At 53.4% G+C, this 49,742-nt stretch carries 55 protein-coding genes and 1 pseudogene (1 of these 56 cut by a window edge); 34 read left to right on the forward strand and 22 right to left on the reverse strand.

Annotation, left to right across the window (positions count from 1 at the left end; genetic code table 11):
• Window positions 1-1,197, forward strand: partial view of an acetate--CoA ligase gene (gene acs / locus ACTHYN_RS00500; protein WP_441810526.1) — the 3' portion only. 753 nt of this gene lie to the left of the window's left edge; 1,197 of the gene's 1,950 nt are visible here — the last part of the coding sequence; its start codon lies beyond the left edge, outside the window; it ends in the stop codon at window positions 1,195-1,197.
• A 42-nt stretch (window positions 1,198-1,239) separates the two neighbouring features.
• Window positions 1,240-1,905, forward strand: coding sequence for a LuxR C-terminal-related transcriptional regulator (locus tag ACTHYN_RS00505; RefSeq protein ID WP_441810527.1), 666 nt, complete (start codon window positions 1,240-1,242; stop codon window positions 1,903-1,905).
• A 61-nt stretch (window positions 1,906-1,966) separates the two neighbouring features.
• Here the strand turns inward: ACTHYN_RS00505 and ACTHYN_RS00510 are convergent, their stop codons facing one another.
• Window positions 1,967-2,950, reverse strand: a complete 984-nt coding sequence (locus tag ACTHYN_RS00510) for a D-2-hydroxyacid dehydrogenase (protein WP_441810528.1) — start codon at window positions 2,948-2,950, stop codon at window positions 1,967-1,969.
• Between the two features lie 264 nt (window positions 2,951-3,214).
• On the opposite strand from ACTHYN_RS00510, the gene ACTHYN_RS00515 reads away from it, so the two are divergent.
• From ACTHYN_RS00515 to ACTHYN_RS00525, 3 genes are all read left to right on the forward strand, one after another.
• Window positions 3,215-4,441 carry a pyridoxal phosphate-dependent aminotransferase gene (locus ACTHYN_RS00515; RefSeq protein WP_441810529.1) on the forward strand — a complete coding sequence of 409 codons (1,227 nt, stop codon included), beginning with the start codon at window positions 3,215-3,217 and terminating at the stop codon, window positions 4,439-4,441.
• 9 nt (window positions 4,442-4,450) lie between these two features.
• Window positions 4,451-4,642 carry a CPXCG motif-containing cysteine-rich protein gene (locus ACTHYN_RS00520; RefSeq protein WP_441810530.1) on the forward strand — a complete coding sequence of 64 codons (192 nt, stop codon included), beginning with the start codon at window positions 4,451-4,453 and terminating at the stop codon, window positions 4,640-4,642.
• 93 nt (window positions 4,643-4,735) lie between these two features.
• Window positions 4,736-5,305: a DUF1439 domain-containing protein gene (locus ACTHYN_RS00525; protein ID WP_441810531.1), complete on the forward strand. Its 570-nt coding sequence runs from the start codon at window positions 4,736-4,738 to the stop codon at window positions 5,303-5,305.
• Between the two features lie 63 nt (window positions 5,306-5,368).
• Here the strand turns inward: ACTHYN_RS00525 and ACTHYN_RS00530 are convergent, their stop codons facing one another.
• A complete protein-coding gene (locus ACTHYN_RS00530; protein WP_441810532.1) occupies window positions 5,369-6,523 on the reverse strand; it encodes an isocitrate/isopropylmalate dehydrogenase family protein in 1,155 nt (384 codons plus the stop codon).
• A 178-nt stretch (window positions 6,524-6,701) separates the two neighbouring features.
• Between ACTHYN_RS00530 and ACTHYN_RS00535 the strand changes: the two genes are divergently transcribed.
• Window positions 6,702-6,959 carry an EAL domain-containing protein gene (locus tag ACTHYN_RS00535; protein ID WP_441810533.1) on the forward strand — a complete coding sequence of 86 codons (258 nt, stop codon included), beginning with the start codon at window positions 6,702-6,704 and terminating at the stop codon, window positions 6,957-6,959.
• 30 nt (window positions 6,960-6,989) lie between these two features.
• Window positions 6,990-7,346, forward strand: a complete 357-nt coding sequence (locus ACTHYN_RS00540) for a hypothetical protein (protein ID WP_441810534.1) — start codon at window positions 6,990-6,992, stop codon at window positions 7,344-7,346.
• Here the strand turns inward: ACTHYN_RS00540 and ACTHYN_RS00545 are convergent.
• Window positions 7,340-8,233, reverse strand: coding sequence for a LysR family transcriptional regulator (locus tag ACTHYN_RS00545; protein ID WP_441810535.1), 894 nt, complete (start codon window positions 8,231-8,233; stop codon window positions 7,340-7,342). The two genes, ACTHYN_RS00540 and ACTHYN_RS00545, sit on opposite strands and share 7 nt — an antisense overlap.
• Before the next feature lie 145 nt (window positions 8,234-8,378).
• Between ACTHYN_RS00545 and ACTHYN_RS00550 the strand changes: the two genes are divergently transcribed.
• The 5 genes from ACTHYN_RS00550 to ACTHYN_RS00570 all read left to right on the forward strand — a co-directional run bounded on the left by ACTHYN_RS00550 (window position 8,379) and on the right by ACTHYN_RS00570 (window position 13,154).
• On the forward strand, window positions 8,379-9,590 hold the full coding sequence (locus ACTHYN_RS00550) for an acyl-CoA dehydrogenase family protein (protein ID WP_441810536.1): 1,212 nt from the start codon (window positions 8,379-8,381) through the stop codon (window positions 9,588-9,590).
• Between the two features lie 171 nt (window positions 9,591-9,761).
• Window positions 9,762-10,583 (forward strand): SDR family oxidoreductase, encoded by an 822-nt coding sequence (locus tag ACTHYN_RS00555; protein ID WP_441810537.1) that lies wholly within the window; start codon window positions 9,762-9,764, stop codon window positions 10,581-10,583.
• A 29-nt stretch (window positions 10,584-10,612) separates the two neighbouring features.
• Complete coding sequence (locus tag ACTHYN_RS00560; protein WP_441810538.1) at window positions 10,613-11,677, forward strand: phosphotransferase family protein; 1,065 nt, start codon at window positions 10,613-10,615, stop codon at window positions 11,675-11,677.
• Window positions 11,677-12,366 carry a histidine phosphatase family protein gene (locus ACTHYN_RS00565; RefSeq protein WP_441810539.1) on the forward strand — a complete coding sequence of 230 codons (690 nt, stop codon included), beginning with the start codon at window positions 11,677-11,679 and terminating at the stop codon, window positions 12,364-12,366. Before ACTHYN_RS00560 ends, ACTHYN_RS00565 begins: the two co-directional genes overlap by 1 nt.
• 17 nt (window positions 12,367-12,383) lie before the next feature.
• Window positions 12,384-13,154, forward strand: a complete 771-nt coding sequence (locus tag ACTHYN_RS00570; RefSeq protein WP_441810540.1) for an SDR family oxidoreductase — start codon at window positions 12,384-12,386, stop codon at window positions 13,152-13,154.
• Here ACTHYN_RS00570 and ACTHYN_RS00575 read toward each other — a convergent pair whose 3' ends face one another.
• On the reverse strand, window positions 13,155-14,063 hold the full coding sequence (locus ACTHYN_RS00575) for a DUF6279 family lipoprotein (protein WP_441810541.1): 909 nt from the start codon (window positions 14,061-14,063) through the stop codon (window positions 13,155-13,157). It abuts the gene before it with no gap.
• A gap of 67 nt (window positions 14,064-14,130) precedes the next feature.
• Between ACTHYN_RS00575 and ACTHYN_RS00580 the strand changes: the two genes are divergently transcribed.
• Window positions 14,131-14,226, forward strand: a complete 96-nt coding sequence (locus tag ACTHYN_RS00580) for a hypothetical protein (RefSeq protein WP_441810542.1) — start codon at window positions 14,131-14,133, stop codon at window positions 14,224-14,226.
• A gap of 129 nt (window positions 14,227-14,355) precedes the next feature.
• Here the strand turns inward: ACTHYN_RS00580 and dacB are convergent, their stop codons facing one another.
• Window positions 14,356-15,828: a D-alanyl-D-alanine carboxypeptidase/D-alanyl-D-alanine endopeptidase gene (gene dacB, locus ACTHYN_RS00585; protein WP_441810584.1), complete on the reverse strand. Its 1,473-nt coding sequence runs from the start codon at window positions 15,826-15,828 to the stop codon at window positions 14,356-14,358.
• Between the two features lie 194 nt (window positions 15,829-16,022).
• Between dacB and ACTHYN_RS00590 the strand changes: the two genes are divergently transcribed.
• Window positions 16,023-16,781 (forward strand): GFA family protein, encoded by a 759-nt coding sequence (locus ACTHYN_RS00590; RefSeq protein ID WP_441810543.1) that lies wholly within the window; start codon window positions 16,023-16,025, stop codon window positions 16,779-16,781.
• Window positions 16,782-17,031: 250 nt separating this feature from the next.
• Here ACTHYN_RS00590 and ACTHYN_RS00595 read toward each other — a convergent pair whose 3' ends face one another.
• Entirely contained in the window at window positions 17,032-17,481 is a 450-nt protein-coding gene (locus tag ACTHYN_RS00595; RefSeq protein WP_441810544.1) for a YaiI/YqxD family protein, read from the reverse strand.
• A gap of 145 nt (window positions 17,482-17,626) precedes the next feature.
• Here ACTHYN_RS00595 and ACTHYN_RS00600 point away from each other — a divergent pair, with 145 nt between their 5' ends.
• Both ACTHYN_RS00600 and ACTHYN_RS00605 read left to right on the forward strand, forming a co-directional pair.
• On the forward strand, window positions 17,627-17,965 hold the full coding sequence (locus ACTHYN_RS00600; protein WP_441810545.1) for a zinc ribbon domain-containing protein YjdM: 339 nt from the start codon (window positions 17,627-17,629) through the stop codon (window positions 17,963-17,965).
• A gap of 131 nt (window positions 17,966-18,096) precedes the next feature.
• Window positions 18,097-18,606, forward strand: coding sequence for a copper chaperone PCu(A)C (locus ACTHYN_RS00605; protein ID WP_441810546.1), 510 nt, complete (start codon window positions 18,097-18,099; stop codon window positions 18,604-18,606).
• Window positions 18,607-18,674: 68 nt separating this feature from the next.
• On the opposite strand, the gene ACTHYN_RS00610 is transcribed toward ACTHYN_RS00605, so the two are convergent.
• Window positions 18,675-18,851: a CCGSCS motif protein gene (locus ACTHYN_RS00610; RefSeq protein WP_441810547.1), complete on the reverse strand. Its 177-nt coding sequence runs from the start codon at window positions 18,849-18,851 to the stop codon at window positions 18,675-18,677.
• 273 nt (window positions 18,852-19,124) lie between these two features.
• Window positions 19,125-19,331, reverse strand: a complete 207-nt coding sequence (locus ACTHYN_RS00615; RefSeq protein WP_441810548.1) for a cold-shock protein — start codon at window positions 19,329-19,331, stop codon at window positions 19,125-19,127.
• Window positions 19,332-19,593: 262 nt separating this feature from the next.
• Between ACTHYN_RS00615 and ACTHYN_RS00620 the strand changes: the two genes are divergently transcribed.
• Both ACTHYN_RS00620 and ACTHYN_RS00625 read left to right on the forward strand, forming a co-directional pair.
• The gene (locus ACTHYN_RS00620; RefSeq protein ID WP_441810549.1) at window positions 19,594-20,472 is read left to right on the forward strand and encodes a crotonase/enoyl-CoA hydratase family protein; all 879 of its coding nucleotides are present in this window, start codon (window positions 19,594-19,596) and stop codon (window positions 20,470-20,472) included.
• Window positions 20,473-21,075 (forward strand): CPBP family intramembrane glutamic endopeptidase, encoded by a 603-nt coding sequence (locus ACTHYN_RS00625; protein ID WP_441810550.1) that lies wholly within the window; start codon window positions 20,473-20,475, stop codon window positions 21,073-21,075. It begins immediately after the preceding gene.
• Window positions 21,076-21,077: 2 nt separating this feature from the next.
• Here the strand turns inward: ACTHYN_RS00625 and ACTHYN_RS00630 are convergent, their stop codons facing one another.
• Window positions 21,078-21,944, reverse strand: a complete 867-nt coding sequence (locus ACTHYN_RS00630; protein ID WP_441810551.1) for a LysR family transcriptional regulator ArgP — start codon at window positions 21,942-21,944, stop codon at window positions 21,078-21,080.
• Window positions 21,945-22,029: 85 nt separating this feature from the next.
• Between ACTHYN_RS00630 and ACTHYN_RS00635 the strand changes: the two genes are divergently transcribed.
• The gene (locus tag ACTHYN_RS00635; RefSeq protein WP_441810552.1) at window positions 22,030-22,653 is read left to right on the forward strand and encodes a LysE/ArgO family amino acid transporter; all 624 of its coding nucleotides are present in this window, start codon (window positions 22,030-22,032) and stop codon (window positions 22,651-22,653) included.
• Window positions 22,654-22,655: 2 nt separating this feature from the next.
• On the opposite strand, the gene ACTHYN_RS00640 is transcribed toward ACTHYN_RS00635, so the two are convergent.
• Window positions 22,656-23,150 (reverse strand): C40 family peptidase, encoded by a 495-nt coding sequence (locus ACTHYN_RS00640; protein ID WP_441810553.1) that lies wholly within the window; start codon window positions 23,148-23,150, stop codon window positions 22,656-22,658.
• A gap of 92 nt (window positions 23,151-23,242) precedes the next feature.
• On the opposite strand from ACTHYN_RS00640, the gene arfB reads away from it, so the two are divergent.
• Window positions 23,243-23,656 (forward strand): alternative ribosome rescue aminoacyl-tRNA hydrolase ArfB, encoded by a 414-nt coding sequence (gene arfB, locus ACTHYN_RS00645; RefSeq protein WP_441810554.1) that lies wholly within the window; start codon window positions 23,243-23,245, stop codon window positions 23,654-23,656.
• On the opposite strand, the gene ACTHYN_RS00650 is transcribed toward arfB, so the two are convergent.
• Window positions 23,647-24,723, reverse strand: a complete 1,077-nt coding sequence (locus ACTHYN_RS00650; RefSeq protein WP_441810555.1) for an alpha/beta hydrolase — start codon at window positions 24,721-24,723, stop codon at window positions 23,647-23,649. The two genes, arfB and ACTHYN_RS00650, sit on opposite strands and share 10 nt — an antisense overlap.
• A gap of 115 nt (window positions 24,724-24,838) precedes the next feature.
• On the opposite strand from ACTHYN_RS00650, the gene ACTHYN_RS00655 reads away from it, so the two are divergent.
• The gene (locus ACTHYN_RS00655; RefSeq protein ID WP_441810556.1) at window positions 24,839-25,153 is read left to right on the forward strand and encodes a putative signal transducing protein; all 315 of its coding nucleotides are present in this window, start codon (window positions 24,839-24,841) and stop codon (window positions 25,151-25,153) included.
• A gap of 46 nt (window positions 25,154-25,199) precedes the next feature.
• Window positions 25,200-25,889, forward strand: a complete 690-nt coding sequence (locus ACTHYN_RS00660; RefSeq protein ID WP_441810557.1) for an SDR family oxidoreductase — start codon at window positions 25,200-25,202, stop codon at window positions 25,887-25,889.
• Between the two features lie 25 nt (window positions 25,890-25,914).
• Here the strand turns inward: ACTHYN_RS00660 and rluF are convergent, their stop codons facing one another.
• The 4 genes from rluF to ACTHYN_RS00680 all read right to left on the reverse strand — a co-directional run bounded on the left by rluF (window position 25,915) and on the right by ACTHYN_RS00680 (window position 31,000).
• The gene (gene rluF / locus ACTHYN_RS00665; RefSeq protein WP_441810558.1) at window positions 25,915-26,862 is read right to left on the reverse strand and encodes a 23S rRNA pseudouridine(2604) synthase RluF; all 948 of its coding nucleotides are present in this window, start codon (window positions 26,860-26,862) and stop codon (window positions 25,915-25,917) included.
• A 130-nt stretch (window positions 26,863-26,992) separates the two neighbouring features.
• Complete coding sequence (locus ACTHYN_RS00670; protein ID WP_441810559.1) at window positions 26,993-27,817, reverse strand: DUF6160 family protein; 825 nt, start codon at window positions 27,815-27,817, stop codon at window positions 26,993-26,995.
• 91 nt (window positions 27,818-27,908) lie between these two features.
• The gene (locus tag ACTHYN_RS00675) at window positions 27,909-29,720 is read right to left on the reverse strand and encodes a choice-of-anchor D domain-containing protein (RefSeq protein ID WP_441810560.1); all 1,812 of its coding nucleotides are present in this window, start codon (window positions 29,718-29,720) and stop codon (window positions 27,909-27,911) included.
• Between the two features lie 257 nt (window positions 29,721-29,977).
• Window positions 29,978-31,000 carry an AraC family transcriptional regulator ligand-binding domain-containing protein gene (locus tag ACTHYN_RS00680; RefSeq protein ID WP_441810561.1) on the reverse strand — a complete coding sequence of 341 codons (1,023 nt, stop codon included), beginning with the start codon at window positions 30,998-31,000 and terminating at the stop codon, window positions 29,978-29,980.
• Between the two features lie 208 nt (window positions 31,001-31,208).
• Between ACTHYN_RS00680 and ACTHYN_RS00685 the strand changes: the two genes are divergently transcribed.
• Window positions 31,209-31,898, forward strand: coding sequence for a class I SAM-dependent methyltransferase (locus ACTHYN_RS00685; RefSeq protein ID WP_441810562.1), 690 nt, complete (start codon window positions 31,209-31,211; stop codon window positions 31,896-31,898).
• Here the strand turns inward: ACTHYN_RS00685 and ACTHYN_RS00690 are convergent.
• From ACTHYN_RS00690 to ACTHYN_RS00710, 5 genes are all read right to left on the reverse strand, one after another.
• The gene (locus ACTHYN_RS00690) at window positions 31,895-33,340 is read right to left on the reverse strand and encodes a phospholipase D family protein (protein ID WP_441810563.1); all 1,446 of its coding nucleotides are present in this window, start codon (window positions 33,338-33,340) and stop codon (window positions 31,895-31,897) included. The two genes, ACTHYN_RS00685 and ACTHYN_RS00690, sit on opposite strands and share 4 nt — an antisense overlap.
• Window positions 33,341-33,365: 25 nt before the next feature.
• Complete coding sequence (locus ACTHYN_RS00695; RefSeq protein WP_441810564.1) at window positions 33,366-34,100, reverse strand: glutamine amidotransferase; 735 nt, start codon at window positions 34,098-34,100, stop codon at window positions 33,366-33,368.
• Window positions 34,097-34,819 carry a YebC/PmpR family DNA-binding transcriptional regulator gene (locus ACTHYN_RS00700; RefSeq protein ID WP_441810565.1) on the reverse strand — a complete coding sequence of 241 codons (723 nt, stop codon included), beginning with the start codon at window positions 34,817-34,819 and terminating at the stop codon, window positions 34,097-34,099. Before ACTHYN_RS00700 ends, ACTHYN_RS00695 begins: the two co-directional genes overlap by 4 nt.
• Before the next feature lie 98 nt (window positions 34,820-34,917).
• Window positions 34,918-35,718 carry an MBL fold metallo-hydrolase gene (locus ACTHYN_RS00705; RefSeq protein WP_441810566.1) on the reverse strand — a complete coding sequence of 267 codons (801 nt, stop codon included), beginning with the start codon at window positions 35,716-35,718 and terminating at the stop codon, window positions 34,918-34,920.
• A gap of 145 nt (window positions 35,719-35,863) precedes the next feature.
• Window positions 35,864-36,739: an AraC family transcriptional regulator gene (locus ACTHYN_RS00710; protein WP_441810567.1), complete on the reverse strand. Its 876-nt coding sequence runs from the start codon at window positions 36,737-36,739 to the stop codon at window positions 35,864-35,866.
• Window positions 36,740-36,904: 165 nt separating this feature from the next.
• Between ACTHYN_RS00710 and ACTHYN_RS00715 the strand changes: the two genes are divergently transcribed.
• The 9 genes from ACTHYN_RS00715 (at window position 36,905) to ACTHYN_RS00755 (ending at window position 47,157) form a co-directional block, all read left to right on the forward strand.
• The gene (locus ACTHYN_RS00715; protein ID WP_441810568.1) at window positions 36,905-38,401 is read left to right on the forward strand and encodes a CoA-acylating methylmalonate-semialdehyde dehydrogenase; all 1,497 of its coding nucleotides are present in this window, start codon (window positions 36,905-36,907) and stop codon (window positions 38,399-38,401) included.
• Between the two features lie 39 nt (window positions 38,402-38,440).
• The gene (locus ACTHYN_RS00720) at window positions 38,441-39,607 is read left to right on the forward strand and encodes an acyl-CoA dehydrogenase family protein (protein WP_441810569.1); all 1,167 of its coding nucleotides are present in this window, start codon (window positions 38,441-38,443) and stop codon (window positions 39,605-39,607) included.
• A gap of 26 nt (window positions 39,608-39,633) precedes the next feature.
• Complete coding sequence (locus ACTHYN_RS00725) at window positions 39,634-40,413, forward strand: enoyl-CoA hydratase (RefSeq protein WP_441810570.1); 780 nt, start codon at window positions 39,634-39,636, stop codon at window positions 40,411-40,413.
• 32 nt (window positions 40,414-40,445) lie between these two features.
• A complete protein-coding gene (locus ACTHYN_RS00730) occupies window positions 40,446-41,528 on the forward strand; it encodes an enoyl-CoA hydratase/isomerase family protein (protein ID WP_441810571.1) in 1,083 nt (360 codons plus the stop codon).
• 69 nt (window positions 41,529-41,597) lie between these two features.
• Window positions 41,598-42,485, forward strand: a complete 888-nt coding sequence (gene mmsB / locus ACTHYN_RS00735) for a 3-hydroxyisobutyrate dehydrogenase (protein WP_441810572.1) — start codon at window positions 41,598-41,600, stop codon at window positions 42,483-42,485.
• Between the two features lie 135 nt (window positions 42,486-42,620).
• Window positions 42,621-44,825 (forward strand): OsmC domain/YcaO domain-containing protein, encoded by a 2,205-nt coding sequence (locus ACTHYN_RS00740; RefSeq protein WP_441810573.1) that lies wholly within the window; start codon window positions 42,621-42,623, stop codon window positions 44,823-44,825.
• A gap of 146 nt (window positions 44,826-44,971) precedes the next feature.
• A complete protein-coding gene (locus tag ACTHYN_RS00745; RefSeq protein WP_441810574.1) occupies window positions 44,972-45,958 on the forward strand; it encodes a diaminopimelate dehydrogenase in 987 nt (328 codons plus the stop codon).
• Between the two features lies 1 nt (window position 45,959).
• Window positions 45,960-46,802 (forward strand): sulfurtransferase, encoded by an 843-nt coding sequence (locus tag ACTHYN_RS00750; protein WP_441810575.1) that lies wholly within the window; start codon window positions 45,960-45,962, stop codon window positions 46,800-46,802.
• Between the two features lie 43 nt (window positions 46,803-46,845).
• Window positions 46,846-47,157, forward strand: coding sequence for a YkgJ family cysteine cluster protein (locus ACTHYN_RS00755; protein WP_441810576.1), 312 nt, complete (start codon window positions 46,846-46,848; stop codon window positions 47,155-47,157).
• Window positions 47,158-47,179: 22 nt separating this feature from the next.
• Here ACTHYN_RS00755 and ACTHYN_RS00760 read toward each other — a convergent pair whose 3' ends face one another.
• Together ACTHYN_RS00760 and ACTHYN_RS00765 are read right to left on the reverse strand one after the other, a co-directional pair.
• Window positions 47,180-47,428 carry an RNA recognition motif domain-containing protein gene (locus ACTHYN_RS00760; protein ID WP_441808955.1) on the reverse strand — a complete coding sequence of 83 codons (249 nt, stop codon included), beginning with the start codon at window positions 47,426-47,428 and terminating at the stop codon, window positions 47,180-47,182.
• Window positions 47,429-47,551: 123 nt separating this feature from the next.
• The gene (locus ACTHYN_RS00765; RefSeq protein ID WP_441810577.1) at window positions 47,552-48,334 is read right to left on the reverse strand and encodes an AraC family transcriptional regulator; all 783 of its coding nucleotides are present in this window, start codon (window positions 48,332-48,334) and stop codon (window positions 47,552-47,554) included.
• Between the two features lie 108 nt (window positions 48,335-48,442).
• Here ACTHYN_RS00765 and ACTHYN_RS00770 point away from each other — a divergent pair, with 108 nt between their 5' ends.
• Complete coding sequence (locus ACTHYN_RS00770) at window positions 48,443-49,339, forward strand: DMT family transporter (RefSeq protein WP_441810578.1); 897 nt, start codon at window positions 48,443-48,445, stop codon at window positions 49,337-49,339.
• 119 nt (window positions 49,340-49,458) lie between these two features.
• Window positions 49,459-49,689 (forward strand): annotated as a pseudogene (locus ACTHYN_RS00775) (contractile injection system protein, VgrG/Pvc8 family); the annotation flags it as partial.
• Between the last annotated feature and the right edge of the window lie 53 nt (window positions 49,690-49,742).

A 49,742-nucleotide genomic window follows, 5' to 3' on the forward strand; every position in this document is an offset into this window, starting at 1 on the left:
GAACCCATGAACGCAGAAGATCCGTTGTTCATGCTGTATACCTCCGGTTCCACCGGGGCCCCGAAAGGTGTTCTGCACACCACGGGTGGTTACATGGTTTTTACCTCCATGACCCACGAATACGTATTCGATTATCACGATGGTGATGTTTACTGGTGTACGGCAGACTTCGGCTGGGTAACCGGGCACAGTTATATACTGTATGGGCCGCTTTGCAACGGCGCGACATCGCTTCTGTTTGAAGGGGTGCCCAACTATCCGGACAGCTCCCGCATGGGGCAGGTGGTCGACAAGCACCAGGTTAATACCCTGTATACGGCCCCAACCGCTATTCGCGCATTGATGGCCGAGGGCGAGTCCTGCATGGCTGGCACAACCCGAAAGAGCCTTAAACTGCTGGGTTCTGTGGGTGAACCCATTAACCCGGAAGCCTGGGAGTGGTACCACCGTGTTATTGGCAACAGCGAGTGCCCGATCGTGGATACCTGGTGGCAAACAGAAACCGGCGGCATTCTGATTTCACCGCTGCCGGGGGCCGTAGACTTGAAACCGGGCTCGGCAACTGTGCCCTTCTTTGGCATAAAGCCCGGGTTGATGGATAACGAAGGAAACCTGCTCGAGGGCAAAGCCGATGGCAACCTGGTTATTCAGGATAGCTGGCCGGGGCAGATGCGCACGATCTTCGGCGACCACGAGCGCTTTGTTCGCACCTATTTCAGCACCTATCCGGGCATGTTCTTCACGGAAGATGGTGCCCGCCGGGACGAAGACGGTGATTACTGGATTACCGGCCGTGTTGATGATGTGCTCAACGTTTCCGGGCACAGGCTGGGTACCGCAGAGGTAGAAAGTGCGCTTGTTGCCCATGACAAGGTGGCAGAGGCGGCCGTTGTCGGTTTCCCCCACGACATTAAAGGCCAGGGTCTGTATGTGTATGTCACCCTGATGCAGGGCGAAGAGCCTTCTGATGAACTGAAAAAGGAATTGGTACAATGGGTGCGTAAAGAAATTGGTCCCATTGCCTCTCCGGATGTTATTCAATGGGCATCGGGTATGCCTAAAACACGATCGGGCAAGATTATGCGCAGGATTTTGCGTAAGATTGCCGCTAATGAGCACGATCAGTTGGGAGACACCTCAACACTTGCAGACCCCAGTGTGGTGGACGATCTCGTCGACAACCGTGAGTTCAAATAAGGCCTGGGTGCAGGCCAAAAAAACCTGTAAGGAATTGGTTTAATGACACAAACTATTATCGTCGCCGATGATCACCCCCTGTTTCGGGCGGCCCTGAAACAGGCGGTCAGTCAAGCGGTACCTGATGCACACACTGTCGAGGTGGACAGCATCAAGGCACTTCAGGCGTCGGTAGATTCGCACCCGGATGCAGATCTGGTTCTGCTCGATCTGAACATGCCGGGTGCCCACGGCTTCTCCGGATTGGTGTTCATGCGCGGACAGTATCCCGGGTTGCCCGTGGTGGTTGTGTCGGGTTCCGAGGAGTTGCAGGTCATGCGGCGCTCGATTGATTACGGGGCGTCTGGCTTTATTCCAAAGTCGGCGCCACTGCCGACCATTACCGAGGCAATCCGTGGCATTCTGGAAGGCGATGTATGGCTGCCCGAAGGCGTGGCAGACAAGCTTGAGCGAATGCATTCAGACACTACCGATTTCTCCGAGAAGCTGGCATCACTCACGCCTCAGCAGTTCCGCGTGTTGGGTATGTTGGCAGAGGGGCTTCTGAACAAGCAGATTGCTTACGACCTGGATGTCTCTGAAGCCACTATCAAAGCCCACATTACAGCGGTATTCCGCAAGCTTGGCGTTCGCAACCGAACTCAAGCTGTGATTGCGATTCAGCAGATGGAGATTGACCCCTCGGAGCAGTCGTTGTCCGGGAGTTGAATCCTGGCCTTTTAAGGTTGAATAAAATGGGGAGTTCACGGCTCCCCATTTTTATGTCTGATTATTTTTTGCCGGCGTAGCCCAACTCCTTGTTGACCAGATTGAATAGTTCGCTGTCGTTACTCCAACGATCAAAGTTGTCCAGGAACTGATCAGTAAGAGCCCGCTTCCAGCCAATAAAATCACCGGCCATGTGCGCCGTCATGGTCACGTTCTCCATGTCCCAAAGAGGGTGGTCTTCTCTGAGGGGTTCTTCCTCAAAGACATCCAGCCCGGCACCTGCGATCTCGCCGCTTTCCAGAGCAGCAATCAGATCATCGGTTTTGACAATCGGGCCGCGGCCAATGTTGATCAGACGCGCTGTGTTTTTCATGGCTTTGAATGCTTTTTCGTTAAACAGCCCTTCCGTTTGCGGCGTTAGCGGTGCAGCGATAACCACATAATCGGCATGGCCCAACCGGGTATACAGTTCATCGTTGCCATGTACTGCAACAAAATCCGGGTCGTCTGTGCGGGCGGTTCTGGCAATGCCGTGAGGCTTTAACCCGGCTGCGCCAACCAGGCGACCGATCTGGCGGCCAATAGAACCGGCACCCACTACAAGCACCTGTTTGCCCTCAGCTCGCTCAGTATCTCTGTGCTTCCACTGATGCTTCATTTGCAAGCGAATAGAGCCCGGAAAGTCCTTGGCGAACATGAGGATGGTGCACAGCACATATTCGGCGATGGAGCGGTCGAAGATGCCCCTGGCATTGGTGACAACCACATTGCCCTGGGTAAGGGCAGGGAACATCAACGCGTCTACCCCGGCACTGGTGGCATGAATCCATTGCAGCTTGTCTGCGCAACCCCAGGCAGCCTCAAGCGCCTCGGTGCGAAAATCTGTCACCATCATGACATCGGTGCCCGGCAGGGTGCTGCGCAAAGTTGCCTCGTCGCTTGCGAAGCGCACTTCTGCTCGTGCATGGAGTGATTCGATACCGGGTGGCTCCTGTTCTCCAGGTGCGGTGAGAACGGTTACCACGGGCTTGCTGAGTTGGTTCATTGAGCCTCCGCCAGATCAGATGACTAAGTTGTTACAGGGTTGTCCGGGCCCACCATTATGGCGGTCAGGAACATTCTGTCAGTCTGGTAGGCGGATGCCAGCCGGTCAACCTCGAGGGAAATTTGAAGTGCCAATCAAGCGCAATTGAGCCACGTACTTATACCTACATCATCTTTGTCTGGTTTTGCCTTGTATGCCCTGACCTTACTGGCTAACCTGCAATGGTAGCTCGTTTAGCTCCCGTTCCCGTTGCAGGAGGTTGTTATGGTTTACGCCACCAACAAAGACACTGGTCAGGACAAGCCACGGAAAGTTAAGTACCGCAAGACCAAGGCCAGTTGGAACCCTGCCATGCAGGCGGTTCCGGTGCCGGGAATTCGCCGTATGGTCAATATGGCTGCGTCTATGAAAGACGTGATTCATCTTTCAATTGGACAGCCTGATTTGCCAACGCCCAAACACATCATTGATGCCTACATTGATGCGCTGAATGCCGGGCAAACCGGCTACACCATGGACGCAGGCTTGCCTGAGCTATTGGTGGCGCTGCGGGATTACTACGGGAAGCGTTACAACCGAAAGCTCACCAGAGATAACATTCTCGTTACCAGCGGTGCCACCGAGGCCATGTATCTGGCTATCTCGGCCACAGCCGCACCGGGACGTCAGTTCATTGTCACGGACCCGTCTTTCTTGCTTTATGCACCGTTAATTCGCATGAACGGCGGCGAAGTGAAATTTGTGCCTACCCGGGCGTCGAACGATCATCAGCTTGATCCCGACGAAGTGATCCGGGCCATGGGCTCGCGCACTTTCGCGCTGATACTCAACAACCCCAACAACCCGACCGGGGCTGTATACCCCCGCAGTACTGTGGAAACCATTCTGGAAGAGTGCGCCTATCGTGGCATACAGGTTTATGCCGACGAGGTGTATGACCACCTGATTTTTGATGACGATGATTTTGCCAGTGTCCTGAATTGCTCCATGGATCTGGACAACATTATGTGCATCAGCAGCTTTTCGAAAACCTACAGCATGGCGGGACTGCGCGTAGGCTGGGTGATCTCCAGTCAGGCTGCGATCAAATCCCTGCGGCGTTACCACATGTTTACCACTTCGGTGGCTAATACGCCGTCACAGTTTGCCGGTGTGGCAGCTCTGACAGGGGATCAAAGCTGTGTGCAGGACATGGTCGGTATCTATAAGGAGCGCCGGGACAAGGTAGTGGATCTAGTCGGGCAAACGCCCTACATGACAGGATATAAACCCGGTGGGGCATTTTTCGCGTTCCCGGATTTGCCGCCCCATGTTGATGGGTCGGATCTGGCGTTGCGCATGCTGAAAGAAACCGGTGTATGCCTGGTGCCGGGAGATGCGTTTGGCGAGCATTGCACCAACGCAGTGCGCATCAGTTTTTCAACAACCTGTGAAAAGCTGGATGCCGCATTCGATCGCATCATCCCCTGGATGGCCAAACAACAGTTCTGAGGGGGGCTTATGTCGGCTCTGGATTCTGTGCTTATCCAGTGTCCATACTGCTGGGAGACGCTGGATATCAGCGTCGACCCTTCAGTGGTGGAGCAGGAATATGTAGAAGACTGCCAGGTCTGTTGCCAGCCCATTTTAATGCGCGTTGTTTTCGACGATAATCTCACGCCTCATGTGGATGCCCGGGCCGAGAACGAATAATTTGCCCGGGCATTCGCTACTCTAACCGTACACGTAACTTGCTCCAGCTTCCCTGGTACCGAAGGCAAGGTGTCCAATTCGTGGAGAATAAAGATGAATAAAGTACACCTGAGTAGTCTCTGGGGCGTTATGTTACTGGCTATGGTTTTGTCCAGTGGCTGTGCCAGTCTGTCGCCTTATTCAATTTCGGAAGGGCAGTTAGAAAGCCATTTGCAGGACGCGGTTCGTGATTACGATCGCAATCAGCTGAAAAGGGGGTCACCGCTGAGTTTAAGCCTGAGTGACGCAGACGTGACCCTTGGGCCGGATGGCCGTGATGTTGCAGTGATCAATCTGAAGGGCCGTGTGGCACTTAACGCGCTGATGGCCAAACTACCGGTTGATATTGCTTTGAAGGTTGAGGGTGCGCCGGTTTATGACAGCAAGGAGAAAGCGATCTTTGTCCGTCGGGTAAAGCTGTTGGAAAGCAGTGTGGATGCAGGTTTCTTCAAGGGAGACCTTGGGCCGGTTACAGACAAGGTGATGGGAGTTGTGGCCCAGATGCTGGAAACTGTGCCGGTTTATCGCCTGGATGAAACCAGCACAGCGCAAAAGATGTTTGGCATGTTGCCCACAGATATTCGCGTAGCGCCCGGGCGTCTCGAATTTGTCATGCCTGATTAAGACAGGTCAGAACGCGAGAAAGGCCAGAACCCATGTTCCGGCCTATTTTCTTTGTAGTGTGAGTCAGGCTGTAAGCCGGCCACAGATTGCAGCACCAATGTCTTCCGTTCCCCGACGTGTGCCGGCATTTTCCGCCAGATCAGCCGCCACCGCTCCAAACAGTTCTTTGCCAGCCGCCGCCATTACAGGATCTTTGCGGCCGAACCATTCCAGCATACGTGCCACGGTAAACAGCATGGCAGTGGGGTCAGCCAGGCCCTGGCCAGCTATATCCGGCGCGCTGCCATGGGTAGGCTCGAACATGGATGGCATATCCGGGTCTGTCGGGTTCAGATTGCACGACGGCGCAACGCCCATGCCACCGGACAGCACCGCAGCCAGGTCTGTGAGAATGTCCCCCTGAAGATTGCTGGCGACTACCACATCGAAGGTCCAGGGGCTTTGCACAAACTTCATGCACGCTGCGTCTACCAGCTCATGATGCGTGGCTACATCCGGAAACTCTTTGCTGATTTCTTCAAAGGCCTCTGTGTACATATCGCCCCAATAGCGCAGGGCATTGCGCTTGGTGATCAGGCATACCTGGCTTTCGCAATCACGGCCGTCCAGGGTGCGGAAATGCCGGGTACGTCCCTCGTTTGCACGCTCTGTGGCACGAGTGTGAGCTTGCTCAAAAGCATAGCGGATAATGCGATTGGTGGCCTTGCGGGTGAATACTTCCATTTGGGTGGCCGTCTCGTCTTCCGTGCCTTTGCGCAGCCGGCCACCCTGGCCCACGTACTCGCCCTCTGAGTTTTCGCGAATGACCAGCATGTCCAGGTCTTTTGCACGCTCGTCAGCCAGGTACCGGCGAGCACCGGGTAAAAGGCGGGCAGGCCGCTCGCAGACCCACTGATCAAAGCCTTTGCGCATTTCCAGCAAAGGTGCCAGCGAGACGCTGTCTGTTAACAGGTAGCGGTTTGGATCGTCCACTGGCCCCGGGTCGCCCAGGGCGCCTAGTAATATGGCGTCGTAAGCTTTGAGCTGAGACAGGGCGTCTTCGGGCATGGATTTACCATGCTCTTGGTGCCAGGCATGAGACGGCCAGGGAAAATGCGTCCATTCAAGTGCCAGGCTATGCTTGGTGCGCAGGGTGTCCAGGCAGCGAATGGCTTCTTCCACAACTTCTGGGCCAATACCGTCTCCGGGGGTCACTGCGATATGGGTTGTTTGGGCCATTGCAAAACTCCTTTAGTTGGCCGGCTCGTGTGCATGCTAAAGCCCAGTGTAGTTGCGCGACGAGCGGGCGCCACCATTTGACTGAATTTCACCGAAATCTGTTTTACCAGTAAGTCGTTCACAACTATAGTGGCGTGCACATGTTATTTACGAATCCGGTCAGTCTATACGGATCATTATGATGGCGAGTCCGCCCGATCTTCTTAAATTAGACATGGCGTTGGTAAGGGATATCCATCGAAAGCCTGACAAGCAAGCTGTTGTTTCTGGCATTATCGTTATGATGGCTCAGTTAGGTGGTAGGATCGTCGCTGAAGGTGTGGAAACAACCGAGGAGTACTTTTGGTTGCGCTCTCAGGGCATTAGTCTTTATCAGGGCTATCTGTTTGCCAAGCCCGGCTTTGAATGCCTGCCAGAACCGTATTATCCGGGCTAACACTCTCCCTAACTGACAGGATGCCTGATCGTGCTTTATCGTGTTCTTATTATAATTGGTGGGCTGATATTTGTTGCCGCGCTCTTTGGGCTGCTTTGGTTCTTCTGTAAGAAGTTTCTTGAGCATAAAGGAGTGGCCGACCGAGTGTCAGAACGAGCCACAGAGCTTGCCACCTGGACGTTTGCAGGTATTAGCGTTGGGCTGGTTTTTGCCGTGGCGGGCGCTTTTGTGCTCGGACCATGGGCATTTTACCGCACCCTGCGAGGCCATGGGATGGCTATTTCTGACGGCGCAGCGGTTTGGTGGGGGTTTGCTATTGTCGTGGCATCCCTCGGCATTATGGCGATAGGTTTTTTCGGCTTTCTCGCGGCTGTTGGCGCCTACTGAATAGCGTTCAGTTGCTCCCGGAACCAGATTAATGCCGGCTCCTGGTCATAAGCCTTATGCCAATATAGATGTACGTCGAGTGAGGGCAGGTCTGCCGGAGGATTCATAATGGTTATACCGGCCCGCTGTGAAATAATCCTGGCGTAGGTTTCCGGCATGGTCAGTAAAAGGTCAGTGGCCTCCACTACCCGGCAAGCCGCATAGTAATGCTGACAACGCAAGCGGATAGTGCGCTGCACCCCCAGCCGCGATAATTCAAAGTCCTCAATGCCCGGCCCTTCTGCGCGTGACGATACCAGCACATGGCGTGCTGAGAGATACCCGTTCATATCCAGCGCTTGTGATGCCAATGGGTGATCCTCCCTGGCCAGAACGACCAACCTGTCCCGCCTTAAAAGTTCGTGTGATGTTTGGCTACTTACCGGTAATAGTACGTCCACAGCGAAATCGAGCTTGCCAGCCGCGAGCTGTGTTTCCATTTCCCGTCTTGGAATGCGCTTGCTAACGATCTCCAACTCCGGATAGGTGGTTAGTCGCTGCATAAGCGGTGGCAGAAACGTAGATTCCAGAACATCTCTTAAACCGAGTGAATAGGTTTTGCGCTGGCTGGCAGGATCGAAGGCATGGAATTGATTAACAGCACCCTGGATTTGGGTCAGTGCGGGTTTCATGGATTCAAGGAACCGGCGGGCCAGGGGTGTGGGAACCATCTGGTTGCCCTGGCGTGTGAACAACGGGTCGTCAAAATGATCCCGCAGACGGGACAGGGAATGGCTGACGGCCGGCTGTGTCAGGTGTAGGGCCTTTGCTGCGCGAGTGAGGCTGCCTTCCCGATATATGGTGTCAAATACATGCAGCAGGTTGAGGTCCAGGCGTGTGCCGGCCATAGACAGTGTGTCCCTTCAAATTAGTTTCGGTAATAGTAAACGATAAGAATAATTCAGTCGCGTAATAGTTGAGGCGGCTTTAGACTGATTTCAATGCGCTTGTATTCACTGCGCCCGCCTGTGCAATCTTTGTGAGGAATTTGCAATGGATTTCAGTATCTCTGAAAAAGGTCAGGATTATCTCACCCGTGTTAAAGCGTTCATGGCAGAAGAGATTTTTCCAGTCGAGGCTCAGTACCGTAAAGAATTAGCCTCTCTTGAGAACCGCTGGGTTGTGCTACCAATCATCACGGAGTTGAAGGAAAAAGCCAAAGCCCAGGGGCTCTGGAATATGTTCTTTCCGGATGAGGAGCATGGTTGTGGTCTGCTCAATTCTGATTACGCGTTGATAGCAGAAGAAACCGGCCGCAGTTTTATTGCGCCGGAAATCTTCAACTGCAATGCGCCGGACACCGGTAATATGGAGGTGCTGATTCATTACGGTTCCGAAGAGCAAAAGGCTGAGTGGCTGCCACGCTTGCTTAGTGGCGAGGTTCGTTCAGCGTTTTGCATGACCGAGCCGGCCGTGGCCTCTTCAGATGCAACCACCATGAAAGCAACCGCCGTGGTGGAAGGCGATGAAGTGGTGCTTAATGGCCGCAAATGGTGGAGCACCGGCATTGGCCACCCGGACTGTAAAGTGGCTGTTTTTATGGGGCTTTCCGATCCGGATGCCCACAAACATCGCCGCCACTCCATGGTATTGGTGCCACTGGATGCTCCTGGCGTGAAAATTGAACGTATGCTTCCGGTATTCGGTGAGTACGACGAGCCATACGGCCATGGCCAGGTACTGTTTGATAATGTGCGCTTGCCCAAGAGCGCTTTCATAGCTGGGCCGGGCCGCGGGTTTGAAATTGCTCAGGGTCGTCTTGGGCCGGGGCGTGTGCATCACTGTATGCGAGCAATTGGCGCAGCGGAGCGCACGCTGGAACTTCTGGTTAAGCGCTCTCTGAGCCGTGAAGCGTTCGGTCGTCCACTGGCAAAACTTGGTGGCAATCCGGATATTATTGCCAATGCGCGTATGTCCATCGAGCAGGCACGGCTGCTGACCCTGAAATGCGCCTGGGCGCTGGACACCAAGGGTATTGCGGGAGCCATTCAGGAGGTCGCCATGATCAAGGCGTTGATTCCCAATATGCTACAAACCATTGTGGATCAGGCCATTCAGATTCACGGCGGTGCCGGGGTGAGTGATGATGACTTCCCGCTGACTCAGCTATTTGCCTATGCTCGTGTTCTGCGGCTGGCAGATGGCCCGGACGAGGTACACCGTGCCACGGTTGCCAGGCTGGAGCTGCGTAAATATAAAAGCTGATAGCAGGGTGCTGGAGCGGGCGGGGCTGGCTTTCTGAAACACGCTGTGAATACGTCCATGTACGCTTGGCTCCGCCATCCATGGCTACGCACAGTTTCAGAAAGCCAGCCCCGCCCGCTCTTGTCCAGCTGGGAGTCAGGCTGACAGAAAACAAATAAAACGGAAAACACTATGACACAAAGAGTATTCATAACAGGTGGCGCAAGCGGCCTTGGTAGGGCTATCGCATTGCGTTATGCCAGAGACGGCGCCAAAGTCTGTATCGGTGACATTAACCTGGAGCAGGGTGCAGATGTTGAGCAGGAAATTAACAGGGCCGGTGGTGAAGGCTACTTTGTGGAGTGCGATATCCGCCGCCTGACGGACCTGGAAAAGGTGTGCACCGATCTCACGGAAAAGTGGGGCGGTGTGGATGTGGTGGTGAATAATGCCGGCGTGGCCTCTGCCGGTTCGATTGAAGACTCCACCATGGCAGACTGGGAATGGATTATTGATATCAACGTGCTGGGCGTTGTGCGCGGTTGTAAGGCGTTTACGCCGCAGTTCAAGAAGCAGGGCTCGGGCACGTTTGTGAACATTGCCTCCATGGCAGGCCTTATGCTGGCGCCGCTGATGGGTAGCTACAATGTGTCCAAGGCTGGCGTTATCGCGTTGTCGGAGACCTTGAGCCAGGAACTGCGGGGCAATGGTATTCATGTGAGCTGCGTGTGCCCGGCGTTTTTCCAGACCAACCTCGCTTCCAGCATGCGTTCCGATATTCCCGGAATTCAGCAGAACGTGGGCAAGCTGATGAAGCGCTCCACTATTTCTGCCGATCATGTGGCTGAGGACATCGTGCGTTCGGCAAAGAACAAGGACTTCTGGGTGCTTCCCCATACCAAAGAGCGTCGTTTATGGCTGCTTAAACGTTTTGCTCCCTGGGCGTTTGACCGCATGATGTATGAAGAGAGTAAGCGCTGGATGAAGAAAATGGGCGGTAAGGCCAAGGCCTGACTGAAAACCAGAGTATAGGAGAGCCTTTGATGACCCAGATTGACCAAGCCGCAACTATCCGCGAGGGCGAGGAGCTGGATCTTGCAACTGTAGACAGGTTTATGAAAAACGCGCTGCCGGATCTTACCGGCGAACCTGTTATTCACCAGTACCCGGGTGGTGCCTCTAACCTGACTTACCAGGTGGATTACGGCGATCGCTCTTACGTGCTGCGCCGCCCGCCTTTCGGCAAAATTGCCAAATCGGCCCACGATATGCTGCGTGAGGCAAAAGTAATGCAGGCGTTGAAGCCGGTTTATCCCTATGTACCCGACATTATCGCAACCTGTGATGATCACGAGGTGCTGGGGTGCGACTTCTATGTAATGGAGCGGATAAAAGGCGTTATTTTGCGCCAGGATTTCCCCAAAGATCTGGACATGAATGCGGCTGACACCCGCAAGTTGTGCCTGAGCGTAATCGACAAGATGGTGGATTTGCACCGGGTGGATGCCAAAGCGGCAGGGTTGGATACGCTGGGTAAGGGCGAAGGCTATGTGCAGCGCCAGATTAGCGGCTGGAGCGATCGTTTTCGCAAGGCCCGCACCGATGATGTCGGGGATTTTGAAACGGTTATGTCTTGGCTAAACGACAAAATGCCCAACGATGTGGCCCAGGTTGTGATTCACAACGACTTCCGCTTTGATAACGTGGTGCTGAATCAGGATAACCCCTTTGAGGTTATCGGGGTACTGGATTGGGAAATGGCCACAATAGGCGACCCACTGATGGATCTGGGCAACACCTTGGCCTACTGGATTGAGGCAGACGACGAAGGCCCGTTCCAGATGCTGCGCCGTCAACCCACGCACCGCCCCGGAATGCTTACCCGAAAAGAGGTGGTGGATTATTACATGGAGAAATCCGGGTTCCGGTCGGACAACTTCGATTTTTATGAGATTTATGGGCTGTTCCGCTTGGCGGTAATTGTTCAGCAGATTTATTACCGCTTCTACCACGGCCAGACCAGCGATAAGCGTTTTGCCGCCTTCGGCCATGCGGCAAACTACCTTGAGAAACGCTGCCAGCGCCTGATCTCCGAGAGCACACTTTAATGGCTACGGTGTACCTGGTGCGCCATGGCCAGGCCAGCTTTGGCGAGGAAAACTACGATCAGCTCTCCCCGAGAGGCTGGGAACAGGGCAAGGCTCTTGGCCGCTGGATGACCAGCATCATCGAACCAGCGGCCATTTTTGGTGGTGATATGCAACGTCACCGTGAAACCGTTGAGGCCATTGCTACCGGTTACGGGTCGCAGTTGCCTGGCATGCAGGTAGTCTGTGGTTTTAACGAGTTTGATCATGAAGCCATTGTTCATAGTCATCGCCCTGAATGGCGCGACCGGCAGGTGATGGCGAAGGATCTTGCGGCTTTCCCGAAACCCGCCGCAGCGTTCCAGAAAGCCTTTGTTGAAGCAATAGGCCGTTGGGCTTCGGGTGAGCATGATACGGACTACGATGAAACCTGGGCGGATTTTAAAACCCGGGTTCTGGCAGCTTTTAACGAGATGGTTGAATACGCAGACGGTGGTGATGTGCTGCTCTCTACATCAGGTGGTCCTATTGCGGTTATCTGCCAGCGCCTTCTGGGTCTCGACGACGAGCGTACACTGGGGCTGAATGCCGTGATTGCAAATACCAGCGTCAGCCGGGTGCTTTATTCCGGAGGCCGTCGCAGTTTGTCTGTGTTCAACAACTACAGCCACCTTGAGGCAGAAGACCCCGCCCTGGTGACTTTCCGATAACGAATTGAGGTGGACCAATGAGTAAGAAAAACCTGTTTGATCTGACTGGAAAAACCGCTCTGATAACCGGAGCCAGCCGTGGTATTGGCGAAAGCATTGCCCGTACTCTGGCAGAGTATGGCGCTCATGTGATTGTCACCAGCCGCAAGATCGATGGTTGCGAAGCCGTAGCGGGTAGTATCCGCGAAGCTGGCGGCAGTGCTGAAGCCTATGCCTGCCATATTGGAGAGATGGAGCAGATTGATGCCATCTGGGCTCATATCGAAAAAGAACATGGCAAGTTGGATATTCTGGTAAATAACGCCGCAGCCAACCCGTATTTTGGCCCGGTTGAAGATACGGATCCGGGTGCCTTCCAGAAAACCGTAGACGTCAACATTCGCGGTTACTTCTTCATGTGTGCCCGTGGTGCGCAATTGATGAAGAAACACGGCGGCGGCTCCATTGTTAACGTGGCGTCTATTAACGGTGTAAACCCTGGCCATTATCAGGGGATTTATTCCATTACCAAAGCGGCAGTTATCTCTATGACCAAGTCCTTCGCTACCGAGCTGGGGCAACAGAACGTTCGCGTAAATGCGCTGCTGCCGGGGCTGACTGATACCAAATTCGCCAGCGCTCTGACGACCAACGAATCGATCAAAAAGCAGGCGATGGCACACATCCCCGTGAAGCGCATTGCCGATCCTGATGAAATGGCCGGTACAGTGTTGTATCTGGTGTCAGATGCATCCAGCTACACCACCGGGGCCTGCATTAATGTAGACGGCGGTTACCTGACGGTCTGATTATTCCAGTGCCAGAGAGGCGACCTCGGAGTCAGCTACACAGCTGAGTGCTTTGAAGTCGTCGCTCAAATCTGATGCGCGGCCAGCAAGGTGGTCCAGGTGAGAGTGCTCGCTCGCCATTAAAAGATCCTGAATCAGTAAGGTTATGTTTTCCTTGCGTTTGCTCATCATTTCGGCATAAGCCTCACCCCGCGCGGTCTCGGAATTGTTGATCAACTCGGTGATGGCTGCTTCAAAGCCCGGCTTGTGGCGGTGTTTCAGAGCGAGCAACAAGGCTTGTTGCCAGTTTTCGCGCCCCTTGATCCAAATTCTGGTGTTCCCGGCGCTGTTTTCTGACCAGTCACTGATAATAAGTTGCTGTTTGCTATTCAGGCTCCCCAGCCACCTCTCGGTGCGCTCCACAGCTCGTTCTGCCCGGGCCTCGACCCGTGCCTCGGCGTTACCAACCAAAAACTCGTTTTCCAGTTCCCGTTGCCTTTCCTCCATGTTGCCCGCCAACTCGTTGACTTGCTCATCGCTCAGGCTGGCGAGCGTATCGATGGCGTGGGGCGTTATCTGGTGCAGCAGGGGTGGGAGAAACTTCGTGAGCTGTGTTTGCAGATTGCCGACTCTGGCGGGGTCTGGTTTGCCATTTTTCAAATCATCACGGACATTGTCCAACCACACCCGGTAGCGTGGTAGCTCGGTACTGCAATGCCATTGTTTCAGGCTCTCAATGTTGGCACTAAGCTGTCGCGACTGGAGTTGCGTCAACGTAACATAGTCGTCAACCCACCACTCAATGCCCCAGTCCGCGTAGCGATAGGCAAGCCGTGGTGAGCTGCACCCGGCTATTAGCAGGGCTGAGATCAGCACGGGCACAACCGCACGTCCGACACTTAACGTAAATGAGTAGCCATACTGACACATATTTGCTCCCGGCCCGGTAAAGAAGCCTATCGATAAAAGGTTCGAAGCTTAATATCATTCTGCCATTATGTTGTTGCTGATACCCGGGATGATCGCACTTATTAATACTGGCATGGATAGCGAATGTATCTACCGCTGGATGCCTGCATTTTTGATCACTTAAGCGGTTGCTTTTCCACTGGTCACTTATCTAGCTCCAGTGATGGTAAAGCTTGCAGAAATGACCTTTGGGCCAGCCCATGAAGGTAGCCGAAAAGGGCAGGAAGGTCGCCCGGCTGAAGCCGGGGCAGTGTTACTGGATAGACGTTTCAGAACTGCTGGAGCTCGCCCGCGAAAGCGCGGTTCCGATAGGTGGTTTGTAGTGCAGGGAGTAAAGAATTCGATCCAGCACAGCTTGGCCGTTCCACGCTGGATCGTTATTTATCATGCCCACTACCGCCCAGGTTGTGTTGTTTTCATCCCGTGTAAAACCGGCGATAGAGCGGACATTTTCCAGGTAGCCGGTTTTAATGCGGCCTTCGCCATCCATGCCCGCGTCGCGCAAGCGTCTGGCCATTGTTCCGTCCATGGCGATAATAGGCATGGAGGCCATAAGATCGGAAGAGTAGGGGCTGTTCCAGGCGTGTTGCAGGATTTTTGCGCCCTGTCTGGCTGTGATCCTGCCGTGGCGTGTCAGGCCGGCACCGTTGTCGATTACCATGCCGGCCGTATCAATCCCCTTGTTTTCCAGCCAGTTATAAATAACCCGAATGCCGGCAACCCGGTCGTCCTCTTCGTTCTCCTCGCGGTTTTGCGCGCCTATGGTCAGCAATAGCTGCCGGGCCATCACGTTACTGCTCCACTTGTTTATATCCCGCACCATGGTGACAAGATCTGGCGAAGTGGTTTTCATAACCAGTCGCGCACTTTCTGGCGTCACGCCTTGCTGGTCACCACCGGAGACGATAATGCCCATTTCTCCAAGCAGCGAGCGAATTACGGATGCGCTGTACTGCTCATGGGGCAAAAGGGAGAGGTAGGTTGTTGTGCGACAGCCTTGCGGTAGCTCACCGGTTACCCGCACGGTTACCTTTCCTCCTTCCTGGACCAGAGGCTCCCAATCAAAGTTACGGCGTGATGGGCAGGGGCCGTCGGCAACTGCGGTTACCCGGTTGTCGATTGTAATTTCACCGAGCGCGGGAGTGCTCCAGGCCTGGGTGCCGCGTTCGTCTGCGCGTATCTGAAAGTGTACAAGATTGAGGTTGGTCAGATAGACAGAAGGTTCTACCAAAAAAGGCGCGAACGGGTTATCGCCGTTGTCCTCAAACAGAGGGAAGCCCCCATCGACTTCAAAGTAGCTGCCGTCGAGCACCAGGTCACCGGTGATGCGGGTTATGCCCATGTCGCGGAGTTCCCGCAGGGTTGCCCAAAGGCGTTCAAAGGTCAGTTTGGGGTCGCCGCCGAAACGCACATACAGGTTGCCCTTTAGCGTATCGCCAACCATTTTGCCATCGGTTAGAAAATCGGTGTCCCAGTGGTGAGTGGGGCCCAGGATTTCCAGGGCCGCATAGGTGGTCACCACTTTCATAATAGAGCCGGGGCTCATAGGGGTATCCGCGTTGATGCTTTGATCAAGCCCGGGCCCGTTCAGGGGCACCGCAGCCATACTTAGCGCTGTTTCACTATTCAGGGATTTAGTCGCGTATGCCCGCATGTCGCTGGCCCAGAGACGGTTGTCGCTGTAGCCGGTGCTGTCGCCTGCCAGAGCAGGTGGCAGGGTTGCCATAACAGGGGCCAGAATAAGAGCGATGGCAAGAGTCAGGGCAGGTTTCTTTGACCAAAGGCTGACCTTTCCTGCGTAATTTGAATGCGGCATACCCGGAATCACCGTGATGAAATGTGCGAAGAAACTCCCTTGGTAAACAATAGCCCATTCACAACTATTGTACTATGCAGAAAACCTCTACATAACGTTAAAAAATGCCAGTAGGCAGCCTGTTTGTATTGAGGTTTGTTACTGGCTGTAAGCTGTGCGAGCTGGAAATCCCTTACACATTGCACAATCTGGGCAAAGGGCACTGGACCGAATTTGGCCCTGCCAAACAGCGCATAAAGTCTGGGCCTTACAGGCCTGTTCCCGGAGGAAAACGCGATGCTTTTTTCCGGGCGCATGGTCGGGTTCAGGTGCCTTACCTGGATTACCTGAATGCCCGGTATGATCAAAAACAATCCACGGCCGCGCTGTTTTACCGGCAGGTTGGCGGGTATTATAGCGGCCCGTTGGGCCAGTTATTAAATGCTCAGAACATTATAATCAGGAAATTTATGTATACCGGTCAGTGTCTGTGTGGCGATATTACCTTTGAATACCAAGGCCCTCTGGGCCCGCTCTCCCTGTGTCATTGCAGTCAGTGCCGCCGTGCCCACGGCAGCGCATTTTCTGCAAGCTCGCCGGTGCAAAAGGTGCGCTTCCGGTTTTTGAGTGGTGAAGACCAAGTGGCCGAGTATGAGTCGCGCCCTGGCAAATACCGGGCTTTTTGTCGCCGCTGTGGGAGCCATTTGTACAGCCGGGTGGATGCTATTCCCGGGATTCTCCGCTTGCGGGTAGGCGTGATTAATGAACCGCTGGGCAAAGGGCCGGCGCAGCATGTCTACACAGCTTCAAAATCGGACTGGTTTGAAATTACCGACACTTTGCCTCAATACGAAAAGACCGAGCGCACTGACGATCCTCACTGAGCGGTTGAACTGCCTGGAACATTCTTTTGTGTGTTGCAAATAAAAATCATTATCATTACTATCTGTTGTGTGCCTGCCTCGCAGTAACGGCACGGAGTTCATTATGCGACCTGTGTGAATTATACGCGAAGGGGAAAATAACCATGACAGCAGAGCAGGAAATGATAGAGGGGCTGAAGATTGCCGCTGGAGCCGGTCTGTTTATCGGGCTTGTTATTGCCGGCCTGGCTGTGTCTGCGGGAATAGGAGGCTAGCGCCGGTTGCGTTGTAGCCATCTATCCAGCTTGTTGGCGAATTCTTTTCGATCGGTTTGGCTGAAAGGAGCCTGGCCGCCGGTAATCTGCCCGGCGTTACGCATCTCTTCCATAAAGTTCCTCATGGCGAGGCGCTGGCGTATGTTTTCCTTAGTGAAGGCCTGGCCTCGGGGGTTAAATACGTCAGCGCCTTGCTCGATGGCTTCCGCCGCAAGTGGTATGTCCTGAGTGATCACCAGGTCGCCGGCGCTAAGCTGCTCCATAATCTCGTTATCCGCCACATCAAACCCCTGCATCACCTGCCTGGCCTTAATATAGGGGCTGGGGGGAAGGTTAATCACGTGGTTGGCAATAAACGTTGTTTGAATTTGCCAGCGAGTGGCGGCACGACAAAGAATGTCGCGAATAGGTACGGGACAAGCGTCTGCGTCTACCCAGATCGGCATATCAACTTCCTTAAGCCATTTGATTCTGGCGTCGAGTGTACTCGCAGTTGCGGTGAGTGGGGTAGTGGAGTCTGGCCGCCGCGGCCGGATTTGCCGAGGCGTTGATGGTATAATCCCATGCAAATTCAATTATCAGGAAGCATCAATGTCTCAACTCCCCCCTTGCCCCCAGTGTGGTTCCGAGTACACCTATGAAGACGGTGTTCAGCTTGTTTGCCCTGAGTGCGCCCATGAATGGACAGAAGCGGAGGCGGCAGCAGAATACGCGGGCAAAGTGGTGCGCGATGCCAATGGCAATGAACTTCAGGATGGTGATGCGGTAACTGTGATCAAGGATTTGAAAGTGAAAGGTTCCAGCTCAGTTGTGAAGGTGGGCACCAAGGTGAAGAATATTCGCCTGGTTGACGGCGATCACGATATTGATTGCAAAGTTGAAGGCGTTGGACCAATGAAACTTAAATCTGAGTTCGTTAAGAAAGCCTGACCTTGTCAGCTATACATGTGGATAGCTGGTTACGACGATTTCGAGGCATCTATCTATTTGCGTCGAATTGCTCCGTGCGCAACACTGTAACCATTGTTACCAACACAACCTAGCTAGCGGCGTGAGATACCATGAACAAACGCATCACACTACTTTTTGCCAGTAGCGCATTGATCCTGTCGATTTTTACCACTGTGGCGATGGCCCATGAGTACTCTCACGGGGAGGTTTATATTGACCATCCATGGAGCCGACCAACGCCGCCGGGTGCATCTATGGGTGTTGGTTATCTGGTTATCAGAAATCATGGAAATAGTGACATAACACTGATTGGTGCAAGTACGCCAAGGGCTGATGAGGTGTCAATCCATGAAACGCTCATGAAGGATGGTGTTATGCGCATGCAGCCACTTGAGAGCGGGCTGGGTGTCGCCTCGGGAGAAACCGTAGAGCTCAAACCCCACAGTTATCATCTGATGCTGGAAAAACTCGTGAAGCCACTAAAGGAGGGGGAGAGGGTTCCTCTAACCCTGGAGTTTGAAGGCGCAGAATCGATGGAAGTTGAGCTAAATGTACAGTCACTGGACGATGATGCGAGCGTCCCTGAGATGGACCACTCTGCACACCAGATGGACCACTGACAGTTTTCTAATCAGGCAACCTGTGACGCTTCCGGAAAACGGAGGAAGCGTCACTCAAAACCCTACATTTAAGAGCAGCCACCGCAGCATACGCCCGGATCCCCGTGTTTACCCTTCTTGGGGATGCTTTCAGATGCACTCACCGGTGTTTCTGAATGATCCTCCATCACGCCATCTTTTTGCTTTTCAGTGTTCGCCTTATCGGCATTTTCAGGGCTCATTACTTCTTTAAATAATTGCATCATGAGGTGTCATCCTGCGACAGGTGTAAATGTATAAAGCTCTTTAAGGTACATCTAAAATGAATCTTATTAGTGTCAGTGGTTAGAGTCAATGCATCTGCGAATAAAATGCGTTCGATTACGCAGGAGCGGACGAGTAAGAGCGGTGCGGAGCGAAAGGGTACTTGAGCGAGACTGTTCGGTGCCTTGCCTTGGCGCGAGTGTAAATCATATTCAGGAGGGGATACTGGCAAAAAAAAAGGCAGCCGAAGCTGCCTTTTTAGCGTTGTCTGTTAATTACAGAGCAACTACGTTCTCAGCCTGAGGGCCTTTCTGGCCCTGGGTCACGGTGAACTCAACTTGCTGGCCTTCAGCCAGAGTTTTGAAGCCGCCGCCCTGGATCGCGCTGTAGTGAACAAAAACGTCGGGGCCGCCTTCACGAGTGATAAAACCAAAACCTTTAGCTTCGTTGAAGAACTTAACAGAACCGGTAACTGTAGACATAATATTAATCCTGAATTCAATCATTTAAAATGCTGTCAGACATAGCTGGCCAGCGGTATGCGGAAACAAAAAACGGGCGTGATCAAAAACAGGACGTACGACTACTTAAATTTCCGTCTTATTGATGAAGTGCTTTGCTAAATCTTTCCAACAATGTGAACTGTACCCTTTGGCTGCTGAAAAGCAAAGCACTTTCTTCTAGGCATATACCCGACATTTTCAGTCACATGAGGTATGTTTGCGTTAGCCTACTGAAATTCACATGAATCAACAGAGGGGTTCTGCCTTGTCTGAGCTATCCACCTACGAAAGTTTTTCTGTCAGTGTTGAGAACAAAATTGCCCACGTGCAGTTCAGCCGCCCGGAGGCGCTGAACACCATGACGAAAGCATTCTGGCTTGAGTTGCCGAAGTGTATGCAGGACATCGAGGCAAATACAGATGCGAGGGTTATTGTGGTGTCATCCACAGGGAAGCATTTTTCGGCAGGAATGGATCTTGGTGTTTTCTCAGACCCCAAGGCGGTACCCATGAGCGGTGACCCCGGCCGTATGGCAGAAAACCTGCGGCGTGTTGTGATGCAGTTACAGGACACTCTGACATCGCTGGAAAACCTGCGCCTGCCGGTTTTGGCTGCAATCCATGGCGGCTGTATCGGAGGTGCTCTGGATTTGGTTTGTGCTGCTGACAGCCGTTATTGCACGGAAGACGCATATTTCACGATTAAAGAAACCGAGCTGGGCATGACAGCCGATGTGGGCACGCTTCAGCGGCTGCCTAAGCTGATTCCGGAGGGCATTGTGCGTGAACTGGCCTACACCGGCCGCAAGTTTTCTGCGCAGGAAGCGAAGAGTTTGGGGTTTGTGAACGGGCTGTACGGCGATCAGGAGGCCTTGATTGCAGGCGTTATGGGTATTGCGGCACAAATAGCTGATAACTCGCCACTTGCGGTGACCGGCTGCAAAGAGATGTTGAATTACAGCCGTGACCATACGGTAGCCGATAGTCTGAAATACATGGCGACCTGGCAGGCAGGCATGTTTCGGCCCACAGATATGATGAAAACATTCCAGGCAAAAGCCCAGAAACAGACCCCCAACTATGATGGTCTGTTCCCGGTGAAAGGCTTGTTTGAACAGTAAATGAGCCTAAAAAAACGCCGCAAGTCAAACGTTTCCCCGATTGCTGCTCTGGCGTTCCAGGGCGGGATCGGGGTTGTTGGGCTTTTAGTGATTTTAATCGCAGATATACCTGTGCAAGTCTCTGGAGCCGGGCTTCTACCCAGTATTCTCTATGGCTTTCTGGGTGCGCTGTGTACTTATGGTGCGCTGTTGTTGCTCGCCCAGGTTCCCGGGTTGTTACCTGGTAACCTGGATCAGCAAATGCGTAGTTTGCACCGGTTTGCATCCGGCTATTCCTGGTTTGTGCTATTCCTGCTCGCGGTTTTTGCCGGGGTGGGCGAAGAGCTTTTGTTTCGGGGGGCTGTGCAGGGCTGGCTTGCCGCGCACACGAATACCACGACTGCGGTGTTGGTTGCCTCCCTGGTTTTTGGATTGGTTCATTATGCGTCTTTTACCTATTTTGTTGTCGCCACTGGCCTTGGGTGCGTCCTTGGCCTGGCTTATGCGCTAACCGACAGTCTTGTCCTGGTGATGGTGTGGCATAGCGTGTACGACATGGTTGCTCTGTTTTGCCTGCTCCGGTTTCCTCAATGGTTTGGTGTCCGTGCCAAATCAAAAGACTAACGCTAAGAATGTGCCGCTTTCAGTGCAGTTGTCAGCCGCTCCATAACACCGCCACTATGGCGCCAGAAGTGCCAATATAGTTCAACCTCAAGAGATTGGCTGGCTGCAATGCTAACCAGCCGTCCCGCCTCAATTTCTTGTCTGGCCTGAATCTCCGGGATCATTCCATAACCCATGCCGGCCAGCGCCAGCTTCATGAAGCCTTCCGAGGAAGGGCAAAGGTGGTACGGAAAGGCGCCATGATAGCCAACCTGCGCCAGAAAGCGGTGCTGCAACTGATCATTTGGCCCGAATATAATTGCCGGTGCAGCCCGCACACTTTGTTCATTGAAGCCTTGGCTGAAATATCGCTTTTGGTATGAAGGAGTGGCCAGGGCCAGGTAAGTCATGGTGCCAAGTGGAACGCGGCGGGCCCCGGCTGCAGGCTGTGGGTTGCTGCATAAGCAGGCAGCAACATCACCTTCGCGCATTCGGCGCAGAGCGGTATCCTGATCTTCAACCACCATATCCAGTAACAGTGCTTCGTTCGAACAAAAATCACTTATGGCGCTGGCCCACCAGGTTGCGAGGCTGTCAGCGTTCAGGGCAATTCGTAACCGTGCGGCAGGCTCAGAGAGAGCCGGAAGCGATTTAGCCAGGTCCCTTTCAAGAAGTTTAACCTGCTGAACGTGGTTCAACAGTTGTTGTCCTGCCGGTGTGGCTTTGAGAACAGGGCTACGCAAGAGAACCGGTTGCCCGATACGAACCTCCAGGGTTCGGATGCGCTGAGAAATAGCGGACTGACTAAGGCCAAGTGTAACGCCTGCGCGCTCAAAGCCACCGGTCTCTATAACCGTGGCGAGCGCCTCCAGTAGTTTATAATCTACCATAAGAAAAACTAATGCATTATTACGAATATGAATTTCAAGTATAGCGGTAAGTAGTTAATCTTGCGGCTTCAAAATGGAGAAATAAGTGGTGTTTGAGAATTATCTGGAGAGTTATCTGACAGGCCTGATTGTTTGTGGCGGCATTATCGTTGCGATCGGAGCACAGAATGCCTACGTGCTCAGCCAGGCAATACGCCGCGAACATCACTGGTGGGCGGCGGGCTTATGTATGGCATCAGACGTGGCTTTATTCACACTGGGCATGTTCGGGGTCAGCGCAGCGTTGATGGCTATGCCACAGGCATTGGAAATCCTACGCTGGCTTGGGGTGGTTTTCCTGGGTTGGCTGGCTATCCAGGCATTTGTGCGCGCCAGCCGGGGCAGGGCGGCACTGGAAGCCGGTGAAGTACAACGCAGAAGCCTGAAAGGCGTTCTGTTTACCACGCTTGCGGTTACCTTACTTAACCCTCAGGTGTATCTTGATACTCTATTGCTGATCCCGGCGGTGGGTGCCCAGCAGGCAAACACCACAACGTTTGTAGCCGGTGCCAGCAGCGCGTCTGTTTTGTGGTTTGGCGTGCTGGCGTGGAGTGGGTCTGCGTTGGCGCCTGTTTTATCACGCCCGCTGGCTTGGCGTATTATTGACGGCGTAATCGGTGTGATGATGGCGGCCATTGCGCTTCATCTTGTGTTCAATAGCAGCTTATAGTTTTAATCAAACCGCCTTGCGCCGGAGAGGCGGTCTTTCCAGTAATAGCCATTCAGCTCCGACATGATAACGCCGGAAGATGTGGATGCGTGAATAAAACGGTTGTCGCCCATGTAGATGCCCGCGTGCTGGTCTTTCCCGGCAATTCTAAAGAACACGATATCACCGGGCTTCACGTTTTCAGGCTGCACCACATCACCAGAACGCAGCATTTGCGAGGTTGTGCGAGGCAGTGTTTGCCCCAGGCCCTCACGATAGGCTGTGGTGATGAACCCCGAGCAATCAAAACCACTGCCGGTGGTGCCGCCGTATTGATAAGGCGTGCCTTTATAGCGTTCAAAGGCCTGCCATAGTTTTTCGGCTTTTGCAGAACCCGGTGCAGCCTCAACGGGTGAATAGTTGGGGGTGTTGGGTTGCATGCTCTGATTGCTGGCGCACCCCCCCATTACAAGGGCCGTGAAGGCTAAAACGAAGGCATATTTAAAAGACTGAGCCATGATAAACCCTGAGCGGTTGTTCGTTACGGTACTCTATTATCGAATGGCGAGGATGTCAGGTTACGGTTTGTGGGATTTGTTATCCTAGCGCCATGCTAAAAATATCCAATGCTGTTGAAATCGCTGACTGGGAACTGGAAATTACCCAGATCCGGGCCCAGGGTAATGGTGGCCAGAACGTCAATAAAGTGGCTTCGGCCGTACATTTACGCTTCGATATTCGAAACTCTGCCTTGCCTCCGTTCTATAAGGAACGCCTTTTGGCGCTTCAGGATCAACGCATCAGTAAAGAAGGCGTTATTATAATCAAGGCCCAGTCGCATCGTACGCTGGAGCTTAACAAGGACGATGCACTTGAGCGTCTGAAGGAATTGATTCAGGCGGCTGTTAAGGTTCAGAAGGCGCGCCGTGCGACCCGGCCTTCGAAATCAGCCCAACGCAAAAGGGTGGACCGCAAAACACAAAAAGGTAAAACCAAGGCTCTGCGGGGCAAGGTTCAGGTTTGAGCTGACCGCGCTTGTGTCTTGTGGGACTCGAGTTTGCCAATAAATGATTCTATATCGGCGAAGGCCTCTTCAGCTTCCGGCAGCATAGGGGTGAAGATCTGCCAGACATGAACCATGCCTGGCCAAGTGTGCAGCGTCACCGCAGAGCCAGCAGCCTTGGCTTTTGTGGCGTACCGTCGGGCGTTATCCAGCAGCATCTCCGTATCGCTGACCTGAATCAGTGTTGGCGGCAGATTGGATAGGTTTCCCAGGAGTGGCGAGGCAACCGGACTGGTCGGGGAAACACGAAACGCGGCAAGCGTTGCCCACCATATTACGGGGCGGGGGACTTTCGAAAGGCCACCAAAGGCGGGGCCTAACAGGGCATCTGTAGAAATATTGCCGCGGTTGCTTGGGGCTGAGAGTGTGAGGTCTGTGGAGGGCGAAAGCGCCACGGCTCCGTCGGCCTGACGCAGGCCGCTTTCACGAATCCACGCAAGCAAACCCAAGGTATGGCTTCCCCCTGCTGAATCGCCTGCTACCAGAATAAAGGTAGCTTTATTCGGGGTCTCTGGGCCGTTTTCTATCAGCCAGGTATAAGCCTTACGACAATCACGCACGCCATCCATATACCTGTGTTCCGGCATAAGGCGGTAGTCCACGGCAAAGACAGCTGCGTTAGCAATACGGGAGAGGCGGTCTGTGATGGATCTATGGCTGCGTGGGCTGCCGGCCGCCCAGGCACCGCCATGAATGTAGAGAATTCGCCGCCTGGTGTCTGCACCCGGCGCGATGACCCACTCACCTTTTGGCGTTTCGCAATGCCGAAACTCAGATTTCAGTTCCAGACCGTCACTCAGGCTATCCATGTGGTGACGCACGGCTAGCAGCCTGGCCTTACCGTGCAAGCCTTTGGAAACGCGGCCCATCTCGCGGATCTGCTCCAGAACTTGCCGGTTCTCTGCACTGGGAAGTGTCTCTCTCACGGAATACTCTTCCTGATCCAGGTGAGACAGATCCTCAATGCGGAACAGAAACAGAGTCAGCGCAACGATAAATAAAACAACGCCAGCAATAATCCAGACCATAAATTGTCCGTATCCTGAGGGTTGGCCCTGATAGCCTGGGCGCACTATGCTTTAAGTAGAAAGTAACGCAATTTTTGCGATTAATACCTTCAAATGTCACAAAAGGAGAAGGGCTTTGCAAATTGCATACAGAGCCAAGGACATCACTGAAGCCCACATTGTTGCAGGGCTGCTGAAAGCCAATGGCATTGCAACCCATGTAGGCGGAGACTATTTGCAAGGGGCAATGGGTGAGATTGGGGCAGCTGGCTTCAGTAATATTCATGTACAGGATGAAGATCTCTATCCGGCTCGTAAGGTGATTACTGAATATGAGGCAAGCAATAGGGCTGCCACGACCGTAGACAGTGGTAATGACAAGCCAGGCTCTTATGCCCGCTGGCTTTTGCTGGCCATGGCGGCGCTGGTCTTGATCTGGCTGAACTTTTAGGAAGTATCAAGGTAAAAATGTAGCTGATAAATGGAGCGTAAAATCTATGACAAATAATCCCGTTATGTTGATTACCGGTGCATCTTCCGGAATCGGTGCCGCAACGGCTCGGGCGGCGTCTAAAGAAGGCTATCGCCTTGTTCTGGCAGCTCGCTCGACAGAAAAGCTGGAAGCGCTGCAGGCCGAACTCGGTGGTGACAGAGAAGTGCTGATCGTTGAATGCGATGTGCAGAAGGGTGACGATCAGAAATCGATGGTTGAGAAGGCCCTGACAACATTTGGTCGGTTAGATAGCGTTTTTGCCAATGCGGGCCGGGGAGGAGAGCCGGGAGGTTTTAGTGAAGCCAATCCGGATGTCTGGAAAGATATGATCCTCACGAATATTTACGGAGTCGGCTTAACGATTCAACATTGCCTGCCAGCACTGCGGGAAAGTAAAGGACACTTGTTGCTCACAGGCTCTGCCGCGGGCAGGGTCACTATTCCCGGCTCAATGTACAGCGCCACTAAATGGGCTGTTTCAGCAATTGGTTACGGTGCGCGGGAAGAGTTACGTGGTTCCGGGGTGCGAGTGACCTTGATAGAACCCGGCATGGTTGATACGCCATTTTTTGATAAGCCGCCGGCTCATGCGCTGATGCCAGAAGACATCGCCCGTGCTGTGATCTATGCGGTATCCCAGCCGGCTCATGTGGATGTAAACGAAATTCTGGTACGCCCAACGCCGACGGAGTAGCAGAAGCCCGTTTCGCTGACCTTGCCTATCTTTTAATACTGCGCTGCCTTGGCTTTCCGGCTTTGGGGCGCTTTGATGATTTGGGCTTTTTGTCTGCCACTCGTGGCCTGTTGCCCGATTTGCCAGGCTTGGCGCCCGGTGCCTTGGGGCCGGCTCTGTGGCTGGGCCTTGATCCCGACGGCCGCGGTGAGTGCTTGGGTTTGCCTGTGGGTTTTTTCTTTGCGGGTGCGGACTTTTCTGGTGCGTCACCGGAAGAGGAATCACGAATCGCATCAAACAGACTCGCAAGCTCTTTCTCTGTAAGATCGCGCCACTGGCCCACAGCCAGCCCTTTCAAATTGACGTTCATAATGCGGACCCGTTCAAGCCGGGTTACTTCAAACCCGAAGTGTTCGGTCATTCGTCGAATCTGACGGTTCAGCCCTTGCACCAGTGTTATACGAAATACAAAGCGACTTTCCTGCACTACTTTGCATTTTTTGGTCATGGTGCCGAGAATAGGAACGCCGCCGGCCATGCTCTGAATAAACGATTTCGTAATCGGTTTATCCACTGTTACAACGTACTCTTTTTCATGGTTGTTGCCGGCTCGCAGAATTTTATTCACCAGGTCGCCATTGCTGGTCATGAAGATCAGCCCTTGTGAATCCTTGTCCAAGCGCCCGATAGGGAAAATACGCGCGCCATGGCCAACAAAACGCTGAATGTTGTGCTTCTCTGCGTCATCGGTTGTGCTTACGACGCCAACCGGCTTGTTCAAGGCGATAAATACCAGATCTTCTTCCGCACGGGGTTCGATTATCTGACCGTTTACTTTAACGGTATCAGTGGGTAAGACCTGGTCGCCTACACCGGCCCGCTTGCTGTTGATAAAGACATTGCCCTGCTCAATGTAGCGATCCGCCTCTCGGCGAGAACACATACCGCTTTCGCTGATGTATTTATTAAGACGGGTGGAGTGGGTGCTGGTCATCGGTTATCCGGTTGCGTATCAGAGTTTGGGCATGATACCAGCCAGATTTTCTTTCTGCGCCCATGAGCTGCAGAAAAAGAGGAGGTGTATGACAGGACGGGCCTTCGAAGCGCCGAAGGCCCACTTGGTCCTAGTGACCGTATATCCGCATAGCTGTGTTCCGAACAGACAGGTTGTCCAGGGCAACTGAGCCAATGGACGTTCCGCCCACCAGAATTTGTCCAATGGACATATCGGCCTCAAAGGTCTTCAGATCGACTGCCAGAGCAGAATCACCATTCGCTCTGGAACCATTATAAATATCCATGTCTACTTTAGCGCCAAGGCGGGTAATCAAAGGGTTGTCCGGGTCAAAGTCCGCGCCTGTCAGGCGTAAGTCCCGAATGCCCAGTGCCAGAAAATCAACGTCAACATCCAGGTCATCGATGGCAAACAGGGTTTGCACGTTCATCTTGTCTGTTGCTGTGTCGACACGTATTTTCAGCTCTGTTACCACGCCATCCATAGCAAAATTGTTTGCCAGCATCGTGGAGTCGGTGTGTCCTTGCAGTGTCCATTCCCCGGTTTTAACAGAAAAATCGATGGGCGCGGCGACCAGCGGAAAAACGTTGATTAGCGCATCGCCATCATCCGCAATATCGATTTCGACCTTGATGTTGTCGATCAGTTCACTGGACTCACCGAATAACAGGCCTCGGATTCCCGGATTAGTAAATTCGGCAAACATATCGGTACGGTTGGCACCGCCAATGGAAATATCCTTAATAGAGAGTGAACCTTCGTCCGTGTAAAGAAACTCGTCGATATTAACCCTGGTTTCCAATTCAATAGTGACACCAGCCTGGCCGGTGATATTGCCCATGTGTGTATCTTCAAGTGGCTTTAGTTCCGCGTGCGCCGCGAACGACAGGCTTGAGATGGCCAGCACCAGTACTGATTTCTTCAGGCTTTTCATAATTGTTCCTTTTTTTGCTTTTGTTATAAGGGCCAGCCGGGGGCAAGACCGGCTGGCCGGGCAAAGGCTCGTTAAGCAAGCCTTCTTTTCCTTACTGCTCCGGGGTCAATGTCAGGTTGATTGTGTTGCCGGAGCCGGACAGGAACTGGTTGAGAACGTCTGTCAGCAGGCCGCAGTTTTCAAGAGGTGGCAGGTCGTATTCACCGCTCACATCACCGCCGGTTGCTGGCGAGAAGTTGGAGCCTTCGTCTGAAGTGAGGGAGATATCCACCGGCTGGATCGATTGACACTGATCGCCACCGCCCACGCGGAAGGGAATGCCCCACAGCTTGAGCTGAACCTTGGGTACCTTCACATACAGGTGGGAATTGGCAGTCAGCTTTCCGTCAACCAGCGTACCGGTAGTAATGTCGGACTGCTCAAACTCTACATTCGCGACACCTTTCAGGCGGCTGAACAGCAGCTTGACAGAGAAATGACCAACGGTGGGGTCGATGGCAAGGTCTGCCTCGAATGTACCGCTTGCCAGCTCCAGAAGGGTTGCGATGCTGCCATTCAGGGGCAAGGTGCTGTCTGAGGATTTGATGAAAGTAGAGCCTTTCAGGCCCAGTAGAATTTCGAGCGCATCGCTCGATGCTTCGAAGCCCTCTGCACTGACGGGAACGGAGACTTCTGCGTTCTCAGCGTCGTTGGACGCGATCACCAGTTCGGCGTTGCGAACGCCCGTTGCAGCGGCTGTGAAGCTTACATCGATAGCACAGGTTTGCTCGGGTGCGACAGTGGTGCAGTCATTGGTCTGCAGGAACTCACTTGCGTTGGGGCCGGCGAGGTTAATGCTGTTGATCAGCAGGGTTTCGTTGCCGGTGTTGGAAACAGTGACCCGAGCAGATTCGCTTTGACCCAGCTGAACTTGCCCCAGGCTTACATTTGCCGGTGTCACAGCAATTTCAGGGATAGGCGCAAGAACACTGCGACCGCTTAGTGCAACGTCTACAGAACTGTTGTCTGCATCGGTTGAGTTGATGGTTAGTGTGGCACTCTGGGTGCCCTCGCCATCCGGGATGTAGGTCACGTTTACATCACAGCTTTCGCCAGCTGCAATAGTGCTGCAGCTGTTACTCTGCATAAAGGCACTGGCGTTTGCACCAGCAATTGAGATGCCGTTGATACCCAGCGCAGCGTTGCCGCTATTGCTGAGGGTAACGGTTTCGTCTTTAGTGACACCTGCCTGCACATTACCAAACGCGACTTCGTCACGGTTTACTGCAATGCGTGGTGCTTCAACAACATCACCTTCCACAGTGACGGTTTGCAGCAGATTGTCCTGGCCCTCGAGCAGGGTGCAGTTTGTTGTAATCTCACCGATAGGGGCCGGGGCAATATCGCCGCTGGCTGTGCGGGCAACCAGGTTCAGTGTTAGCCCGCCAACACGAATTTCTGCATTGCCCACATCCTGATCGGTAAATGTGAACTCCGGTGCCTGGCCTTCGGCTGGCACAGTGAATGAGCCGGTTTCTGACGGAATTGGGCTCTGGGGGATGTTGAGGGTAACAATTTGCTCAGCGGTGCGGCTTGGTGTGATGATCTGGTTGGTATTGACCGCCGTGCCTTCAACAGTCTCTGAACCGACCAGTTTCAGGCCAGTACGAGAGTCTTCGTTTACCACTGTCATGGCGGTGACATTAAACCCTGGTAGCGGAGTGCCAACCGTTGCGCTTGTGGGAATGTCTGCGCTGATTTCGGCACTGATGGGCTGGTCGCCGATCAGTGGGAATGGACAGGTAAACTGTAGATTGGTAGAGACCGGGCTGGCGAGCGCGCTTCCGGCACCGGACATTAATGCCGCTGCTGCCAGTGCAGGCGCGAGTGTGCGCCCACCGGGATAGGAATTCCTGAGTTTCATGAGTTCGTCCTCTGTAAAGCATCGTTGTTATAGGAGGGTGGGCAGACGGCACCGACACGGACTGCTCAATCGGACTTGCAAAAACCCTTTTGCTACGCGTTTTTACGCATATGTGCAGGGCTATTAGGCCTTTTAGAGGCGCGCTGGGTCATTGCCGTTGCCGGCATGGTTTTTGTCTAAAACGGCGAACAAGTGCAGAGAATGCTGAAACCGTGACCGGCTTCAAATTGCGCAGCAGGCTGTCTTAATAAAAGGGCTTATTGCGTTTTTCGAGACTGTTTGCGGACATCACCGGGTGTTTGGCCCGTCCAGGCACGATAGGCTTTGGTGAAGCTTGCCTGGTCGCTGAACCCAAGTTTTTCAGCAATGGATTCCAATGGCACATTGGTGTCTCTCAGGTAAAGGGTTGCGAGGTTTTCGCGAATGTCGACCCTTACTTCCCGAAACGATGTGCCTGCGCTGGCAAGGTGCTGGCGCAAGGTTCGAGTGCTGATATCAAGCCGCCGGGCAATGTTGCTGGTGCTGCACGATCGGCCTGGCTGGCTCATGATCATTTCCCGGACTTGCATCAGGGTTTCATTGGCCAGCCGAACTGTTTCTCCGGGGTTGTTTCTATTCCGGGCCAGCAAGAATTTCAGGCTGGTGTTATTTTTTGGGTTGGGTTGGCCTTTGAGCGCCATGGTTATCTGATTATGGGGTGCATCAAAACGGAATTCGCAATCCGGAGCCAGGGAGCGCCATGACTCAGCGTCTCTTTGTGCGGAAAAAGCAAATTGGATATCGAAGTGCCTGCAAACGTCTGCAGAGATACGGTGAATGCTGCCCATGTACATTTTGGTTACACAGGGGGTAAGCTCGCCAAGCCCCCATGTATCGCGCAGGCGTATATGAAAGATTGATCCGGTTGAGTTCAGCTCCATATCCATCAGCGGAAGGCCAACACGAAGATGCTGAACAATCATGCTGATGAGCTGCCTGGGATTGTCCTGGCCCAGCACCGCAAAGCCCAGCAAGCCGTGACTGGGAAGATCGAGTTGTTGGCCAAATTGGAAGGCGGCTCGATCGTCATTCATCAGCCAGTCAGCTTTTTGCAGCACTGACGTTATCTGCTGCATGCTGATATTGGCGTCCGGGTCATCCAGCAAGTCTTCCGTTATATCGCTATCGTTTAGAAGAGCTGCCCGCTTAACGCCCCGGCGTTCCATAAATTCGACGAAACGGCGTGCGTAACGTGCAGAGATAAGAGGCACCTCTAAGGCCATGTGATTCGAAATGTCCATATTTCTGTCCCTGGTCAGGCTTCAGCCCTTAACATCGTCGTGGTTTGCGATTGTTATTGTTAGAAGTTCTATACAGCAGGCTTTCCGTTGTTTGTAGTATAAGCAGGTTGGGCCAATGTTAATTTTGGGGCTTGTCACGAAATGGGTGTCATGGCCGGATATGACAATGACACATTTGACAGGTTGAGCCTGTGAAAAAGGAGGGCGCTTGCAAAAACCGACTGTAGTGTTGGAAGAGGGGGCTGTCTGCTCTGTGTGCGAACAAAGCGTGCTGGAGGGTTTCCGAATAGTGAACAGGCAGGAGTATCTGCGCTGTTTGCACTGTAAGGCAACGGTTATGGCGCAGAAAAATTGGCCGGTGCCGGATGATGAACGAGCCATTTACGATCTTCATAATAATGATTCGGCCGATCCGGGTTATCGGGCCTTTCTGGGCAAGCTTGTGTTACCCATGCTTGATCGTATTCGGCCGGGAGCCCTGGGGCTTGATTTTGGCTGTGGGCCAGGCCCGGCGCTTGCAGAAATGCTGCGTGAAGCAGGAATGGGCATGGTGGTTTACGACCCTTTATATCATCCTGAACCGTCAGCATTAGAGCGCCAGTATGATTTCATTACCTGCACTGAGGTGGTGGAGCATTTGCACCAACCGGCTGAGGTGTTTCGCCAGCTTGATGGTTTGTTAAAGCCCGGCAGCTGGCTTGGCGTAATGACGTGTTTTCAGACCCGTGATGATCGGTTTGACCACTGGCATTACCGGCGGGATCCAACACACGTTGTGTTTTATCGCGAGGTGACACTGGCGGTTATTGCAAGGCGTTTTGACTGGACTATGGTTGTGCCAGGAAAAGATGTGGCGATCTTTCAGAAGCCTTTAGAGTTCACTCCCCAGGGCGCCTAAAATGTTGAAAGCCCGGTTGCTTCCATCAAGCGGTAGCGCCAGTAGCGCACGGTTGAATTGTCTGCCCAGTGCTCATAGGGAAGGCTCATGACAGGGTCGCTATCGGGGCCGGATCGCCACTGCTGTTCAAAGAAGTTGACAGCTTTTTTGGCTACAGGCGAGTCTGCTGGCACGGAAACCCACACATCGGTTTCAAGGTTCAGGTCGTCCAGATTGCGTCGCGTAAAGTTGGCAGAGCCCAGCAGGAGTTCCGTGGGACCCACTTTCGGGCGCAACATGAGTGATTTGCTATGGCATTGTTCACCGGAAGTTTTACACCAGCGAATAGGAATACCGGCTTTATGGAGCTCCAGCGCGACTTGTCGATTGGGTATGCCGCTTTTTTGATGGCCAAAGGCTTCATTGTTGGCATCGAGAAGTATGCGCAGGTTCACGCCGCGTTCATGGGCGTCGAGCAGGGCGGTAATAATGTCCCGGTGTGAGAGGTAGAAAAACGCGAGATCTAACCGGCTTCCGCGCTGGGCGCCAGTGATCATCTGAAGGGCCGACTCCAGGATCGCGGATTCTGTTTTCACCGCAATTTTACCCATCGGCTGCTGATTTGTTGTCTGAGTGGTAAGCGCCGCGCTGATCAGTCTATTGAGCGCTGGGCTGGACTGGCCGGACATGTTCAGAACCGCTTGCTCGCTTTTCAAAACATCAATAACTGCCGGGCCGGTAAAGCTGATCGCGGTATTGCTGTGTCTGCTGCTGCCGTCGTGAGGGTTAGCAGAGGTTATCAGGGCGCGTAGGTTGTTTCCGTTATCTGTAACCAGAATTTTGCGATGGTTTGCCTTGAAGTTGGGGAGCGCAAGGTAGCTGCGAATGGTGACGGGCTGTGATCCGATGGCATTCGGCAACCAGCCGCCGCCGGAGTTGTTGCCGAGCCACTGACAGCAGACCCGCCAGATGGCAGACCAGGTCGGGTTGCTGTCACGAAGTGGTTCCAGGTTGGTTTCAGTGACTGAAATGCCCGCCTGGCGCAGCGCCTGGAACCAGGGCGACACAGAGCCTCCATAAAGCGTGTTCAGCGGGTCAGAGATAACCACAATTTCCAGCTCTGGTTGCTCGGCCTTCCGGCTTATTAGCGCCTCGGTCAATTGCTTTGAGAGGGGGCGGTGCGCCACGCCTTCCGGGCTGCTGCTGTTAAAGAGGAACATATCGACCAGCACGAAGGATTCAGCCTGGTTTATAAGGCGCAGTATTTCGTCAAAAATCTCTTGTTCCCGGGTTTCTGAGCCATCGCTGTGATGATAGGTCGCATCAACCAGAAGCATGGCATCACTTAAGGCATGCTCATTGCCATTGTGGCTTACGCCAGGAGGTAAAGGCTTATAAGTATGATATACGCCCAGGCTAATGAGCATCAGAACCATGAGTGTGAATAATATCGTCCGTGACATAAGGCGCCAGTGTTCTCTGTGGGAGTCAGCGGGTTTTGTTCTCAATAACCAGGGTGGAAAAGCGTTCCAGCAGCCCCGATGCGTCTGGTGCATTGCTAACTGCGTCTATCATGGCCTGGGAATCAAGCCCTTCGTTTTCCAGGTCCGGAGCCTGCACGCCCAGATAGGCTTGCATAATGGTGTCAGAAAACTCTGGATGAAACTGCACGCCCCATGCACACTTGCCAACCCTGAATGCCTGGTGTGGTTCATGCCCATTGTAGCCGAGCAAAACGGCCCCCGGAGGCAGGCTTAATACCGATTGTTTATGGGTGAGCTGTGCTTTGAAGGTGCCGGGCATACCGCCGAACAGTGGGTCATCCTGAGCTCTGGCCAAAAGCTCTATGCGCTGGGTACCGCTCTCACGGCCCTTTGGGTGATAGCCTACTTCTCCGCCTAGTGCGTGAGCCAATAGCTGGTGCCCATAACAAACCCCAAGTGTTGGTACGGACTGGTCTACCGCCTGTGCCAGCCAATCTGCGGCCTTTTCACTCCAGGGCTCGCGATCACTGACCATAGCCGGGGAGCCTGTTACGACTATGCCGTCCCAGTCTGTGGGCTGTTCGGGCAGTTCTCCGGCCTCTGCATTAAATACAGAAATATTGAGCCCAGGGGAGAGCCGTTTCAGGAACCATTCGTCAAAATCACCGAATTGTTCTTTTATAGCTGGATAGGTGCTGCCGGTTTTAAGGATCACCACCTTGGGATTGAGTTGGTTCACTCCTCGGGCAGCTCCGCATTGTGGAAGATGTTCTGCACGTCATCCAGGTCGTTCAGCATATCGATAAACTTTTCGAACAGCGGAATGTCATCACCCTCTACCGCGGTTGTGGTTTTAGGCAAAAACTGGATGTCGTCCACCTCGAAATCAATGTCGCCGAAGGCGTCGGTTAGTGCCTGGCGAGCTTTGGCGTATTCGGTGTTAGGTGTGAAAACGGTGATTTGGCCGTCTTCATGTTCGATATCGGACACGTCGACATCGGCTTCCATAAGGGCTTCAAGTGACGCTTCTTCCTCGCCCTTGAATACAAAAATGGCGCTGTGATCAAACATGTGAGCAACAGTGCCCGGTGTGCCGATTTTGGCCTTGGTTTTAGTGAAGGCAAGGCGAACATCGCCAAAGGTGCGGTTGGGGTTGTCCGTGAGGCAGTCTACGATCACCATGCAGTTGCCTGGCCCGTAGCCTTCGTATCGTGCCGGTGAGTAGTCTTCGCCGGCACCGCCACGGGCTTTTTCCAGGGCTTTTTCGATAACGTGAGTGGGAACCTGATCTTTTTTGGCGCGTTCTATCAGCCCACGCAGCGAAAGGTTGCCATCCGGGTCGGTTCCGCCGGACTTTGCGCTCATATAGATTTCGCGACCGTACTTGCTATAAACCTTGGTTTTGGCCTCTGCGGTTTTGGCCATGGATTGTTTGCGGTTCTGGTAGGCTCTGCCCATTTTTGCGCTGCCTCATGCTTGCGGATGAAAAGGCCAGATTTTACGCAATATTAGCAGTTTGGGACAGGCCTATTTGGCAGGCCTGCCTCCATGAGCTATCAGACATAGTCTACCGGGGCTCGGTAATTGTCCTGGGCCATCAGATCGATACCACACTCTACTGTGCTAACCCAGTCAAGGAACTGGTCTACCATGGTGGGGCCTTCGAAGCGCTTCCCGTGCTGGGGCACAATCATTTTTACATCCATTTCGCGCACCATGTTGGCCCAGAGTCGGCAGACCTTGTTTGAGGCAATGTAACGTCGGTGAAATCCCATCATATGCGGGATATGCTTGTCGAAATCCTGTACCGGGAGGTGGTCGTCTGCAGCACCTATAGACGCGCCAAGGTCACCCGAGAATAGAATTTTTGACACCGGATCGTAAAACTGCAGGTTGCCCACGGAATGCATGAAATGGGCTGGCAGACACTGCAGGTAAGAGTCACCAAACCTTACGTTGGCGCCGGCATCCGGAATACTGATAATGCGATCGTAAACGCTGCCGCTGAGCTGGTTGGTTACGTAGCTGGACACCAGGTGAGGTAGAAACCTGGCCCACAGTTTTGATGTCACAATCTTTGCACTGGTGTGCACGATCCAGCGATCAATGGCGCCGATGATGTCCGGGTCCTGATGCGACGCGAACACAAAATCCATATCCTTGATGTTCATGTATTTGGAGGTGGCCACGGCAAGTGGTGTGTAGGTAAGATCGCCGCCCGGATCGATCAGCGCTTCGTGCTTGCCGTCGACGATCAGGAACTGATTGGACTGGACACCCTCGCCGGTGACCAGGGAGTCGAACATCAGGCATTTGTGATGTCCGTTGTCGAACAGAACGATTGGCTCATTTGCCATGTTTATCTCCGTAGAATGGGGGCGGCCAGAATTTAGCGTAATAGCAGGATATTGCGAGTTGCGCGGAGACTACAAAAATGACAGAGGCCATCTATTGCCTCAAGTCAATTCTCTGATATCCATCAAGTAACAAATTGTGTCCAGGTTAGTGCCTGGGCGTGTGCCGGTAATCTCTGGGTGCCTGGCCCATGGTTTTTTTGAATAGCCGGGAAAAATAGTAGGCGTCGTCATAGCCAAGGCGGTGGCTTATGTCTGTAAAGCTCAGACTTGTGGTATCCAGCATCTGACAGGCCCTCTCTACTTTCAAGTGAAGAAAATGCTGAATGGGTGAGGTGCCCGTCTGTTCTTTGTAGCGCGTGGCAAAGTGGGCGGGGGAAAGCCCTGCCACGTCTGCAAGCTGTTCCAGGCTTATACGCTCGTCGAGATGTTCACGCATATAGTTGTTGATGATGTCCAGCTCCGCCTGACGCTTGTGGCCGGTTTCATCCACACTGATCGGAACGGCGGTTAGTAGTTGGCGTAAACGATTGGCAGCGTGAATCAGACCGCGGGCACGAAAACCAGTCTGGCGGACGGAAAGCAGGCCATTAAAGTCCACCAATAACCTGGGTTGTCTCCCAAGATGGCGAATTGGAGTGGTGTCATCAAATCCCATGTAGGTGCGAAACTCTTCAGCCAATGGCCCGGTGTAATGTACCCAGTAAATTGTCCAGGGGTCCTCCGGGTCTGCCGTATAACGGTGATTTGCGCCTGCAGGCAGCAATAAAAGATCACCGGCCTCCATGGTGTAGGGCTCGCCCTCCATATTCAGGAACGCTTTTCCCTCGGTGCAGTAAATCAAAAGATTGTCGCGATGATGTTCGCGGTGCATGTGATGCCCAGTCGCTCGACGATAATGGCCAAATGCTCTGGGGTAGAGATCGCGGGTAAGAGGGTGCTCAGACAAAAGCCTGATAATGGGGGCTGGCACCACGTAGCGAATGCTGTCCTTGGGGACTGGCCACTGAGAGGTTTGTGTCATGCTTGTTGCAGCCATTAAGTGTGTGGCAAGCGAAAGATAATCCATCACGAGCGAAATTTAGTCAATCACCAAGGGCCAGATAAGGTGCTAAGGTCATATCAGTACGTCGCTAAGGCAACTCGGCTTTAGCCCGCTTCCCGCACAAAAACAAACAGGGGTTTTGAGATGAAAAACGTTCCACTGTACTTAGCCGGTGAATTTGTTCAGAGCCAGGCCAGCGAATGGATTGATGTAACCAATCCGGCTACCAATGAGGTGATTGCAAAAGCGCCTTGCACCACAGACGCGGAAATGCGCAGGGCCATCGAGAGTGCTGGCGAGGTATTCAAAACCTGGAAAGACGTTCCCGTTTCCGAGCGCGCCCGTGTGATGCTGCGTTACCAGGCATTGCTTAAAGAACACCACGACGACATTGCACAAATCCTGTCTCAGGAAACCGGTAAGACCTTTGAAGATGCTAAAGGTGACGTGTGGCGCGGCATTGAAGTGGTTGAACATGCAGCCAACGTGGCCTCCATGATGATGGGCGAAACCGTTGGAAATGTTGCGCGGGGCGTGGATACCCACTCCTGGATTCAGCCATTGGGTGTGTGTACCGGTATTACGCCATTTAACTTCCCGGCGATGATTCCATTGTGGATGTTCCCCATGGCCATTGCCTGTGGCAACACCTTCATTCTCAAACCGTCCGAGCAGGACCCGCTGACCCCTATGCGCCTTGCAGAGCTGTTTGAAGAAGCCGGTGCGCCCAAGGGTGTGCTGCAGGTTGTGCATGGTGGCAAGGAGCAGGTGGATACACTGCTTACTGACCCTGATGTGAGGGCTATCTCTTTTGTGGGTTCCGTGCCGGTTGGCCGTTATATCTACGAAACCGGCACCAAAAACATGAAGCGCGTGCAGAGCTTTGCCGGTGCCAAGAACCACATGGTCATCATGCCAGACGCCGACAAGCAACAGGTTATCAATGCCTTGGTGGGGGCATCGGTTGGAGCCGCCGGCCAGCGTTGTATGGCGATTTCGGTCGCAGTGTTTGTAGGGGGAGCTCAGGCCTGGATTCCCGAGTTGAAGGAAGCTATGGCAAATGCCCGCCCGGGCGCATGGGACGATGCCAACGCCAGCTATGGCCCGATCATTTCTGCCAAAGCCAGGGAGCGTGTTGAATCCCTGATTGCCACCGGCGAGGCCCAGGGCGCGAACCTGCTTCTGGACGGCCGTGGCTGCACGGTTGATGGTTTGCCAGATGGTAACTGGGTCGGTTCTACTTTGATCACGGGTGTAACCACCGACATGGATATCTATAACGAGGAAATCTTCGGCCCCGTACTTGCCTGTATGGAAGAAGAAAGCCTGCAGGATGCCATTACCCTGATCAACAACAGCCCTTACGGTAATGGTGTATCTATCTTTACAGGTTCTGGTGGCGCGGCTCGTAAGTTCCAGCATGAAATTGAGGTTGGCCAGGTGGGTGTGAATATTCCCATTCCGGTGCCCCTGCCGTTCTTCTCGTTCACCGGTTGGAAAGGCTCGTTCTACGGCGATCAGCACGCATACGGCAAGCAAGCGGTGCGCTTCTACACTGAAACCAAAACGGTTACTTCCCGTTGGTTCTCCAGTGAGGTAGAGGCTGACGCTGAAACAAACTTTTCGATCCAGTTGCGTTAATTGCGCTGAGGGTGGGTATCTTTAATTTGGAGCCTGACTATGGACTTTAATTTAACTGAAGATCAGTCGGCCTTTCGCGACGCGGCTCGAACGTTTGCTGAGAAATCCATGGCGCCCCACGCAGCCAAATGGGACAACGAGCATATCTTTCCGGTCGACACGCTCAAAGCTGCCGGCGAGATGGGCTTCATGGGAATTTATACTCCGGAAGCGCTGGGCGGTATGGGCCTTTCACGGCTGGACACATCTGTGATTGTGGAAGAGCTGGCCGCTGCTTGCCCGTCAACGGCTGCGTTCATCACCATTCACAATATGGCGACGTGGATGGTGGCCAGTTTTGCATCCGATGACCTCAAGCAGAAAATTGTTCCAAGGCTGGCCAGTGGCGAGTGGCTTGCGTCTTACTGCCTGACTGAGCCAGGCGCCGGCTCTGACGCGGCTAATCTGCGAACCAAAGCGGTTCGTGATGGCGACAGTTATCTCATCAGTGGCAGTAAAGTCTTTATCTCCGGTGCTGGCGATACCGATATCCTGGTGCTGATGGCGCGCACAGGTGCGCCGGACTCTGGCTCTAAAGGTATCTCCACCTTCGTGATTCCTGCGGATGCCGACGGCATTTCTTACGGTAAAAACGAAGAAAAAATGGGCTGGCACAGCCAGCCGACCCGCACCATTAATCTTGAAAATGTGCGCGTGCCTGCCGCCAGTCGAATCGGCGAAGAGGGCGACGGCTTTGCCATTGCCATGAAAGGCCTTGATGGTGGACGTCTCAATATTGCCACCTGCTCTCTGGGCGGCGCCCAGGCTGCCTTGCTGAGAGCCCGCAACTACATGCATGAGCGGGAGCAGTTTGGTAAGCCTCTGGCGGCTTTTCAGGCCCTGCAGTTCAAGCTGGCAGACATGGCAACCAACCTGGTAGCCGCCCGGCAAATGGTGCGCCTTGGGGCTTTTAAACTGGATAGTGGTGATACAGAAGCCACACTGCACTGCGCCATGGCAAAGCGCTTCGCCACAGATGTCTGTTTTGATGTGGTGAACGATGCCCTGCAATTGCACGGTGGTTATGGCTATATCCGGGAATACCCTCTGGAGCGTTATTTGCGCGATCTGCGAGTGCATCAGATTCTGGAAGGTACCAACGAAATTATGCGGTTAATTGTGGCTCGTCGCCTGCTGGACAATGGTGTGGCTGAGGCCATTCAATAAACCGCAACACTAACAGGAGACAGATGATGAGCGATCTGATTCAGCTCGAGAAACGTGGACACATTGCGGTACTGACCATTAACAACCCACCGGCCAACACCTGGACAGTGGATTCCCTGCCTGCACTGTCAAACATCGTTCGTGAACTGAACGATGACACCAACATCTTTGCCTTGGTGCTGACCGGGCAGGGCGAGAAATTTTTCTCCGCCGGTGCTGATTTAAAAACCTTTGCCGATGGCGACAAGGCCCGCGCCAACGAAATGGCACAGCTCTTTGGCGAAGCCTTTGCCACTTTAACCGCGTTTCGTGGTGTATCCATTGCAGCTGTAAACGGTTACGCCATGGGCGGCGGCCTTGAGTGTGCGCTGGCCTGTGATATTCGCATTGCCGAAGAGCATGCCCAGATGGCACTGCCGGAGGCGTCTGTTGGTCTGCTGCCTTGCGCGGGTGGCACCCAGAATCTGCCCTGGATGGTAGGTGAAGGCTGGGCCAAGCGTATGATTTTGTGCGGCGAGCGAGTTAAGGCCGACAAGGCATTGCAGATTGGCTTGGTTGAGGAAGTCGTCCCTACAGGCAAGGGCCTGGAAAAGGCACTGGAACTGGCTGAAATGGCCTGCAAGCAAAGTCCTTCCTCTGTTGCCCGCTGCAAGACTCTGGTAATGGGTGCCCGGGATGGCCGCAGCCATTCAGATGGCTGGCGCATGGAGCGGGAACTGTTTGTTGAGCTGTTCTCGACGGAAGACCAGAAAGAAGGCGTAAATGCCTTTCTCGATAAGCGAAAGCCGGAATGGAAAAACCGTTGAAACCCGCATGCATACCGGTTTAAGGAATTTATATGAGCCAGCAACCGATTATTTTTGAAGAGTGGAAAACCGCTGACGGTGCACTGATTGCCGTGGTTCGGCTGAACACGCCAAAAGCATTGAACTCCCTCTCTCTTGAGATGATTCGCCAACTAACGCCGCAACTGAAACGTTGGGCGGAAGACGACAAAGTTCGAGCTGTCTGGGTTGAAGCCGAAGGCGACAAAGCCTTTTGTGCCGGTGGCGACATAGTCGCGCTTTACCGAAGCATGACCGAACCGCAAAGCGCTGGCGTCGCCAGCGAGGGCATTGCTTTTTTCACCGAAGAGTATGAGCTGGATTATCTGATCCACTCGTTCCCCAAACCTGTGGTGTGCTGGGGCCACGGTATAGTGATGGGCGGTGGCATTGGCATCATGGCTGGCGCCTCACACCGGGTAGTCACTGAGGCCTCGAAGCTGGCAATGCCTGAAAGCAGCATTGGTCTTTATCCAGACGTAGCTGCAGGCTGGTTTCTCAATCGTGCTCCCGGGCGCACCGGGTTGTTTTTGGGGCTAACCGGGGCCCGCATGAACGCCGCTGACGCACTGTTTGTTGGCTTGGCCGATCGCTTTATCAAGCATGATTTGAAAGCGGCCGTGGTTGCGGATCTGACAGCACACAATTGGCAGGGTGAAAACGCATTCGCGGTAGTGGGAAGCGTGCTCAGGCAGCACGAAAACCAAAGTGCGGAAGCCATGCCAGAGTCCCCGGTGCGAACTCATTTTGATGAGATTAACCGTGTAACCGATGCTGATAGCCTGACCAGTATGGTCGCGCAGATGAAAGAGCTCTCAAGCGGAGACGGTTGGCTCGCCAGGGCCACTGGGCCGCTGGAGGCCGCGTCGCCCACGTCGCTGGCCTTGTGTTGGCGGCACCTGCGTAACTGCCGACTGGATAGTCTGAGCGAGGTTCTGGATAAAGAGCTTACCTTGTCCAGGAACTGCCTGAGCAAAGGAGAGTTTGTTGAAGGGGTGCGCGCGCTGCTGATTGATAAAGATAAGCAGCCTCGTTGGCGCTACGCATCGCTGGCGGAAATGGACAGTGAGTGGATAGACAGTTTTTTCAAAAGTTAGCCAGAAATGGCCATGCGCCGATTTGGGTGCGCGGCCTATTCAACCGAATACAAAAACAAGGGGATGATTATGGCAACGATTACCTTTATTGGCCTGGGCAACATGGGTGGCCCCATGGCCAGCAATCTTTTAAAGGCCGGGCACGATGTAACCGTGTTCGATTTGTCAAAAGACGCGGTCGCGGCGCTGGTATCAGAGGGTGCGAAAACCGCAGAGACAGCTCATGATGCAGTCAAAGGTGCGGAATGTGTGATCAGCATGTTGCCTGCCGGCCAGCACGTAGAGGCCGTGTATCTGGGCGATGATGGCCTGTTGGCTCACTTGCCTGAAGGCACTTTGGTGGTAGATTCATCGACCATTGCGTCAGAGACTTCTCGTGGTGTGGCCGAGCAAGCAAAGGCTAAAAATATCCCATTCATCGACGCTCCTGTGTCTGGTGGTGTGGGCGGTGCCAAAGCTGGCGCTCTAACCTTTATTTGCGGTGGCGACGAAGAGACGTTCAATAAAGCCAAGCCAATTCTGGAAGCCATGGGCAAGAACATCTTTCTTGCTGGCGAAAGCGGGGCAGGCCAGATTGCCAAAATCTGCAATAATATGCTCTTGGCGGTTCTCATGGCCGGCACCAGCGAAGCCCTGGCTTTGGGGGTGAAAAACGGTCTGGATCCGGCGGTTCTCTCGGAAATCATGAAGCAGAGTTCCGGCGGTAACTGGGCGCTAAATGGCTATAATCCATGGCCTGGCGTGATGGAGGGTGTGCCCGCATCAAGGGAATACGAAGGTGGTTTCCTGGTGAATCTGATGAACAAGGATCTGGGTCTGGCTTTCGATAATGCGGTAAAGAATCACGCCTCGATTCCCATGGGTTCTCTTGCACGCAACCTGTATGAACTGCACGCAGGGCAGGGTAATGGCGCATTGGATTTTTCCAGCATTCAGCGCCTTTATACGCCACAGTAGTACGCCTCTGTGGAATACACATTCAGGGGAAACAGTGCCGAACTGCAGCTATTGAACGATGCAATGTGTCAGTGCTGCAGTGTCGGGGGTATAATGCCGCACCGAGCCAAATTCTGCTAATCAGGCACCCTCGCAATGGAAATCAACGTTAATTATCTCGACAATCTTCGGGTTGAAGCCAGGTTTGATGACTTCTCGGTGATTGCCGACCAGCCTATCCGCTATAAAGGCGACGGCTCCGCACCTGGCCCTTTTGACTATTTTCTGGCCTCCTCTGCCTTGTGCGCGGCTTATTTCGTCAAGGTTTATTGCCTGGCGCGAGATATACCGACCGACAATATTCGGCTGTCTCAGAACAACATTGTTGACCCTGAAAATCGCTATCAACAGATATTCAAGATTCAGGTTGAATTACCAGAGGACCTGTCCGAGAAACATCGCCAGGGTATAGTGCGTTCGATCGACCGCTGTACGGTCAAAAAAGTGGTGCAAACCGGCCCTGATTTCCAGATTGAAATTGTTGACAGCCTCGACGGCGATGCTCAGGCGCTACTGATGGCAAAGCCTGAGGCTGAAGCCAGTACCTACATTGCGGGTAAAGACCTGCCGCTGGAACAAACCATCACAAACATGACCGCCATTCTGGCGGATCTGGGCATGAAGATTGAAATTGCCTCCTGGCGTAATATCGTGCCTCACGTCTGGTCACTGCACATGCGCGATGCAGCCTCGCCCATGTGTTTTACCAACGGTAAGGGCTCCACGAAAGAAAGCGCCCTGTGTTCGGCACTCGGCGAGTTTATCGAGCGCCTGAACTGTAATTTTTTCTACAACGATCAGTTTTTTGGTGAAGACATCGCCAACAGCGAGTTTGTCCATTACCCGAGAGAGCGTTGGTTCAAGCCGGGGCCTGATGACGAATTGCCACAGGGTATTCTGGATGACTACTGTTTGGCTATCTATAACCCGGAGGACGAGTTGGGTGGCTCTAACCTGATCGACACCAACTCCGGCAATGTTGAGCGTGGCATTTGTTCTTTGCCCTTTGTGCGCCATTCCGACGATGAGGTGGTGTATTTCCCGACGAACCTGATTGAGAACCTGTACCTGAGCAACGGCATGAGTGCGGGCAACACCTTGCACGAGGCGCAAGTACAGTGTCTGTCAGAAATTTTTGAACGTGCGGTAAAAAAGCAGATTATTCAGGAAGAAATTACGCTCCCCGATGTGCCCCTGCACGTATTGGAAAAATTTCCGGACATTCTTGAAGGTGTGCGGGCGCTGGAAGCGCAGGGTTTTCCGATACTGGTTAAAGATGCCTCTCTCGGCGGCCAGTTTCCGGTGGCGTGTGTCACCCTGATGAACCCGAAGACCTGTGGTGTGTTTGCTTCTTTTGGTGCGCATCCTTCCATGGAAATCGCCCTGGAACGCAGTCTCACCGAATTAATGCAGGGTCGCAGCTTTGAGGGCCTGAACGATTTTTTGCCTCCGACCTTCAACAGCCTCGCAATCACTGAACCGAATAACTATGTGGAGCACTTTATAGACTCGTCGGGCATTGTGTCCTGGCGCTTCTTCAGTGCCCAGGCGGATTACGAGTTTAACGAGTGGGATTTCTCCGGTACCAACGAAGAGGAAGCAGGTTCCCTGTTTGGCATCCTTAAAGAGATGGGCAAAGAAGTATACACCACCGTTTATGACGATCTCGGTGCGCCGGTTTGTCGCATGTTGGTGCCCGGCTACTCCGAGGTTTATCAGATAGAAGATCTGGTCTGGGATAACACCAATCGTGCTCTGCTTTTCCGGGAAGATATTCTGAATCTGCACATCCTGAACGATGAGCAATTGGCGGCTTTGGTGGAGCGCCTGGACGACAGCCAGATTGACGAATATACCGACATCATCACTCTGATAGGTATCGAGTTCGACGAGAACACTGTGTGGGGTCAGCTCACCATCCTTGAGCTGAAGCTGCTAATTAACCTGGCTTTGCAGCACTACGAACAAGCCCTTGAGCAGGTAGAAATGTTCATCCAGTTCAACGACAACACCGTTGAGCGCGGGCTGTTCTATCGGGCAATGAGTGCGGTACTGGAAATCGTTCTGGATGACGAACTTGAGCTGACGGATTACCTGTTTAACCTCAGGCGTATGTTTGGCGAGGAGACCATGGATGCAGTGGTGGGTTCGGTGGATGGCAGTGTTCGCTTCTATGGCCTGACCCCAACCAGCATGCAGTTGGAAGGCCTGGACAAGCATCTGCGCCTGATCGACAGTTACAGGAAGCTTCATGCCGCCCGTGCCGCCCGGGCAGGGATTGAACTGACGCACGCAAACTAACCACAGAAAAGCAGTGGCCATGGGCCGAAGAAGCAGCGCTTGACCTTAATATTGCTCGCGTTCACCATTCTGTGGTTTCTTCGGGCTCGCCATTGATTGTGCTGCGAGCGTTCCGTGTATTTTCAAACAGAATAGGGTAGATCAACATGGCAGATCAGATAAGAGTAGCAATTGCCGGGTATGGCAATCTGGGACGGGGTGTTGAATCGGCCCTGGCGCAGAATCCGGATATGCGTTTGGTGGGTGTGTTCAGCCGTCGCGATCCGGCCAGCGTTACCCTGCTCGACAGCAATGTGCCCGTGCATGCCATGGCAAATGTTGAGAAGTTCCAGAACGAGGTGGATGTGATGATCCTCTGCGGCGGCTCAAAAACCGATTTGCCGGAACAGGGGCCGTATCTGGCGCAGTTTTTTAATACCGTAGACAGCTTTGATACCCACGCCAAAGTAAACGAATACCACGCGGCGCTGGATGAGCCAGCGCGGAAGGCCGGGAATGTTGCGCTAATGTCTGTGGGTTGGGATCCGGGCCTGTTTTCATTGAACCGTTTGTTTGGTGAAACCATTTTGCCAGAGGGTGAGACTTATACCTTCTGGGGCAAAGGCTTGAGCCAAGGCCATTCCGATGCGGTACGCCGTGTAGAGGGCGTGAAGAAGGGTGTGCAATACACATTGCCATCTGACGATGCCATTGCACGGGTACGCAATGGTGAGCAGCCGGAACTGGCGACCCGTGAAAAGCACGTGCGTGAGTGCTTCATTGTGCTGGAAGACGATGCCGATGCAGACACAGTGCGTAATAGCATTGTGACCATGCCGGATTATTTTGAGCCATTCGAGACGGTGGTTAACTTTATTGATGAGGCTACCTTCGCGGCTGATCACAGCGCCATGCCCCACGGCGGCTTTGTGATTCGCAGCGGCGCGACTGGTACCCAGAGCAAGCAAACCATTGAGTACTCCCTTGCGCTTGGCAGCAACCCTGAGTTCACCGCCAGTGTTCTGGTGGCCTACACCCGAGCCGTCCACAAGCTGGCCAGTGCCGGTGAGGTGGGTGCTAAGTCGGTGTTTGATGTGGCACCGGGTTTGCTATCGCCTAAAAGCCCTTCTCAGCTGCGTAAAGATCTGCTCTGATATGAACTTTCCGCTAGTCACAACGGGTTGGTTGGCCGATAACCTGGCCAACAAGAATCTTGTTCTTCTCGACGCCAGCATGAGCAAAGTGATTGGCACAGAGCCCCTGGTGTATGACGAACCCGTGTTCATCCCGACGGCTCGAAAGTTCGATCTGGAGCATGACTTTTGTGATCTGAATTCACCCATGGTTCATGCTTTTCCATCGGAAGAGCAGTTCACACGGGAAGCTCAGAACCTAGGAATAAACGCCGACAGTGTTGTCATTATTTATGACAATCAGGGTGTTTACTCTGCACCCAGAGCCTGGTGGATGTTTCAGGCAATGGGGCATGACAACACCTTTGTTCTCGATGGTGGCTTACCCAAGTGGCTGGCGGAACATAGAGAGATCGTGTCGAGCCTGACGAAGTCGAGCGAGTCGGGAGACATTAGCGGTGTCCTGCAGTCGGATAGAGTGTGTGACTCAAGCTATCTCTTGAAAGAGCTTGAGGCCGAGCGAATAACCGCATTGGATGCGCGCTCCCCCGAGCGTTTCAGGGGAGCGGCGCCGGAGCCTAGGGAAGGGGTGCGTAGCGGGCATGTTCCCGGCTCACAGAATCTGCCGTTTTCCGAGGTGCTGAACGACCACAGCTTCAAAAGCGCAGAACAGCTAAAAGCGGTTTTCTCAGGCCTTCTGCCCCATGAGAATCAACAAGCGGTGTTTTCCTGCGGTTCGGGCATCACGGCCTGCATTATATTGATGGCTGCTGCTATTGCGGGTTATGAAAATAACGTGCTCTACGACGGTTCCTGGGCGGACTGGGGAAGCAACCCGTCGTTACCGGTTGCCACGTCGGATTGATGTGGCCCTACAGCACCCCTTCTGAAAGGCGCGCCTGAAACCTATGCAGAAGCCAACGTTGATTGAAGCGGTATCTGTGCCTGATCCCAGTGTCAGCTGTTCAAGCTGCGAAGCCTGCTGTTGCCGCCTGGAAGTGATGCTGATCAGCGAAACAGGCGTGCCCGAGAGGTTTATTGAGGAAGACGAATGGGGTGGTTTAACCATGGCCCGATTGGAAGATGGTTGGTGCGCAGCACTGGATCGCACCACCATGTCTTGCTCGATTTATGAGAAGCGGCCGTTCATTTGTCGGGAGTTTGAAATGGGCGGCTACGAGTGTGTAGCAGAGCGCGCCGCCAATGCTCCGATAACGTAAGGTACCGGTTTTTCCTAGCCGATTATTGCTCTTTGTCTTGGGCGAATTTTACCCGTATTTTATTTTTGCCTACCTTGGCGTCATTCAGGAGCGCCTTGGCCAGCTTGGCTTCCTTGGTATTTGGCATTTCCACAAAGCCAAATCCTTTTGAAAGTCCGGTTTCTTTGTCTAAAACCAGAGTGCACTCAGCAACCGTGCCGTGAGCCGCAAACAGCTCTTGAATTTCCTGCTCGGTTGTCGTGCGTGCGAGGTTACGAACTAATAGTTTCATGATGGGCCATATATAGAAAAGTAAGTATGGCCTCAATTGTTCCAGTGTGGGGTAGTAAGAACAAGCTGTTTTGGTTGCCTTAGAAAATTTGGAACGAGTTATTCAGGTAAATGGCCATCGCAGTTAAACGTTGTGCTGGCGTCGGTACTGTTCCGGTGTACAGCCCGCGTGGCGTTGAAACATCGTTATGAAGGCTGAGCTGCTGCTGTAGCCCATATCAAAGGCCAGTTCTTTGATCGACAGGCCTTTTTCAAGGGCCTCGATGGAGGCAAGAAAACGTAAGCGCTGACGCCACTCCCCAAAGCTCATTCCCAATTCCTGCATAAAATGGCGAGCCAGCGTGCGTTCGCTGACGAACACCTGTTTTGCCCAGTCAGCCAGTGAACAGTTATCACCGGGGTTGGCACGTAATTCATCCAAAACCTGGTTTACGGTTGTGCTGATTCCGAAGGGTAGGTAATCGGCTTCCCGAGGTGCCAGATGCAGTTGATCAAGCAACACCTGGGCAAGGTTCAGGTCTGGTTGACTGACCGGCGTGGTCACGTCACGCTCAGCGAAATCATTCAGAATCGCTTTGAGCAAATCGTTCATGGTCACGGCGCAAGGGCTGCCCGGCAACGTTCGACATTCTTCCAGCCCGATATACACGGATCGATACACCACCGATTCGCGGTTATAGCAGCTGTGCAACGCATTAGGTGGGATCCACACAGCGTAGTTTGGCGGTGACATAAACGGCCGACCGTCGATTTCCAATTGCATCACGCCACGGGCGGTAAAATTCAGCTGTCCCCATTCATGGCGGTGCGCCACGGCATGAGTGTCGGCGCCGTATTCGTCATAACGAAAGTACACCGGGCCCGGCAACTCGCTGAGTGCGGGGATTTCAATGTAGTTTCTATTCACCTTGTCTTAAACCATCGCTATGTTGTCTTAAATTCAGTATAGCCTTTATTAAAGACAGGCGGATAATAGCGCTTCTGATTCTTCACTCGTTTTCTGGGATTTGTGACTATGTATTATGCGTTTCCGCTATTGGCTGTCATATTTTGGGCGGGAAATACCGTAGTTAACAAGCTCACTGTGGGCGTTATCTTCCCAGCTGAAATCGGTTTCTATCGCTGGCTATTTGCTGCTGTCGTACTCACGCCGGTACTGCTGCGCCCGACGCTGCGAACTTGGCCGGTAGTTAAGGCGAATCTTGGCAAGATTTTTGTGCTGGGTGTACTAGGCATGGCGGTTTACCAGAGCCTTGCCTATTTCGCAGCGCCAAAAACCACCGCCACCAATATGGGCATTGTGTTGGCGCTGATGCCGGTGATGTCACTGGTGCTAGCGATAATGGCATTGGGACACCGCCTGACCGTAGGCGCCGTGGTTGGCTCATTGTTTTCGTTTTTGGGCGTATTGATTGTTATCACCTCGGGGGATTTAACCACCCTTACTCAACAGGGGATTAACGGCGGCGATGGCATGATGTTAGTGGCTGTTGCGGCCTACGCTATTTACAGCACGCTACTGAAAAAATGGCAGATTCCCTTACCGGCGATGCAGTTGCTTTACGTGCAGGTTTTAGTGGCTGTGGTGGTGTTATTCCCATTGTTTGCTGTATCGCCACAAGCCGGGTTGAACAGCGATAACCTACCGTTGGTGTTGTTCGCCTGCGTGTTTGCGTCTATCGGCGCACCGCTGGCCTGGATGACGGGGATCAAACACTTGGGGCCCAGCCGTACCACCGTGTTTTTTAACCTCGTACCTATTCTAACGGCGGTTATTGCCTCTGTGATGCTGAATGAAACCTTGGGGCTATATCACTTCATTGGCGGAGGGCTGACCTTATTTGGCGTGCTGATGTCTGAGTGGTGGACGCGTCCATTTCGAGCGAAAGCTCGGTCGCAAGTGACAACCTGATGTTTCTTTGACTTAGGACTGATGTGCATTTGGCGCAGGGAGAGTTTGATTAACCGCCGTTTTTGCGACAGAATCCCTGCCCAGATTCATACAGAACCATACCTTCAAGGATTGAAGATATGCCTCAGGCAAGCGGACTGCAGTTTACCGCCCGTATTGGCGAACTCCCCACTGATCTATTTTCCGTTGTTGGCTTTACGCTGACCGAACGATTATCCGAGCTATTTCACGGCCGCCTTGAATTGGCCAGTACTGATCCAGATGTGGATGTTTTAGATGTACTAGAGCAACCGGTGGATCTGGTGGTTTGGCAAGACGGCATGGCCCTTCGCCGTTTTACCGGCGTGGTAACGGTAGTTGTCAAGAAATCTGTCGCCTCTGAGGTCTTTTAGGCCACCTGTTT

Source organism: Marinobacter sp. (assembly GCF_052091845.1).
Taxonomy (GTDB): domain Bacteria; phylum Pseudomonadota; class Gammaproteobacteria; order Pseudomonadales; family Oleiphilaceae; genus Marinobacter.

Bases quoted from the DNA above. Each gene is read 5' to 3' on its own strand.
- ACTHYN_RS00505 (WP_441810527.1), top strand. From the start codon at position 1,240: ATGACACAAACTATTATCGTCGCCGATGATCACCCCCTGTTTCGGGCG.
- ACTHYN_RS00510 (WP_441810528.1), bottom strand. From the start codon at position 2,950: ATGAACCAACTCAGCAAGCCCGTGGTAACCGTTCTCACCGCACCTGGA.
- ACTHYN_RS00515 (WP_441810529.1), top strand. From the start codon at position 3,215: ATGGTTTACGCCACCAACAAAGACACTGGTCAGGACAAGCCACGGAAA.
- ACTHYN_RS00520 (WP_441810530.1), top strand. From the start codon at position 4,451: ATGTCGGCTCTGGATTCTGTGCTTATCCAGTGTCCATACTGCTGGGAG.
- ACTHYN_RS00525 (WP_441810531.1), top strand. From the start codon at position 4,736: ATGAATAAAGTACACCTGAGTAGTCTCTGGGGCGTTATGTTACTGGCT.
- ACTHYN_RS00530 (WP_441810532.1), bottom strand. From the start codon at position 6,523: ATGGCCCAAACAACCCATATCGCAGTGACCCCCGGAGACGGTATTGGC.
- ACTHYN_RS00535 (WP_441810533.1), top strand. From the start codon at position 6,702: ATGATGGCGAGTCCGCCCGATCTTCTTAAATTAGACATGGCGTTGGTA.
- ACTHYN_RS00545 (WP_441810535.1), bottom strand. From the start codon at position 8,233: ATGGCCGGCACACGCCTGGACCTCAACCTGCTGCATGTATTTGACACC.
- ACTHYN_RS00550 (WP_441810536.1), top strand. From the start codon at position 8,379: ATGGATTTCAGTATCTCTGAAAAAGGTCAGGATTATCTCACCCGTGTT.
- ACTHYN_RS00555 (WP_441810537.1), top strand. From the start codon at position 9,762: ATGACACAAAGAGTATTCATAACAGGTGGCGCAAGCGGCCTTGGTAGG.
- ACTHYN_RS00560 (WP_441810538.1), top strand. From the start codon at position 10,613: ATGACCCAGATTGACCAAGCCGCAACTATCCGCGAGGGCGAGGAGCTG.
- ACTHYN_RS00565 (WP_441810539.1), top strand. From the start codon at position 11,677: ATGGCTACGGTGTACCTGGTGCGCCATGGCCAGGCCAGCTTTGGCGAG.
- ACTHYN_RS00570 (WP_441810540.1), top strand. From the start codon at position 12,384: ATGAGTAAGAAAAACCTGTTTGATCTGACTGGAAAAACCGCTCTGATA.
- ACTHYN_RS00575 (WP_441810541.1), bottom strand. From the start codon at position 14,063: ATGTGTCAGTATGGCTACTCATTTACGTTAAGTGTCGGACGTGCGGTT.
- ACTHYN_RS00580 (WP_441810542.1), top strand. From the start codon at position 14,131: ATGTTGTTGCTGATACCCGGGATGATCGCACTTATTAATACTGGCATG.
- dacB (WP_441810584.1), bottom strand. From the start codon at position 15,828: ATGGCAACCCTGCCACCTGCTCTGGCAGGCGACAGCACCGGCTACAGC.
- ACTHYN_RS00590 (WP_441810543.1), top strand. From the start codon at position 16,023: ATGCCAGTAGGCAGCCTGTTTGTATTGAGGTTTGTTACTGGCTGTAAG.
- ACTHYN_RS00595 (WP_441810544.1), bottom strand. From the start codon at position 17,481: ATGCCGATCTGGGTAGACGCAGACGCTTGTCCCGTACCTATTCGCGAC.
- ACTHYN_RS00600 (WP_441810545.1), top strand. From the start codon at position 17,627: ATGTCTCAACTCCCCCCTTGCCCCCAGTGTGGTTCCGAGTACACCTAT.
- ACTHYN_RS00605 (WP_441810546.1), top strand. From the start codon at position 18,097: ATGAACAAACGCATCACACTACTTTTTGCCAGTAGCGCATTGATCCTG.
- ACTHYN_RS00610 (WP_441810547.1), bottom strand. From the start codon at position 18,851: ATGATGCAATTATTTAAAGAAGTAATGAGCCCTGAAAATGCCGATAAG.
- ACTHYN_RS00615 (WP_441810548.1), bottom strand. From the start codon at position 19,331: ATGTCTACAGTTACCGGTTCTGTTAAGTTCTTCAACGAAGCTAAAGGT.
- ACTHYN_RS00620 (WP_441810549.1), top strand. From the start codon at position 19,594: ATGAATCAACAGAGGGGTTCTGCCTTGTCTGAGCTATCCACCTACGAA.
- ACTHYN_RS00625 (WP_441810550.1), top strand. From the start codon at position 20,473: ATGAGCCTAAAAAAACGCCGCAAGTCAAACGTTTCCCCGATTGCTGCT.
- ACTHYN_RS00630 (WP_441810551.1), bottom strand. From the start codon at position 21,944: ATGGTAGATTATAAACTACTGGAGGCGCTCGCCACGGTTATAGAGACC.
- ACTHYN_RS00640 (WP_441810553.1), bottom strand. From the start codon at position 23,150: ATGGCTCAGTCTTTTAAATATGCCTTCGTTTTAGCCTTCACGGCCCTT.
- arfB (WP_441810554.1), top strand. From the start codon at position 23,243: ATGCTAAAAATATCCAATGCTGTTGAAATCGCTGACTGGGAACTGGAA.
- ACTHYN_RS00650 (WP_441810555.1), bottom strand. From the start codon at position 24,723: ATGGTCTGGATTATTGCTGGCGTTGTTTTATTTATCGTTGCGCTGACT.
- ACTHYN_RS00660 (WP_441810557.1), top strand. From the start codon at position 25,200: ATGACAAATAATCCCGTTATGTTGATTACCGGTGCATCTTCCGGAATC.
- rluF (WP_441810558.1), bottom strand. From the start codon at position 26,862: ATGACCAGCACCCACTCCACCCGTCTTAATAAATACATCAGCGAAAGC.
- ACTHYN_RS00670 (WP_441810559.1), bottom strand. From the start codon at position 27,817: ATGAAAAGCCTGAAGAAATCAGTACTGGTGCTGGCCATCTCAAGCCTG.
- ACTHYN_RS00675 (WP_441810560.1), bottom strand. From the start codon at position 29,720: ATGAAACTCAGGAATTCCTATCCCGGTGGGCGCACACTCGCGCCTGCA.
- ACTHYN_RS00680 (WP_441810561.1), bottom strand. From the start codon at position 31,000: ATGGACATTTCGAATCACATGGCCTTAGAGGTGCCTCTTATCTCTGCA.
- ACTHYN_RS00690 (WP_441810563.1), bottom strand. From the start codon at position 33,340: ATGTCACGGACGATATTATTCACACTCATGGTTCTGATGCTCATTAGC.
- ACTHYN_RS00700 (WP_441810565.1), bottom strand. From the start codon at position 34,819: ATGGGCAGAGCCTACCAGAACCGCAAACAATCCATGGCCAAAACCGCA.
- ACTHYN_RS00705 (WP_441810566.1), bottom strand. From the start codon at position 35,718: ATGGCAAATGAGCCAATCGTTCTGTTCGACAACGGACATCACAAATGC.
- ACTHYN_RS00710 (WP_441810567.1), bottom strand. From the start codon at position 36,739: ATGACACAAACCTCTCAGTGGCCAGTCCCCAAGGACAGCATTCGCTAC.
- ACTHYN_RS00715 (WP_441810568.1), top strand. From the start codon at position 36,905: ATGAAAAACGTTCCACTGTACTTAGCCGGTGAATTTGTTCAGAGCCAG.
- ACTHYN_RS00720 (WP_441810569.1), top strand. From the start codon at position 38,441: ATGGACTTTAATTTAACTGAAGATCAGTCGGCCTTTCGCGACGCGGCT.
- ACTHYN_RS00725 (WP_441810570.1), top strand. From the start codon at position 39,634: ATGAGCGATCTGATTCAGCTCGAGAAACGTGGACACATTGCGGTACTG.
- ACTHYN_RS00730 (WP_441810571.1), top strand. From the start codon at position 40,446: ATGAGCCAGCAACCGATTATTTTTGAAGAGTGGAAAACCGCTGACGGT.
- mmsB (WP_441810572.1), top strand. From the start codon at position 41,598: ATGGCAACGATTACCTTTATTGGCCTGGGCAACATGGGTGGCCCCATG.
- ACTHYN_RS00740 (WP_441810573.1), top strand. From the start codon at position 42,621: ATGGAAATCAACGTTAATTATCTCGACAATCTTCGGGTTGAAGCCAGG.
- ACTHYN_RS00745 (WP_441810574.1), top strand. From the start codon at position 44,972: ATGGCAGATCAGATAAGAGTAGCAATTGCCGGGTATGGCAATCTGGGA.
- ACTHYN_RS00750 (WP_441810575.1), top strand. From the start codon at position 45,960: ATGAACTTTCCGCTAGTCACAACGGGTTGGTTGGCCGATAACCTGGCC.
- ACTHYN_RS00755 (WP_441810576.1), top strand. From the start codon at position 46,846: ATGCAGAAGCCAACGTTGATTGAAGCGGTATCTGTGCCTGATCCCAGT.
- ACTHYN_RS00760 (WP_441808955.1), bottom strand. From the start codon at position 47,428: ATGAAACTATTAGTTCGTAACCTCGCACGCACGACAACCGAGCAGGAA.
- ACTHYN_RS00770 (WP_441810578.1), top strand. From the start codon at position 48,443: ATGTATTATGCGTTTCCGCTATTGGCTGTCATATTTTGGGCGGGAAAT.